Source organism: Arthrobacter sp. YD4 (assembly GCF_030410515.1).
Lineage (GTDB): Bacteria > Actinomycetota > Actinomycetes > Actinomycetales > Micrococcaceae > Arthrobacter.
Window position 1 is genome coordinate 226,822 of record NZ_JAUHHD010000004.1, and the last position, 57,671, is coordinate 284,492.

The 57,671-nt window shown below is 69.7% G+C and carries 46 protein-coding genes and 1 pseudogene (2 of these 47 only partly in view); 22 read left to right on the plus strand and 25 right to left on the minus strand.

Features of this window, described 5'->3' with window-relative positions; translation table 11 throughout:
- Positions 1 to 1,234, minus strand: partial view of an APC family permease gene (locus tag QWJ39_RS12260; protein WP_290258110.1) — the 5' portion only. 743 nt of this gene lie to the left of the window's left edge; only the first 1,234 of its 1,977 coding nucleotides appear in the window; its start codon is at positions 1,232 to 1,234; the stop codon falls past the left edge of the window.
- 117 nt (positions 1,235 to 1,351) lie between these two features.
- Between QWJ39_RS12260 and QWJ39_RS12265 the strand changes: the two genes are divergently transcribed.
- Both QWJ39_RS12265 and QWJ39_RS12270 read left to right on the plus strand, forming a co-directional pair.
- Positions 1,352 to 2,023 carry a TrkA family potassium uptake protein gene (locus QWJ39_RS12265; protein ID WP_290258111.1) on the plus strand — a complete coding sequence of 224 codons (672 nt, stop codon included), beginning with the start codon at positions 1,352 to 1,354 and terminating at the stop codon, positions 2,021 to 2,023.
- Entirely contained in the window at positions 2,024 to 2,803 is a 780-nt protein-coding gene (locus tag QWJ39_RS12270; RefSeq protein ID WP_290258112.1) for a TrkA family potassium uptake protein, read from the plus strand. It abuts the gene before it with no gap.
- Positions 2,804 to 2,879: 76 nt separating this feature from the next.
- Here QWJ39_RS12270 and QWJ39_RS12275 read toward each other — a convergent pair whose 3' ends face one another.
- From QWJ39_RS12275 to dut, 4 genes are all read right to left on the minus strand, one after another.
- Positions 2,880 to 3,659 (minus strand): DUF3159 domain-containing protein, encoded by a 780-nt coding sequence (locus QWJ39_RS12275; RefSeq protein ID WP_290258113.1) that lies wholly within the window; start codon positions 3,657 to 3,659, stop codon positions 2,880 to 2,882.
- Positions 3,660 to 3,661: 2 nt separating this feature from the next.
- Positions 3,662 to 4,051 carry a hypothetical protein gene (locus QWJ39_RS12280; RefSeq protein ID WP_290258114.1) on the minus strand — a complete coding sequence of 130 codons (390 nt, stop codon included), beginning with the start codon at positions 4,049 to 4,051 and terminating at the stop codon, positions 3,662 to 3,664.
- A complete protein-coding gene (locus tag QWJ39_RS12285) occupies positions 4,044 to 4,748 on the minus strand; it encodes a DUF3710 domain-containing protein (protein WP_290258116.1) in 705 nt (234 codons plus the stop codon). Before QWJ39_RS12285 ends, QWJ39_RS12280 begins: the two co-directional genes overlap by 8 nt.
- Before the next feature lie 92 nt (positions 4,749 to 4,840).
- Complete coding sequence (dut, locus tag QWJ39_RS12290; RefSeq protein WP_290258117.1) at positions 4,841 to 5,335, minus strand: dUTP diphosphatase; 495 nt, start codon at positions 5,333 to 5,335, stop codon at positions 4,841 to 4,843.
- A 142-nt stretch (positions 5,336 to 5,477) separates the two neighbouring features.
- Between dut and QWJ39_RS12295 the strand changes: the two genes are divergently transcribed.
- Positions 5,478 to 5,963 (plus strand): DUF3093 domain-containing protein, encoded by a 486-nt coding sequence (locus QWJ39_RS12295; protein WP_290258118.1) that lies wholly within the window; start codon positions 5,478 to 5,480, stop codon positions 5,961 to 5,963.
- Positions 5,964 to 6,024: 61 nt separating this feature from the next.
- Here the strand turns inward: QWJ39_RS12295 and QWJ39_RS12300 are convergent, their stop codons facing one another.
- Positions 6,025 to 6,324, minus strand: a complete 300-nt coding sequence (locus QWJ39_RS12300; protein ID WP_290258119.1) for a DUF4193 domain-containing protein — start codon at positions 6,322 to 6,324, stop codon at positions 6,025 to 6,027.
- 345 nt (positions 6,325 to 6,669) lie between these two features.
- On the opposite strand from QWJ39_RS12300, the gene sepH reads away from it, so the two are divergent.
- Entirely contained in the window at positions 6,670 to 8,220 is a 1,551-nt protein-coding gene (gene sepH / locus QWJ39_RS12305; RefSeq protein WP_290258120.1) for a septation protein SepH, read from the plus strand.
- Positions 8,221 to 8,259: 39 nt separating this feature from the next.
- Here the strand turns inward: sepH and QWJ39_RS12310 are convergent, their stop codons facing one another.
- The 3 genes from QWJ39_RS12310 to QWJ39_RS12320 form a co-directional block, all read right to left on the minus strand.
- On the minus strand, positions 8,260 to 9,507 hold the full coding sequence (locus QWJ39_RS12310) for a nucleotide pyrophosphatase/phosphodiesterase family protein (protein WP_290258121.1): 1,248 nt from the start codon (positions 9,505 to 9,507) through the stop codon (positions 8,260 to 8,262).
- A 1-nt stretch (position 9,508) separates the two neighbouring features.
- Positions 9,509 to 10,252 (minus strand): DUF5998 family protein, encoded by a 744-nt coding sequence (locus tag QWJ39_RS12315; RefSeq protein WP_290258122.1) that lies wholly within the window; start codon positions 10,250 to 10,252, stop codon positions 9,509 to 9,511.
- A 79-nt stretch (positions 10,253 to 10,331) separates the two neighbouring features.
- Positions 10,332 to 13,022 (minus strand): GNAT family N-acetyltransferase, encoded by a 2,691-nt coding sequence (locus tag QWJ39_RS12320; RefSeq protein WP_290258123.1) that lies wholly within the window; start codon positions 13,020 to 13,022, stop codon positions 10,332 to 10,334.
- 67 nt (positions 13,023 to 13,089) lie between these two features.
- On the opposite strand from QWJ39_RS12320, the gene QWJ39_RS12325 reads away from it, so the two are divergent.
- Both QWJ39_RS12325 and QWJ39_RS12330 read left to right on the plus strand, forming a co-directional pair.
- Positions 13,090 to 15,618, plus strand: coding sequence for a DNA topoisomerase IV subunit A (locus QWJ39_RS12325; protein ID WP_290258124.1), 2,529 nt, complete (start codon positions 13,090 to 13,092; stop codon positions 15,616 to 15,618).
- A 1,794-nt stretch (positions 15,619 to 17,412) separates the two neighbouring features.
- Entirely contained in the window at positions 17,413 to 18,027 is a 615-nt protein-coding gene (locus QWJ39_RS12330) for a hypothetical protein (protein ID WP_290258125.1), read from the plus strand.
- 537 nt (positions 18,028 to 18,564) lie between these two features.
- Here QWJ39_RS12330 and QWJ39_RS16280 read toward each other — a convergent pair.
- Positions 18,565 to 18,714 (minus strand): hypothetical protein, encoded by a 150-nt coding sequence (locus QWJ39_RS16280; RefSeq protein ID WP_356903397.1) that lies wholly within the window; start codon positions 18,712 to 18,714, stop codon positions 18,565 to 18,567.
- A gap of 162 nt (positions 18,715 to 18,876) precedes the next feature.
- Here QWJ39_RS16280 and QWJ39_RS12340 point away from each other — a divergent pair, with 162 nt between their 5' ends.
- On the plus strand, positions 18,877 to 18,999 hold the full coding sequence (locus QWJ39_RS12340) for a hypothetical protein (protein ID WP_290258262.1): 123 nt from the start codon (positions 18,877 to 18,879) through the stop codon (positions 18,997 to 18,999).
- A gap of 9 nt (positions 19,000 to 19,008) precedes the next feature.
- Complete coding sequence (locus QWJ39_RS12345) at positions 19,009 to 19,527, plus strand: DinB family protein (protein WP_290258127.1); 519 nt, start codon at positions 19,009 to 19,011, stop codon at positions 19,525 to 19,527.
- Between the two features lie 21 nt (positions 19,528 to 19,548).
- Here the strand turns inward: QWJ39_RS12345 and QWJ39_RS12350 are convergent, their stop codons facing one another.
- Genes QWJ39_RS12350 through QWJ39_RS12365 form a run of 4 tightly spaced genes read right to left on the minus strand, consistent with a single transcriptional unit; the run spans position 19,549 to position 22,848 of the window.
- Entirely contained in the window at positions 19,549 to 20,349 is an 801-nt protein-coding gene (locus tag QWJ39_RS12350; RefSeq protein ID WP_290258129.1) for an ABC transporter permease subunit, read from the minus strand.
- Positions 20,339 to 21,331, minus strand: coding sequence for an ABC transporter ATP-binding protein (locus QWJ39_RS12355; RefSeq protein ID WP_290258130.1), 993 nt, complete (start codon positions 21,329 to 21,331; stop codon positions 20,339 to 20,341). Before QWJ39_RS12355 ends, QWJ39_RS12350 begins: the two co-directional genes overlap by 11 nt.
- A 60-nt stretch (positions 21,332 to 21,391) precedes the next feature.
- Positions 21,392 to 21,775, minus strand: coding sequence for a VOC family protein (locus tag QWJ39_RS12360; protein WP_290258131.1), 384 nt, complete (start codon positions 21,773 to 21,775; stop codon positions 21,392 to 21,394).
- A gap of 56 nt (positions 21,776 to 21,831) precedes the next feature.
- The gene (locus QWJ39_RS12365; RefSeq protein WP_290258132.1) at positions 21,832 to 22,848 is read right to left on the minus strand and encodes a GNAT family N-acetyltransferase; all 1,017 of its coding nucleotides are present in this window, start codon (positions 22,846 to 22,848) and stop codon (positions 21,832 to 21,834) included.
- A gap of 160 nt (positions 22,849 to 23,008) precedes the next feature.
- Here QWJ39_RS12365 and QWJ39_RS12370 point away from each other — a divergent pair, with 160 nt between their 5' ends.
- A complete protein-coding gene (locus tag QWJ39_RS12370) occupies positions 23,009 to 24,109 on the plus strand; it encodes a sodium:calcium antiporter (RefSeq protein ID WP_290258133.1) in 1,101 nt (366 codons plus the stop codon).
- Positions 24,110 to 24,159: 50 nt separating this feature from the next.
- Here the strand turns inward: QWJ39_RS12370 and cydD are convergent, their stop codons facing one another.
- From cydD to QWJ39_RS12385, 3 genes are read right to left on the minus strand one after another with little or no spacing between them, the layout of a single operon-like run.
- Entirely contained in the window at positions 24,160 to 27,780 is a 3,621-nt protein-coding gene (gene cydD, locus QWJ39_RS12375) for a thiol reductant ABC exporter subunit CydD (RefSeq protein WP_290258134.1), read from the minus strand.
- Between the two features lie 6 nt (positions 27,781 to 27,786).
- Positions 27,787 to 28,836 carry a cytochrome d ubiquinol oxidase subunit II gene (gene cydB, locus QWJ39_RS12380; RefSeq protein WP_290258135.1) on the minus strand — a complete coding sequence of 350 codons (1,050 nt, stop codon included), beginning with the start codon at positions 28,834 to 28,836 and terminating at the stop codon, positions 27,787 to 27,789.
- A 49-nt stretch (positions 28,837 to 28,885) separates the two neighbouring features.
- Positions 28,886 to 30,484: a cytochrome ubiquinol oxidase subunit I gene (locus QWJ39_RS12385; protein WP_290258136.1), complete on the minus strand. Its 1,599-nt coding sequence runs from the start codon at positions 30,482 to 30,484 to the stop codon at positions 28,886 to 28,888.
- Positions 30,485 to 30,772: 288 nt separating this feature from the next.
- Between QWJ39_RS12385 and QWJ39_RS12390 the strand changes: the two genes are divergently transcribed.
- A complete protein-coding gene (locus QWJ39_RS12390) occupies positions 30,773 to 31,159 on the plus strand; it encodes a BlaI/MecI/CopY family transcriptional regulator (RefSeq protein ID WP_290258137.1) in 387 nt (128 codons plus the stop codon).
- A gap of 5 nt (positions 31,160 to 31,164) precedes the next feature.
- Complete coding sequence (locus QWJ39_RS12395; RefSeq protein WP_290258138.1) at positions 31,165 to 32,163, plus strand: M56 family metallopeptidase; 999 nt, start codon at positions 31,165 to 31,167, stop codon at positions 32,161 to 32,163.
- Positions 32,164 to 32,196: 33 nt separating this feature from the next.
- On the opposite strand, the gene QWJ39_RS12400 is transcribed toward QWJ39_RS12395, so the two are convergent.
- Positions 32,197 to 34,305, minus strand: coding sequence for a DNA topoisomerase IV subunit B (locus QWJ39_RS12400; RefSeq protein WP_290258139.1), 2,109 nt, complete (start codon positions 34,303 to 34,305; stop codon positions 32,197 to 32,199).
- 217 nt (positions 34,306 to 34,522) lie between these two features.
- Between QWJ39_RS12400 and QWJ39_RS12405 the strand changes: the two genes are divergently transcribed.
- Positions 34,523 to 34,744, plus strand: coding sequence for a hypothetical protein (locus QWJ39_RS12405; RefSeq protein WP_290258140.1), 222 nt, complete (start codon positions 34,523 to 34,525; stop codon positions 34,742 to 34,744).
- Between the two features lie 238 nt (positions 34,745 to 34,982).
- Here the strand turns inward: QWJ39_RS12405 and QWJ39_RS12410 are convergent, their stop codons facing one another.
- The 4 genes from QWJ39_RS12410 to QWJ39_RS12425 all read right to left on the minus strand — a co-directional run bounded on the left by QWJ39_RS12410 (position 34,983) and on the right by QWJ39_RS12425 (position 40,344).
- A complete protein-coding gene (locus tag QWJ39_RS12410) occupies positions 34,983 to 36,314 on the minus strand; it encodes an RNA polymerase sigma factor (RefSeq protein WP_290258141.1) in 1,332 nt (443 codons plus the stop codon).
- A 245-nt stretch (positions 36,315 to 36,559) separates the two neighbouring features.
- Positions 36,560 to 37,939: a DUF4192 family protein gene (locus QWJ39_RS12415; RefSeq protein WP_290258142.1), complete on the minus strand. Its 1,380-nt coding sequence runs from the start codon at positions 37,937 to 37,939 to the stop codon at positions 36,560 to 36,562.
- Between the two features lie 87 nt (positions 37,940 to 38,026).
- Entirely contained in the window at positions 38,027 to 39,370 is a 1,344-nt protein-coding gene (locus tag QWJ39_RS12420; RefSeq protein ID WP_290258144.1) for an MFS transporter, read from the minus strand.
- A 35-nt stretch (positions 39,371 to 39,405) separates the two neighbouring features.
- On the minus strand, positions 39,406 to 40,344 hold the full coding sequence (locus QWJ39_RS12425) for a PAC2 family protein (RefSeq protein WP_290258145.1): 939 nt from the start codon (positions 40,342 to 40,344) through the stop codon (positions 39,406 to 39,408).
- A 342-nt stretch (positions 40,345 to 40,686) separates the two neighbouring features.
- Here QWJ39_RS12425 and QWJ39_RS12430 point away from each other — a divergent pair, with 342 nt between their 5' ends.
- The 5 genes and pseudogenes from QWJ39_RS12430 to QWJ39_RS12450 all read left to right on the plus strand — a co-directional run bounded on the left by QWJ39_RS12430 (position 40,687) and on the right by QWJ39_RS12450 (position 46,599).
- Complete coding sequence (locus QWJ39_RS12430) at positions 40,687 to 42,321, plus strand: leucyl aminopeptidase (protein WP_290258146.1); 1,635 nt, start codon at positions 40,687 to 40,689, stop codon at positions 42,319 to 42,321.
- A gap of 157 nt (positions 42,322 to 42,478) precedes the next feature.
- Positions 42,479 to 43,864, plus strand: a complete 1,386-nt coding sequence (gene lpdA, locus QWJ39_RS12435; protein WP_290258147.1) for a dihydrolipoyl dehydrogenase — start codon at positions 42,479 to 42,481, stop codon at positions 43,862 to 43,864.
- A 126-nt stretch (positions 43,865 to 43,990) separates the two neighbouring features.
- Positions 43,991 to 45,700: a 2-oxoglutarate dehydrogenase, E2 component, dihydrolipoamide succinyltransferase gene (sucB, locus tag QWJ39_RS12440; protein WP_290258148.1), complete on the plus strand. Its 1,710-nt coding sequence runs from the start codon at positions 43,991 to 43,993 to the stop codon at positions 45,698 to 45,700.
- A 140-nt stretch (positions 45,701 to 45,840) separates the two neighbouring features.
- Positions 45,841 to 46,098: pseudogene (locus QWJ39_RS12445) on the plus strand (hypothetical protein); the annotation flags it as partial.
- A 72-nt stretch (positions 46,099 to 46,170) separates the two neighbouring features.
- A complete protein-coding gene (locus tag QWJ39_RS12450) occupies positions 46,171 to 46,599 on the plus strand; it encodes an OsmC family protein (protein ID WP_290258150.1) in 429 nt (142 codons plus the stop codon).
- A gap of 103 nt (positions 46,600 to 46,702) precedes the next feature.
- On the opposite strand, the gene QWJ39_RS12455 is transcribed toward QWJ39_RS12450, so the two are convergent.
- Positions 46,703 to 50,329 carry a S41 family peptidase gene (locus tag QWJ39_RS12455; RefSeq protein WP_290258151.1) on the minus strand — a complete coding sequence of 1,209 codons (3,627 nt, stop codon included), beginning with the start codon at positions 50,327 to 50,329 and terminating at the stop codon, positions 46,703 to 46,705.
- A gap of 74 nt (positions 50,330 to 50,403) precedes the next feature.
- On the opposite strand from QWJ39_RS12455, the gene QWJ39_RS12460 reads away from it, so the two are divergent.
- A complete protein-coding gene (locus tag QWJ39_RS12460) occupies positions 50,404 to 51,297 on the plus strand; it encodes a TIGR01777 family oxidoreductase (RefSeq protein ID WP_290258152.1) in 894 nt (297 codons plus the stop codon).
- Between the two features lie 61 nt (positions 51,298 to 51,358).
- Here the strand turns inward: QWJ39_RS12460 and QWJ39_RS12465 are convergent, their stop codons facing one another.
- Positions 51,359 to 53,209, minus strand: a complete 1,851-nt coding sequence (locus tag QWJ39_RS12465; RefSeq protein WP_290258153.1) for a serine/threonine-protein kinase — start codon at positions 53,207 to 53,209, stop codon at positions 51,359 to 51,361.
- Positions 53,210 to 53,316: 107 nt separating this feature from the next.
- On the opposite strand from QWJ39_RS12465, the gene lipB reads away from it, so the two are divergent.
- The 3 genes from lipB (at position 53,317) to QWJ39_RS12480 (ending at position 55,840) form a co-directional block, all read left to right on the plus strand.
- Positions 53,317 to 53,985, plus strand: coding sequence for a lipoyl(octanoyl) transferase LipB (gene lipB, locus QWJ39_RS12470; RefSeq protein WP_290258154.1), 669 nt, complete (start codon positions 53,317 to 53,319; stop codon positions 53,983 to 53,985).
- Entirely contained in the window at positions 53,982 to 54,989 is a 1,008-nt protein-coding gene (lipA, locus tag QWJ39_RS12475; protein WP_290258155.1) for a lipoyl synthase, read from the plus strand. Before lipB ends, lipA begins: the two co-directional genes overlap by 4 nt.
- 89 nt (positions 54,990 to 55,078) lie before the next feature.
- Positions 55,079 to 55,840 carry a DUF4191 domain-containing protein gene (locus QWJ39_RS12480; RefSeq protein WP_290258156.1) on the plus strand — a complete coding sequence of 254 codons (762 nt, stop codon included), beginning with the start codon at positions 55,079 to 55,081 and terminating at the stop codon, positions 55,838 to 55,840.
- A 248-nt stretch (positions 55,841 to 56,088) separates the two neighbouring features.
- Here the strand turns inward: QWJ39_RS12480 and QWJ39_RS12485 are convergent, their stop codons facing one another.
- Complete coding sequence (locus tag QWJ39_RS12485) at positions 56,089 to 56,526, minus strand: RDD family protein (protein WP_290258157.1); 438 nt, start codon at positions 56,524 to 56,526, stop codon at positions 56,089 to 56,091.
- Positions 56,527 to 56,823: 297 nt separating this feature from the next.
- Here QWJ39_RS12485 and glnA point away from each other — a divergent pair, with 297 nt between their 5' ends.
- Positions 56,824 to 57,671, plus strand: the 5' portion of a protein-coding gene (gene glnA, locus QWJ39_RS12490) for a type I glutamate--ammonia ligase (protein WP_290258158.1). The gene runs 577 nt beyond the window's last position; only the first 848 of its 1,425 coding nucleotides appear in the window; its start codon is at positions 56,824 to 56,826; its stop codon lies off the right edge, out of view.

The following is a 57,671-nucleotide window of genomic DNA, read 5'->3' on the forward strand; positions in this document are numbered from 1 at the left end:
AGACGCCCACGATGTAGAGCTGGATCAGCTTGGTGACGTCGGCGTTGAAGGAGATGATCAGCACCAGCGCGCCGGCGGCGAGGGCCAGCACGCCGTTGCTGAAGGCCAGCCGGTCGCCGCGGGTGCGCAGCTGGCGGGGCAGGTAGCCGTCCTGGGCCAGGATGGAGCCGAGCACCGGGAAGCCGTTGAACGCCGTGTTGGAGGCGAAGACGAGGATGACGCCGGTGGCGGCCACCACAATGTAGAACGGGATGGAGCCGGCGCCGAAGACCGTCTGCGCGATCTGGCTGATGGCCGGGTTCTGGATGTAGCCCTCGTCCACGGGCTGGCCGTTGAGCAGGAACTCCTTGGCAGGGTCCTGCACGATGTGCACCTTGGTGGCGTTGGCCAGGTAGATGATGCCGGCCAGCATGGACGCCGCGATGACGCCGAGGAGCAGCAGCGTGGTGGCGGCGTTCTTGCTCTTGGGCTTCTTGAAGTTGGGCACGCCGTTGCTGATCGCCTCGACGCCGGTGAGGGCGGCGGCGCCGGAGGAGAAGGCCCGCAGCAGCAGGAACGCGCCGGTCAGGCCCACCAGGCCCTCGTCGAAGCCGGCCGCCGGGACGATCTCGAACTCGGCCGACGGCGCCTGGCCCAGCTGGCCGGTGACGGCCTGGAAGACGCCGACGGCGGTCATGCCGAGGATGGAGACCATGAAGATGTAGGTGGGGACGGCGAAGACGCTGCCGGCCTCTCGGATGCCGCGCAGGTTCACCAGGGCCAGGATCACGACGCCGATGGTGGCGATCGCGGCCTGCTGGCCGTGCAGCGAGGGCACGGCCGTGGTCAGGTACGCCGCGGCCGAGGACATGGAGACCGCCACGGTCAGGACGTAGTCCACCAGCAGGGCCGAGGCGACGGTCAGGCCCGCGTATTTGCCGAGGTTCTCGTTGGCGATCTCGTAGTCGCCGCCGCCGGAGGGGTACGCGTGGACGTTCTGCCGGTAGGAGGCGACCACCGTCAGGAGCACCACCATCACCGCCAGGCCCACCCACGGCGAGAACGCCACCGCGCTGACGCCGGCCAGGGCCAGGGTGAGCAGGATTTCGTCCGGGGCGTACGCCACCGAGGACAGCGCGTCCGAGGCGAAGATCGGAAGCGCGATCCGCTTCGGCAGCAGGGTGTGGGCCAGACGGTCGTTGCGGAAGGGCCGCCCCACCAGCACCCGCTTCACGGCATTGAAAATTGTCAGCACCAGACAAAGTTAGTCTGATTCGCACCCGATGTCATGGCGGCCGGGGCGAGGCTGCCGGGCCCCGGTGGCCGGTAGAGTTTACGCAGCAACGTGAGACAGACGCTTTAGGAGGCACATGTGGCGCACTTCGTGATCATGGGTTGCGGCCGGGTGGGTGCCACCCTGGCGCACACCCTTGAGGACGCCGGCCACTCGGTCGCCATCATCGACCAGGACGACCGCGCCTTCCGGAGGCTCCGCACCGGCTTCACCGGCCGCAAGGTCACCGGCGTCGGCTTCGACCGCGAAACGCTCAAGCGCGCCGGCGTCGAGGAGGCCTACGCCTTCGCCGCCGTCTCCAGCGGTGACAACTCCAACATCCTGGCCACCCGTGTCGCCCGGGAGACCTTCCACGTCCCGCACGTGGTGGCCCGCATCTACGACCCGGGCCGGGCCGAAATCTACCAGCGCCTGGGCATCCCCACGGTCGCGGCCGTGCGCTGGAGCGCGGACCAGGTGCTGCGCCGGATCCTGCCCGAGCAGCACCTCGCCGGTGACTTCCGCGACCCCTCAGGCCGGCTGGTGCTGGCCGAGGTGGACCTCGACGCCGGCTGGGTCGGCCACCCGCTGACCGCCATCGAGAAGGCAGCGGACATCCGCATCGCCTACCTCACCCGATTCGGCGAGGGGATGCTCCCGACGCCCGGCATGTCGTTGCAGGACGGCGACACCGTCCACGCCATGCTCAGCGTGGACCGCACCTCCGAGGTGGCCCACATCCTCGCCAAATCCCCCGCCAAGGAGTCCTAAGTGAAGGTCGTCATCGTCGGTGCCGGCAGCGTCGGTTCCTCGATTGCCCGCGAATTGCTCTCGCACAAGCACGAAATCCTGCTGATCGACCTGAAGCCGGAGGTGATCGGCCGCAGCGGCCTGCGCGGCGCGCATTGGCTGGTGGGCGACGCCTGCGAGCTGAGCACGCTCAAGGACGCCCGGCTGGAGGATGCCGACGTTGTCGTCTCCGCCACGGGCGACGACAAGGTCAATCTGGTGGTCTCGCTGCTGGCCAAGACCGAATTCGGCGTGGGCCGCACGGTGGGCCGGGTGAACAACCCGAAGAACGACTGGATGTTCGACGATTCCTGGGGCGTCGACGTCGCGGTCAACACCCCGCAGCTCATGACGGCGCTGGTGGAGGAGGCCGTGGAGATCGGCGACCTGGTCCGCTTGCTGACGCTGCAGACGGGTGTCTCGTCGCTGGTGGAATTCACCGTGCCGCACGATTCGCACGTGATCGGCCTGACGGTGGGCGCCATCGAATGGCCCGAGGACGCGACGCTCGTGGCGATCCTCCGCGACCAGGCCCCCATCACCCCCAGCCGGGACGATGTGATCGACGGCGGCGACGAGCTGTTCTTCGTCACCACCATCGCCGCCGAGGACGAGCTGCGGGCCCTGCTCTCGGCCCCGGATGCCGGCGAGGGCGACGGCGACACTGTGGCGGACACCGCCGGGTCCGGCGATGACTACGACGGCCGTTCCGGCCAGCCCGCGCACACCCACGCCATGGAGGACGACGGCTTCGACGGCTAAGGCCCCGACCGCCCGCCGACCCATCTGACTGACAGCTGAGGCCGTTATGAGCGTTCATAACGGCCTCAGCTGCGAGCTAGTTGGGTTCGGCGGGATGCTCGGCGTCGGCTGCCGGCGCGGCGGGCCGGGTCAGGAGCCAGGCCACCCAGAGGCCCAGGATGTACAGCGGGGCGCCCATCAGCAGCCGGGTGGTGGCGAGGGCGGCGAGGCCCTGCTCCCCCATGTAGTACAGCGGCACCTGGACCAGCAGGCGCAGGGCCAGGACCGTGATGATCACCCAGGTCCCGATCCGATAAGCCTTCACGCGGGCCGGGTCCTTGCGCCAGTGCAGTCCCTCGTTGCGGATGAAGCCGAACAGCAGCCCGGCGATCGGCCAGCGGACGGCGATCGAGATGCTCATCGCCACGATGTAGCCCAGGTTGGTGAAGAAGCCCAGGACGTAGAAGTCCTCGGCCTTGCCGGTGGTGTTGGCAAGCCAGGCGGAGAGGCCGACGCCGGCGATGCCGGCCAGCGCCTGGGTCAGCGGCTTGCGCTGGACCAGCCGGGCGACGGTGAAGGCGGCGGCGACGGCGAGGGCGCCCACCAGCGCCGGGGTCAGCTCACGGGACACGGTGAAGGCGATCAGGAAGACCAGGCCGGGCAGGATGCTCTCGGCCAGGCCCTGGACGCCGCCGGCGCTTTTCAGCACGTCGATGTTGCCGTTGCTGGTGCGGTGCAGGCCCGCCTTCGCGGCGTAGTCCTCGGCCAGCTGGGCCACGGTCGGTTGGGTGCCCGCGGGCTGCGCCTCGCCGGGCCGGGTGGAGCCGGGCTGGGATTCGCGGGGGCGGGGGTCCTGGAACGGGGAGCTCTCGGGCATGGTCAGTGTTCCTCCAGGCGGGACAGGATTTCGTAGCGCGGGTTGAACATGGTGGGCAGGCCGTCGCGGACGGTGACCATCCCCTCCAGCTTCAGCTCCAGTCCGGCGTGGACGCCCGGGATGCGGCGGCGCCCCAGCCACACCACGCGGAGGCGGTCCGCGGCCACCTGACGGCGGCGGCGGGCGGTGGGCGGTGCGGCGTCCGCCGGGACTCGGCGGGGCCTCGCCGCGGGGGCGTCGTGGTCCGTGATGATCGCGGTGAATGCCGCGACCTCGCCCGCGGGGGCGTAGGTGACGGATTCGATGAAGCCGCGGCAGAGGACGCGGCCGCGCTCGGGCAGGCCGCGGACCGGGACGGCGTCGGAGGACAGGCCTCCGGGGGCGTCACCCAATCTGGGTGGTCTCCGGTCCGCGTTCGGGCTGGTCCAGGGTGGGGCGTCCGGCCGTGCCGGGGACCGTGGCGCTGGTGTCCTTTGGCAGGCGCAGCTGCAGCAGGTCGCGCGGCGGCATCGGGTTGTCTCCGCGCACCACCACGATCCTGCGGAAGAGGTCCTCCAGGTCACGGGAGGCTTCCCGGTCCAGGGCCGCTTCGCCGCCGAGCACACCGCGCAGGAACCAGCGGGGGCCGTCGACGCCGATGAAGCGGGCCACCCGGTAGCCCTCGCTGCCGTCGCCGGCGGGGAGCTTCGCGACGAGTTCGATGCCGAAGTGGCCCTCGATCTCCTCCACCTGGCCGCCCTGGCTTCCGACGGACTGGCCGATCTGCTCGCGGATCTCGTCCCACAGTCCTTCGGACCGGGGAGCCGCGAAGGCCTGCAGCTGCAGGCTGGAGCCCTCGAGGTCCATGGTCACGGCGACGACGCGCTGGGTGGCCTCTTCGACCTCGAGCCGCAGCTGCAGGTTCTCCCGTGGTGCGATCAGCAGGGCGCCGAGGTCCACGTAGCCGTCCTGGTTCTCAATCTCCGAGACGTCGTACGGGCCGGACCCGCGGACGGCCGTGTCCGCGGCGGCGTCGGCGCCGGTCTCCGGGGCCTCGACGGCCTCGCTCGGCTGTTCCTGCTTGGCTTTCCTGCCACGCCCAAAAACCATGGGGTTGTCTCCTTCGTTGTGTTCCGGCGCTGCTCGTCCGGGGCGGCCCGGGTGTGCCGGCCTGACGGGCCGGGCGGTGTAGCTGGGGCCGGTCAGGCCTGCGTCGCGCCGAACCCGCCGGTGGAACCGAAACCGCCGGTGCCGCGGACCGAATCGCTGAGCTCCTGGACCGGAACGAACTCCGCGTGCTCCACACGCTGGATGACCATTTGGGCAATTCTATCGCCGCGCCGGAGCTCGATGGACTCGGAGCGGTCCGTGTTCAGCAGGGTTACCGCAATTTCCCCGCGGTAGCCGGCGTCGACGGTGCCGGGGGCGTTCACCACGGTCAAGCCGTGCTTGGTGGCGAGGCCTGAGCGCGGGTGGATGAGTGCCACGTAGCCGACAGGCAGGGCGATAGCGACGCCGGTGGGCACCAGTTTCCGCTCGCCGGGTTCCAGGACGACATCCTCGCGGGCGCGCAGGTCCGCGCCCGCGTCGCCGGGGTGCGCGTACGACGGCGGTTCCAGCCCGTCGTCGAGCATCTTCAACTGGACCGCCAGGGTGGGACCAGGGACGGCGGGTGCGGGGGTTGTTTCTTCAGTCACAGTCCCCCACTGTAACGCCCGCGGAAAGGTTCGGCCTACCGCGGCGCCGGGCGGGAGGATGCCTTGCGGGCCCGGGCGTCGGGGCCCTCCCGGGACGTCCCGCCAAGGTGAAATAGCCCGGGAAAAGTGGAAAGCTGGCCTCATGCCCGAATCCAGCGCCGCCGTGCCTGCCTCCAACCGGACCCCCGACGACTCCACCCTCCTGTTCAGCGAAAAGCTGTGGCCGAGCTTCTGGATCTGGCTGGTGGCGGCGGGACTGTCGGCGGCCGGCATCCTGGTGTTCGCTCCGATCAGCATGACCGCGGGCATCACCGCGGCGGTGGTGCTGTTCGTGATCCTGGCCGTGCTGTTGACCGTCTCCACCCCGTCGCTCCAGGTCACCGCGGGGACCCTGCGCGTTGGCCGGGCGACGATCGAGCGCCGGTTCGTCGGAACCGTGGAGGCCTTTGAGGGCGGAGAGGCGACGGCGGAACGCGGACCCCGGCTCAACGGGCTGGCCTTCATGTGCATCCGCGGCTGGATCGATCCGGTGGTGCGGATTGAGATCACCGACCCGATGGACCGCACGCCTTACTGGCTGGCCTCGACCCGCCATCCCGCCGAGTTCGTCGCCGCGCTGAAGCGCTAATCCCCTGCGCCCCTGACCTCCTGAACCGCCAGCCCGTCGGCGGGGCCCATCGAGGGTCCGCCTAGCCCTCGCACTCCACGCAGTACTTCAGGCCGTCCTTTTCCCGGGCGATCTGGGAGCGGTGCCGGACCAGGAAACAGGACGCGCAGGTGAACTCGTCCGCCTGGGCGGGCATCACCCGGACCAGCAGCTCCTCGCCGGAAAGGTCAGCTCCGGGGAGCTCGTACCCCTCGGCGAGATCGGTCTCGTCCTCGTCCACCACCGCGGAGGGCTTCTCGGTCCGCCGGGACTTCAGTTCCTCGATCGAGTCTTCGTTGAGGTCCTCTTCGCTCTTCCGCGGCGCGTCGTAGTCTGTCGCCATTACTTTTCGCTCACACTCCGCACTTGTTGGGGTTGTCGCCGTCGCCGTCCGCCGGGGTGGTGCTCTTCCCCGTCCGGTCCGGGTCCGGTTCACCGGCGTCAACGCCGGACGGGTGTTTTTTGTGCCCGGCGTCGGGTCATTCTTGCCTACGCGGGTTCAGCACGCCAGAGTCTGGCGGACGCCGTCGGGACGTGATGGCCCGGGCGTTCACCCAATGCCCGCCGGAGGCGCCCTCGAAGGTCGGAAAATGCCGGAAATTCGCGGCGCGCCCTCCCTCTTCACCGCTTTTGGTGCCCGGCAGTGGCAGAGTTTCGAGTGTTAGCAATGCCAGGGTGGAGGATTTGTATGCAGGATCTACGGCTTGTAGGCGTCCACGACGATGGAGAGCATCTCCTGTTCAGTGGCGCCGGCGGCGAGATGTTCCAGCTGCCGATCGATGAAACGCTTCGGGCTGCCGTGAACCGGCCCTCGAAGACTGCCCCGGGCCCGGCGCCGGAGCCAATTGTCATGTCCCCACGGGACATCCAGGCCCGAATCCGGAGCGGCGCGACCGCCGCGGAGGTCGCCGAGCTTTCGGGCCTGCCGCTGGCCAAGGTTGAACGCTACGAAGGCCCAGTGCTGGCCGAGCGCGAATACGTCGCCCAGCAGGCGCGCCGGATCGAGGTTGCGTCCCCCACGGCGGGCCACGAAGGTTACCGCTCCCACTTCGGCGACCAGCCCGCCACCCTGGAGGAAATGGTCAGCCACCGGCTGCGCGCCTACGGCGTCGCTCCGGAGACCGTGGAGTGGGATTCCTGGCGGCGCCCCGACGGCCTGTGGAACGTGGTGGCGGCGTTTTCGCTGCCGGCCGGCGGCCACACCGCCATCGGTGAGGAACCGCCCGCCACGTGGACGTTCAGCCCGGCGCTGAAGTCCCTGCAGAACGCGAACCGCTGGGCGCAGCAGCTCAGCGAACTCGAGCCGATGGACGGGCCCGTCCCGTCCCGCCGGCTCTCGGCCGTTTCCGACCGGCCCTTCGACTTCGAGACCGACGCCGAGGCCGCCGCGCGCACGGCGACGGCGCAGCTCAGCATCGTCCCGGCCGACAGGTCACTGCCCGGGGATACCCGACAGGACCGGGACAACGACGGGCTGCTGGACATGCTCCGCTCCCGCCGCGGGCACCGGATCGGGGTGGACGAGGATGCTGATGACGCGCTGGCGCTCATGCTGAGCCAGGGCGTCCCGGCGGCCCACCCCCGGCCCTCCGAGGTTCCCGCCCCTGGCGATGCCTCCGACAGCGACACCGACACCGGGTCCGACGCCGGTACCTCCGATGACGCCGACCTTCACGCTTCCAACGGCAGCGGCGCGGATACCACCGGTGAGGCCGAAGCCGGCGAGGCCGACACGACCGCGGAGCCGGAGAAGCCCTCCGCTCCGACGGCGGCCAAGGCCGAACCGCATTCCATTCCGGGGCCGGATGCCTTCACCCGCCGCCGCGATGCCCGGCCCTCGATGCTCTCCCGGCTGACGCTGGCGCCGCGGCACGACGCCGCAGACGCCGGCGACGCGTTGCGGCTGCACGACGGGGTCAGCACCGAGACCCGGGAAATCACCATCGCGGCCTCCCAGCTGCGCCCGGTGCGCGGCAATGGCCAGGGGCCGACGTCGAGCCCCGGACTGGACGAACTGCTGGGCGGCGGCACCTCGCGGCGCGCGGCACGGCCGGAGTCCCCCGAGCAGCCCCGGACCCCGGACGGCATCTTCCCCGCCGGCAACCGGAACCCGGAACTGTCGCGGTCTGAGGCGCGGGCCGAGCGTGCCGCTGAGACGCCCGAACGCCAGCCTGCCAAACCCAAGCGCTCCAGCGTCCCCAGCTGGGACGATATCGTTTTCGGTACCCGCAGCGAGTAGCCACCGAGCGATCGAATTGTCGCCGACCCCGATGGACTGTTAGCGGCGCCGGGCCTTGCTGCCGGTCTTGCCGGCGGCGCTGAAGCACAGCAGCGGGACTTCCCGCTCGGCCTTGGTCAGCGATCCGTGCTGGCCCACCACCTCGAGCGCCCGTGCGGGCACCCGGCGGGTGTCGTAGAGCGCCAGGGTGTCGCGGGCGGCAATCATCACGTCCCCGATCCGGGGGCCAACGGCGTCGCGCACGTCGCCAAACAGCCCCGCCGCAATAGCCTCCTCGCGCGTGAAGGCCCAGATCCGTTCGCCGAACCGCGCCCGCCAGGCCGCCAGCAGCCGGCTACGGCCGGCCTCCCCCGCGTCCTCCTCCAGGTAGAGGTGGACCATCCGGGGTTCGCCTGCGGTGTGCCGGACGCCCTCGATCAGGGCCGGTTCGGCGGAGTAGTCCAGGCGCTGCGACTCGGGCACGTCCACCATGCCGTGATCGCCCGTGACCAGCACGGTAGTGCCGGGCGGCAGTGTCGAGTTCAGCCGGCTGACGGTCGCGTCGAGCTCCTCCAGCTGGTGTTCCCACTGGGCCGACGCGGCACCGTAGCGGTGGCCGGCCTTGTCCAGCTCGTGCACGTAGAAGTACATCAGCGCGCTCTCCGCCCCGGCCATCGCCTCGGCCGCGGCGGCGGTGCGGGCGTGCGCGGTGGTTCCGGCGATGAACCGCCCTCCGCGCAGGGCCGCCTGGGTCATGGCGGAGTCGCTGAAGCGGGGCAGGGCGACGGTGCTGACGTCGGCGTGCTCCGCGGCGCGTTCGAAGACGGTGGGCAGCGGCTGCCAGCGGCGCGGGTCGACGCCGTCGTCCCAGTTGCTGAGCATGTTGACCACGCGGTCCTGGTCCGGATCCACGACGTCGTAGCCCACCATGCCGTGCTGGCCGGCGGAGCGGCCGGTGCCGAAGCTGGCCAGCGACGCCGCGGTGGTGGACGGGAAGGCGGCATCGACGCCGGCGGGGACCTCACCCTGCCCGGACTGGAGCACCGAGCGCAGGAACGGCGTGTGGGCGGCGCGCTGCTTCAGCAGCTGCCGGCCCAGGCCGTCGGCCAGGACCACGCACACCCGCCGCGCCGGGGGCAACGACAGCCGGTTCTCGAAGCCGGGCACGCCGATGCTGGCCGCCGCGCTGCCGAAGACCTCGGCGATGGACTTGCGGCCGTAGGCCGGCGGCGAGGGCAGGGCCGGGCCGGTGGGCAGGGCGGACCCGCCCGGAACCGAGGCGGAACCGGCGGTGCTGTCGGCGCCCATCTCAGCGCTGATGGCCGCGGCTCAGGCGGTTGGCGAAGACGCCGGCGCGGGAGCGCGGCGGCAGGGTGGAGACGCCGTGGCCGGCCGGGGCGCCGGATCCGGTGTTTACGGCGCGCAGGGCGCGGGCGAAGAGCTTGGCGTCCTGGACCGCCTGGAGGCCGTCCGCCTCGGCGCTGATCCGCAGGACGATGTCCTCCTGGGCGATCGTGCCGCTGTAGCCGTGGTCCGCCTCGCACTGGGGGTCGCCGCAGCTGGCCGGGCCCATGTCCAGCCGCTGGCCGCCGGACCAGGCGATGGAGAGCGTGAGTTCGCGGACCGGGTCCGAGGGCTTGTAGTCCTGCGGCTGGGCGTAAATGTAGCTGAGCACCACGGAGCGGATCTGGGCCACCGGGACGGACTCGGTGGAGACCTGGGCGACCATCTGCTCGCCGGCCTCGTCCAGCTGCTGGTCGTCCACGTGGGTGATCACCAGCATGTCCTCGGTGAGCACCAGCACCGTGATGTGGCGGCGGACCTCGGCCCGGTCGAAGTGGGTTTCGAGGTGCACCAGGTGGGAGACGCAGTCCCGGCCGTCGAGGGCGTCGGCCACCACGTCGGCGACCAGCCGCGGGTAGAAGCCGGCCTGCTCCAGCGCATCCGTGAGGCTCTGTCCCTGCGCGCTGTGGTCGTGCAGGCCGGCGTGCGGCGCACCGTGGCGGGCGGAGAGGGAAGCCTGTGGCTGGGATGCTGGGGGCTGGGAGGTCATGGGTTCCATTTTCACAGATCGGCTAGTCACTTGCTAACCGCGGCGCCCCGATGTGGACAAGACCGCAGGCACCTGAGCCTCAGGCCCGCATGGCGCGCCGGGCCGTGTCGGTGCGCTGGGCTGCGTTGGCGATCCGCACGTCGGCGGCGAGGATCACCGCCCCCTCGGTGCCGGCGAGGACCGGGTTGAACTCCACGAGGGCGATCTCCGGGTGGTTGTCCTTGAGCCGGGTCAGCCGCGCGGCGAGGTCCTCCAGCGCGGCGACGTCGACGGCGGGCAGCCCCTGGTAGCCGAAGAGCTTCCGCGAGGCCCGGGGCGAGCGGATGAAGTCGTGCACGTCCGAGCCGGAGAGCGGCGGAACGCGGTGCGCCCAGTCATCCAGCAGGTTCACGGCGTCCCCGGCGAGGCCGAAGGAGACCACCGGTCCCAGCAGCGGGTCCTCGATGGCCCGGAAGGTGCACGCCTGGCCCACCGGAGCCATGGTCTGAACCTCCAGGGAGGGCGAGCCGTAACGTTGCAGGGACCGTCGCATCTGGGCGATGTTGGCCCGCAACGAGTCGGCGTCCTGAATATCCAGCCGCACCCCGCCCAGGTCCAGGCGGTGCCGAAGCGCCGGGTCGGTGGTCTTGATCGCCACCGGCCAGCCGAGCCTCTCCGCCGCGGCGACGGCGTCGTCGTCGGTTTCGAAACCCGCCGAGGGCAGCACGTGGATGCCGTAGTGGCCCAGCAGCCGGTCCGCGGCGGCCTGGTCCAGCCGGACCAGCTGCTCGCCGCCGACGGGGCGCAACAGTTCTTCGAGGTCGTGGTGCGCGGCGTCGGGGTCGCAACCCTCGGGTTCGACGAAGAGGCCCTGGTCCCGGACCTTCCACTGGGCGTAGCGGACGACGGCGGCCAGAGCGGCGACGGCGGCGCCCGGGTTCGAGTAGCAGGGCACGGCCGGGGCCTCGCCGGCGTCGCCCACCATGCCCTCGACGTAGATGGACGGGTCCAGGATGCCGGTGAACGCGGCCACCACGGGTTTCCCGGCGGCGGCCGAGCATTCGGCCAGCACGGCGCCGATCTTCTCCACGGTCAGGCCCCGGGCGGGCAGCAGCGCGACAACGACGGCGTGCACGTTCTCCAGCGTCAGCGTCTCCTGCAGGCTGCGGCGCAGGGCGGGGAGGGCACGGGACATGCCGGTGTCCAGGTCGACGTCGGCGACGATCCGCTCGACGCCGAGCCCGGCGGCCTCGGCACTGTCCGAGACCACCTTGCCGAGAGCCCGGGAGTTACTGAACACGGCCACGCCGGGGCCCTGGGGCAGCGGCTGGCTGGAGACGATCTGCGCGACGTCCATGAGTTCCTCGATGGTCCCCACCCGGATCACGCCGGCCTGGCGCATCATGGCGTCGAGCGCTTCAGGCGGCGCCTGCGTGGTGCGGACCGAGTGGCCCGGCGGCAGGTTCAGGCCCATCGCGTCGGACTTGGCGACGATCACGGGTTTGGTGCGGGCCAGCCGGCGGGCCAGGCGAGAGAACTTACGCGGGTTGCCGATCGATTCGAGGTAGAGGCCGACGGCGGTGGTGTCCGCGTCGTCCTCCCAGTACTGCATCAGGTCGTTGCCGGAGACGTCGGCGCGGTTGCCGGCGGAGAGGAAGGTGGAGATCCCCACCCGGCGGCGGCTGGACGCGGCGTAGAGCGAGACGCCGATCGCCGCGGACTGGCTGAACAGTCCCAGGCCGCCGCGGCGGGCCAGCGAGGGGGCCATCGAGGCGTTGAGGGAGACGGCGGGGTTGGTGTTGACGATCCCGAGCGACGCCGGGCCGATTACCCGCATGCCGTTGGCCCGGGCCTGGCGGACCAGTTCCCGCTGCCGCGCCAGGCCGCGTTCGCCGTCGTCGGCGTAGCCGGCGGTGGCCACCACGATGCCCTTGACCCCGGCCTCGCCGCACTCCTGCACCACCTTGGGGACCTCGTCGTAGGGCACGGCGATGATGGCGAGCTTCACCGGGCCCGGCACCTCGGAGAGCCGGGCGAAGGAGAGCATGCCGGCCAGTTCCAGCGCCTCGGGGTTGATCGCATAGACCGGACCGGTGAAGCCGCCCTCGATGATGTGTTCGAGCAGCTGGTAGCCCACGGTCCCCCAGCGGCGGCTGGCGCCGATCACGGCGACCGAGTCGGGGGCCAGCAGCTCCTGGATGCTGCGGGCCTCGGCGCGGTGCTCGCGGGATTCCATCACGGCGCGGGACTTGTCCGTGGGGTCGATGTTGAATTCGAGGCTGACGACGCCGTCGTCGAAGTGCCGCTTGACGTCGTAACCGGCGTCGGAGAAGACCATCAGCATCTTGCGGTTCTCCGGCAGCACCTCGGCACTGAACTTGCGGATGCCGTTTTCCCGGGCGGCGGCGGCGAGGTGTTCGAGCAGGATGGAGCCGATGCCGCGGCCCTGGTGGGCGTCGGCGATGTTGAAGGCTACCTCCGCCTCGGCCGGGTCGTCGAGCCGGTCGTAGCGGCCGATGCCGATGATGTCGCCGCCGATGGTGATCACCAGCGCCACCCGGTCCTTGTAGTCGACCTCGGTGAAGCGCTTGAGTTCCTTGCTGGAGAGCTTGGACTTGAAAGCGAAGAAGCGCATGTAGATGGACTTCTGCGACTGGCCGACGTGGAAGGCCTGCACGGCGTCGGAGTCGGCGGCGTGGATGGGCCGCAGGTGGGCCGTGCCGCCGTCGCGCAGCACGACATCGGCTTCCCAATGTTCCGGATATACGCCGTCCACGGGCTGATCCACCATAGGCTTAGCCTAGCCATAAACTTACACAGCACCCGTTGAGCACCACGCAGAAGGACCCACCAGCCCCATGGCACGCCGCCAAACCACGCCCCCGGCAGGGGAAGCCCAGGATTATCACGAGAACATCGTCGACATCGATGTCACCTCCGAAATGGAAGGGTCCTTCCTGGAGTACGCCTACTCGGTGATCTACTCCCGGGCGCTCCCGGACGCCCGCGACGGCCTGAAGCCGGTGCAGCGGCGCATCCTCTACATGATGAGCGAGATGGGCCTGCGCCCGGACCGCGGCCACGTCAAGAGCGCCCGCGTGGTGGGCGAGGTGATGGGCAAGCTGCACCCGCACGGCGACACCGCCATCTACGACGCGATGGTCCGCATGGCGCAGGACTTCTCGCTGCGGCTGCCCCTGATCGACGGGCACGGCAACTTCGGTTCTCTCGACGATGGTCCGGCCGCGCCCCGGTACACGGAGGCCCGGCTCGCGGCGGCGGCGCTGACTCTGACCGACCACCTGGACGAGGACGTCGTCGACTTCGTCCCGAACTACGACAACCAGCTCACCCAGCCGGACGTGCTGCCGGCGGCGTTCCCGAACCTGCTGGTCAACGGCGCCACCGGCATCGCCGTCGGCATGGCCACCAATATGGCCCCGCACAACCTCGGCGAGGTCATCGCGGCGGCGCGGCACCTGATCGCGCACCCGGACGCCACGCTGGAGGACGTGATGAAGTTCGTCCCCGGCCCGGACCTGCCCACGGGCGGCCGGATCGTGGGCCTGGACGGCATCCGGGACGCCTACGCCACCGGCCGCGGCTCATTCAAGACCCGGGCGAAGGTCGACGTCGAGCAGCTCTCGGCCCGCCGCACCGGCCTGGTGGTCACAGAACTGCCATACATGGTGGGCCCGGAAAAGGTGATCGAGAAGATCAAGGACGCCGTCAACGGCAAGAAACTCTCGGGCATCAGCGACATCGTGGACCTCACCGACCGCAAGCACGGGCTGCGCCTGGTGATTGAGCTGAAGAACGGCTTCAACCCCAACGCCGTGCTGCAGCAGCTGTACCGCTACACGCCGATGGAGGACTCCTTCGGCATCAACAACGTCACCCTGGTGGACGGCCAGCCGCAGACCCTGGGCCTCCTTGAACTGCTCAGCGTCTACGTCACCCACCGCATCACCGTGGTCCGCCGGCGCACCGCGTTCCGGCTGGCGAAGAAGCAGGACCGGCTGCACCTGGTGGAGGGCCTGCTGATCGCGATCGTCGACATCGACGAGGTCATCCAGATCATCCGCTCCTCGGACGAGGCGGCCGCGGCCCGGACCCGGCTGATGTCCATCTACGACCTCTCCGAGATCCAGGCCAACTACATCCTGGAGCTGCGGCTGCGGCAGCTGACCAAGTACTCCCGGATCGAACTGGAGAAGGAACAGGACGAGTTGCGGCGCGAGATCGCCGAGCTGCAGGCCATCCTGGACTCACCCGAGCTGCTGCGCGGCCTGGTCTCCGACGAGCTCGGAGAAATCGCGGAGAAGTACGGGACGCCGCGCCGGACGGTGCTGCTCGAATCCGAGGCCGTCTCCCCCACCCTGGCCGCCGCGGCCGCCGCCCCGGTCAAGGGCAAGGCCGCCCCGCTGGCCCTGGAAATCGCGGACGACCCGTGCTGGGCGATCCTCACCGCCTCCGGCCAGATCGCCCGGACCGCCAACCAGGACAGCCTGGCCGAGGCCGGACCGCGGGCCAAGCACGACGTCTTCCGCTCCGTGGTGAAGACCTCGGCCCGCGGTGAGATCGCCGCCATCACCTCGCAGGGCCGGATGCTGCGGCTGCAGGTGGTGGACATGCCCGTGCTACCGCCCACCAACGGCACCCCGAACATGGCCGGCGGCGTCCCCGCCAAGGACTTCATCACCCTGCTCAAGGGTGAGACGCTGGTGGCCTTCGCGCCGCTGGACCGGGTCCTGGCCATCGGCACCGCACAGGGCGTGGTCAAGCGCGTCCAGCCGGACTACCCCCTGAACCGCGAGGACTGGGAGGTCATCGCGCTCAAGGACAAGGACACCGTGGTGGGCGTTGAGGCGGCCGACGGCGACGACGTCGACCTGGTCTTCATCACCCGACAGGCCCAGTTGCTCCGCTTCGGCGCCTCCTCGGTGCGTCCGCAGGGCCGGACCGCCGGCGGCATGGCCGGGATTAAGCTGGCCGCCGGGGACCGGGTGCTGCACTTCGGCACCGCCCGCGCCGATGACGAGGCCGCCGTCGTGGTCACCATCGCCGGAACCGAGGGGGCCCTGCCGGGCACCGCCCCGGGCGCCGCGAAGGTGACAGCACTCTCCGAGTACCCTTCCAAGGGCCGCGGCACCGGCGGAGTCCGGGCGCATCGGTTCCTCAAGGGCGAAGACACCCTCCTGCTGGCATGGGCGGGCCACGGCCCGGCCAAGGCGTCCTCGCTGGCCGGTGTGGCGCGCTCCCTGCCGGTGGAGCACGGACGCCGGGACGGTTCGGGCATCCCGCTCTCCCAGGCCGTCGACGCCATCGGGCCGAGCATGGCCGGGGCCGAGGCTCCCGCCGGCGCCGCCCCGGCGCCGAAGGCGTAGGGCCGGCCCGGCGGGGCCAATCTGCGGTGCCGTGCGGGGCGGCATAGCGGTGAGGTCCACCCATTCGCCACGTATGGCCGCTAACTTGCCCGACTTAGCGGCCATTTCTGGCAAACGGCCGGGGCGAAATCAGTTGCGACCCCGCAACCCCGCAGAGCCAGCCCGTGGCGACCATGGTGGCACCCGTGTTTTGGACTTCGAGGTGAGGTGCCACTGCCGGCAGGGGCTGCATAAGTAGGCACCTGTTGGCGGCTTTCGTCCCCGCGCCGAAGCGATTCTTTGGATGGCGCGAAGAGCCAGGCTCGCAGACCAGAGTGTTGGATAGGGAATTTTCGAGCATACGGACATCGGTGTAGGTCCTGAATTGCGGCGAACTCGGCACGCTCTATGTCGTGCCCCGCTCGAGGGTGCACAACCCCTATCGATGCTTGGCCCACGGCTGGAACAGAAGGCTAATGTCCTACGGGTTCCACTGCGTGAATCCTACCCCCCTGGATATGACCGTGAGGGGCCACACTGGATGACGGAACACGACAAATTGTAACTAGGACCTCATAAGGCGAGTGGGGCCACCAAATTCGCCCTATCAATTTCGAGAAACGAGTCCCGCGATTGCTCGAATCCGGACTCAGTCAGAAGGGCTTGGCGCCCGAGCCGGCGAAACTATTCTGCTACCAAGGAACGGCTTGAGGGTCAGTCAGCCAGTTAGGCCGAGTCGCTGGTCTCCTTTCGGTTTAGATCGAGTTCCGATGAGGGACGGAAATCGGTTAGGCAGGCCGTCGGGCTATTGCTCCCGAGCTAAAGCATTCGACCAAGGTGGCCGCCAAAGCCACTGCCGCGCGCGCCTCCTCGTGAGTCACATCTTTGTAATGGACACTCCCATGCCGGTCCCGGTGCCCATGCCAAAGCGTCCGGGCGGACGTCAGTAGGAGTTCGGCACTGGGGGCATATTGGTGCTCTCGCAAGGGGAGACGCCAGTCCCCTTGAGCCTTCATCTGGGTGATCACCGTTCCCAGGGTGGCACTCTTGTTGTTTGGCTGCACCACATCGATCGCCGCGATTTCGACTGAACGTACTGCATCCGCGTAACCCGCGCTGTCGTTTGGCTGGAGCCCGTGCACCTGGGCCCATGCTCGCGCCAGGAGTCGGCCAGCTGAGCCCGAAGACGCAATAACGCCTTCAACGCTGGCCTGAACTCCCTCTGGAACGCGTTCCACGAGCCCAATACGACCCGTCCTGTTCCCCAGGGTCCACTTGGAACGCGCTGAACTCAGCAATGTCTCAAGGGTCCGAGCATTTTGAGTATTCAAGTAGGGGTTTTGGACGGCGCAAACGTAATCTACAACCCGCAGTAGCTCAAGGTCGGTCATGCTACGCAGACGTGCGAGAACGCCATCAGCATGCACATAGAGTCCCCCCGTGGAGATGCCTAGTTCTACTCGCGTGTTCAGCTGAATGTCCAAGCATCTCGACGCGTTGTGGTACTGCGAATCCTTTAGATAGGCATGGACGTAACCAATCAGAGGCTCCTTAAGCCACCCTGGGACGCCCGCAACAAGAACTTCAAACTCAGCTACTTCGCCATCGTCTAACCCAAACGGCACCCATTCGGCAGTCATGTTGAGATCTTGCCAGAAAACTACGGGGTTGTTTTCCCTTCACGTCCCGTGCCGCCCGACGGTGACTCGGTGACTTATCGCATTCTTAAGTCGTCTCGCCCCGGAGCACCCAGATCGCAAGCCAACAACTGTTTAGTACGCCGCCTCCGCAGACCTCCGCCGGTACCGTGAGCGTATGGATGAAAACGAGCTTAAAGCGGATTTGATCAAGTCTCTGGCCGCACAAATGATAGCTGACGGCGTTATCGATCCGACCGGCATGTCAGCGAAGGAGTTTCGGGCCGCCTTCGTGGCGGAGGCGCGGGCCATAGTGGCCGAGGACGGCGGATTTTCCGTCATCTTGGATCATCAAGATTCAGTCCTCGAGCAGGCCCAGGCCTTCGAAGCGTCGGGGAAAGCGGATTTTGCAATTACGTTCTATGCGACCTGGATTGAGCATCGGCTGAACGACATGTTTATTTGGAAAGTTAAGCGGTTAGGAAAGCCTCAGTCGGAAGCTGTTGAGTTGATCCGGCTCAACTCTGTGAAGAGGAAGACCGGCAAAGTTTGGACGGATACCTTCGGCCACGAATTGGACACGGACATCGTAGCGACCATTCTTGACATAGCTGACAGGCGCAACGCCTTCGTGCACTATAAATGGCAGGCAATGGGGGACGAGGAGATGGACGATGCGAAGGCCGAGAAGGCGGCAGTGCTAGCCAAGACTGAGCCTCTGGTTCGCCAGCTAATCGAACTAAGGACGGACATGGTTTTCGGAGACTCGACGGGCTTTTTGGACAAGTTATAAGGTAGGTCCCGGGCGTTGGCGGCGGAGCCGCACTAGGGGCGACGTAAGGATCACGGCGCCACGGTGGCCCCCGGCCAACTCGGCTAGCAACCGCTAACACTGCGGGCGTGGTTTCGCCGCGCTGGACTTATAGGCTCTGACGTCGTTGTCGACATATTCATCGCCCACGGTCCAGCGCTAATCAGCGGCCAACTTTCGGCAGTCGTCGGGATGCTGCTGTGTCCCCGGGAAGACGGGTTGTTCTGTCGGTTCCCGAGCAGGGTTGCAGCATCCCAAGATCAGCCGTACGGTGGGGGCCGACCCTCGCCATTCGGACTCAGACAGCCGAAAATCTGGCCGACCGTGATGGTGGGGCTGACGCCGTCGAGCGCGGCGCTCTGCCAAACCGTTTACTGACCCCGTCGAGCCGGAACAGCGCTTTCGCGCATAGGCGGTAAGTCCCGGGGCGCACGCCGGAGCGGCCCCAAAGACTTCAAGCCAACCTGCGATCGCCTGTGCCGCCGCCATGAGCGGCCGCCCCGGGTCATCTGGCGGGTCCTACATCCCGGAGTTGATGTTCAGGATGTCACCCTCACTATCCAGGAACCAGGCGGCAGTGCTGAAGTCCGGCAGCGTGGCGGTGCCGCCTTCGGTCTTCAGCCCCGGGAAGTTGTTGTCCTCAAAGACGGCCCCCGCCGCGCGAAGCACGGCACGGCGGCCGGCACGTCGGGGCCATCCATCCCATCTGGGTATTCTTGGCCGAATCGGCGGTTGACGTCTGCTACACCAGGAATCTGCTACCGGCGCCGCACGTGTACATCATATTGTCCTCGGCATCCGGGTATTCGGTTCGAGCCCGAGTCTGTCGCGGTGGAAGCCCCGCGCATGGGCGAGGTCCGCGGCCGGCAGGACGGCGCCGACCGGGTGGTCCTCGAGTCTGGCTATGTTTCTTTCCAGGCCCTTCCCCGGAACGCGGCCTGCTCCTTCCCCTAGACTGCTGGCATGCCTATCGTCCCGGACGCAAAAGACTGGACCTGGGTGCTCGGCACCCCCTGCCCCGAGTGCGGCTTCCACGCCTCCGCCTGGACCCCGGCCACGGCGCCGGACCACATTACGGCCATGCTGCCCCGCTGGCAGGCCGTCCTCCGGCGACCGGACGTGGCCGTGCGGCCGGAGGATGACACCTGGTCGCCGCTGGAGTACGCCTGCCACGTCCGCGACGTCTTTGCGCTCTTCAACCAGCGCCTCCACCTCATGCTCAGCCAGGACGACGCCCGCTTCGAGGACTGGGACCAGGACCGGACCGCGGTCGAGCTGGATTACGCCGGAGCCCGCCCGGCCACGGTGAGCGACGAACTGACGGCCCGCGGCCAGGAAATTGCGGCGTCCTTCGCCCGCGTCCCGGAGAGCGACTGGGGCCGGAAGGGCACCCGCAGCAACGGCTCGGAGTTCACGGTATTGACCTTTTCGCAGTACTTCCTGCACGACGTCGTCCATCATCTCCACGACGTGGCCGGCTAGCGCGGCCTGACCGCCCGGCGTTCAGGCCGGGATGTCCCGGCGCCGGAAGCCGACGACCGCGGCCCCGGCCAGGACGGCGATGGTCGCCACCGAGACCAGCACCGAGTCCCAGGCGATGCCTCTGCGGAGCGGGTCGTGGTCGATGTACTGGTAGAACGGCGAGAGCTTCTGCAGCCGGTCGAAGACGTCCACCAGCGGGGCCAGCGCGTTCACGACGTACGCAAGAACCGCCAGGGCGGCGGGGATGCCGCGGCTCAGCCCGGTCCGGCCGGTGGCGGCCGAGAGCGCCAGCGCGAGGGTGCCGAAGACGACGCCGAGCAGGGCCAGGTGCAGCATGGTGGCCGCCACCTTGTCCGCGGGCAGGTCCAGCTCCACCAGCCGGCCCTCGAGCACCAGCGCGGCTCCGGTCACGGCCGCCAGCAGGAAGGTGCCCGCCGCCATCGCGAGGAACTTCTCCAGAACCACGCGCCAGCGGCCCACCGGGTTGGACAGCAGCAGGTCCATGGTGTGCCGGTCCTCCTCGCCGCCGATCGCGCCTGCGCCGGTCCCGACGGCGTAGATCAGGACGGCGATCGGCCCCATGAAGGACAGCAGCTCGATCTGGATGTAGCCGGTGGGCGTGGACATGTCCGCGCCGGTGGTGGCGAACATGGAGCGGAAGGCCTCGGGCATTTGGTCGATGAAGTCGCTCATGGACGGCTGGCCCCGGATCGAGGGCCAGACGGCGGCGTACATCGCCACAATCAGGGCCAGCGACACGGACCAGGCGGCGAGGCCCCGCGCCTGGTCGCGGAGGGTCTTCAGCAGCACGTTAGGACGCACGGGAGTCCTCCCCGTCGTCGCCGGCCCCGACGGGTTCCCCTGTGCCTGAGCCGGCCGCTGCCCTGGTGCCGGTGCCGGTCCCGTTTCCGCCGTTGCCGTAGTAGGTCAGGAAGGTCTCCTCCAGGGGCGCCTCGGCGCACTCGAAATCCTCCACCCGGCGGGCGCTGATGCGCTTCAGCAGCGCGTCCAGGGCCGCCTGCGGTGCGTTGCAGCTCAGTGCCCGCTCCTCCACCACGATGTCCCGCACGCCGGGCAGCCCGGCGAAGTCGGTGGCGGAGACGTCCTCGGCGAAGCGGGCCCGCACCCGGTGCAGGGAGCGGGCCGCGAGGTCCTGCAGGCGTTCGACGGCCACCAGGCGCCCGGCCCGGACGACGCCGATCCGGTCCGCGACCCGTTCCACCTCGCCGAGGACATGTGAGGAGAATAGGGCGGAGCCGCCCTCGGCCGTGTGTTCGCGCAGGATCTCGTGGAAGACCTGCTGGACGAGCGGGTCGATGCCGCTGGTGGGTTCGTCCAGGATCAGCAGCCGCGGCCGGGACATGACGGCGAGCACCACCGCCAGTTTCTGCCGGTTGCCGCGGGAAAGCGTGCGGGCCGGTTTACCGAGATCCAGCCCCAGGCGGGCCGCCAGCTTAGCGGCCCGCCCGGCGTCGTCCCGGTGACGCAGCCGGGCGCAGTAAGCAACGTGCTGGTGGCCGGTGAGCCGGTCATAGAGCGCCGGTTCGCCGGGGACGTAACCCACCCTCCGGTGTGCCTCCACCGGCTGGCGCCAAGCGTCCAGGCCCAACACGCGCGCGGTCCCGGCCGTGGGGCGCAGCAGCCCCATCAGCAACCGGATGGTGGTGGTCTTGCCGGCGCCGTTGGGTCCCAGGTAGCCGAAGACCTCGCCGGGTTCGATGCCGAAGCTGACGCCCTCCAGCGCCGTGTTCCGGCCGAATCTCTTCGTGAGGCCGTCCAGCCGGACCAGGGCTTCCGCGCACATGCGACGAGTGTCTCCGGCGTTCCCCGTCCCGGCCAGAGTCCTAGGACCCGCCGGCAGGGCTCACATGCCGGAGTTGAGGTTCAGGATGTTGCCCTCGCTGTCCAGGAACCAGGCCGCGGAGTTGCCGTCCGGAAGGGTCGCGATGCCGTTCTCGGTTTTCAGGCCCGGGAAGTCGTAGTCCTCGAAGACCACGCCCTTTCCGCGCAGTTCCTCGACGGCGGCCGGAAGGTCCGGCACCATCCAACCCATCTGCGTGTTCTTTGCAGTCCCGGCGTTCGGCGTGAGGTACAGCATGAATCTGCTCCCGGAGCCGCACGTGTACTGCAGGTTGTCCTGGGCATCCTGGTTGTCAGGTTCGAGCCCGAGCTTGTCGCGGTAGAAATCGCGGGCGCGGGCGATATCCGCGGCCGGCAACACGGCGCCGACCGGCTGGTCTTTGAGCATGGTGATATCCCTTTCCAGGCCCTTCCCCCACTTAGGATTTTACGCCTCCGCGGGGCTCAGAGCTCCTTGTCCCAGGCCATGCTGCGGTTGACGGCCCGGTAGCCCAGGGCGGTGTAGAGCGCCAGGGCGCCGGTGGGGTTTTCGGAGTCGACGTCGAGAGAGGCCTTGTCCATGCCCGCCGCGGCGAAGCGGCGCATCGCCTCGGCCAGCAGCGCCCGGGCGATGCCCCGGCCGCGGTAGTCCCGGCGGACCCCGAGCAGGTCCGTGTACCCCTCGGTGAAGCCGCGTTCGACGGCGATGTCCGGGTCGTGGCTGGCCAGCTGGTAGCCGGCGACCCGGCCGTTGTCGGCGTCCAGGACCACGCAGCTCAGGTCCGGCCGGGCCAACGGGTCGTTCACGACAAAGCCCCAAGCCTCCTCGTCGCGCGGTTCGCTGCCCCAGTGGTCGCGGAAGGCGTCGTTGTGGGCCTGCCGCACCTCCTCGTGCAGCGCGGGACCGAAGTCGGCCAGCTCGAGCCCGCCGCCGAGGCGATAAGCGGGCAGTGGGTCCGTCAGGGGGCGGTGCATCTCGTTGTAGTAGCGGACCACCCGATAGCCGTGCCGTTCGAAGAGCCGGGCCTCTCGGGCATGTGCTTCCTCGGAGTGGAGGCGGAGCCTGGGGGTTGCCGGTTCCACGTTTGCTTCGGCGTCGTCGGCAAAGCGCCGCCGGGTCCGCTCCTCCAGCCAGGCCAGGACGCCGCCGCCCACCCCGCTGCCCTGCCAATCGGGATCCACGCAGCCGAACCCGACGGCCTTCCCGCCGTCGGTGTTCTTCGTCAGCCGGCCGTAGGCGCGCGCGGTTCCCTGCCCGTCGAAACCAAGGATGGTGTTCGCGGCGGCCGGGTTCTGCCGGGAGGACAGGATCTGCGCCAGGTCTTCGCGGCGTTCGTACCAGACGGGGTGTTCGACGGCGGCGGTCCGGGCGATCAGCGCCGCCCAGGCGTCCAGGTCGCCGGGCCCCGCTGGGCGCCAGGACAGCCGGCCATCCAGAGCCTGGCGGGCGTCAACGGCGTCAATGTCGTCATGGCTCATCATCGGGTCAGGCTATCCGACCCCTCGGGTCCGCTCCAGCAGTGGGCGGCTCCCGGCTCCCTCCCAGGGTACTGGTCATAGAGTAAGTAGCCTGACGATCTACGCGGCGCCAGGCCGTGGGAGCTGTGGCCGGGTGTTCCTCCGGCCGGGATGGGAGCACGTGATGGAGTCGTTGCCGCTGTGGGCCTTGGCCTTGATCTTCGCCGGGGCCGCCGCCGTGATTTGGGTGGCCGGCATCCAGTTGTCCAAACAGACGGATGTGCTCGATGCCCGCTTTCGGCTGGGCTCGGCCCTGGGCGGGTTGATCCTGTTGGCGCTGGCCACGAACCTGCCGGAGATCGCCATTACCGTCAGCGCCGCCCTGGCCGGGAATGTGGGCGTGGCGGTCGGCAACATCCTCGGTGGCATCGCCATCCAGACGGTGGTCCTGGTCGTCCTCGACGTCGTCGGAACCAAGGGCGGCAAGCCGCTGAGTTACCGCGCGGCGTCGCTGACCCTGGTCATCGAGGCCATCACGGTGGTGGGTGTGCTGGGCGTGGTCATCGCCGGGAGCCAGATGCCTCCGGGGCTGGTCCTGTTCCGGCTCACCCCGGCCGCGGTGCTGATCGCCGTGATCTGGCTGCTGGGCCTGCTCCTGGTGCAGCGGTCGCAGAAGTCGCTGCCCTGGCACGCCCAGGGTCAGGCCCCCGATGGGCAGTCCGCGCCCAAGGGCCACGCGAAGGCCTCGGCGCAGGATTCGTCGCAGACGTCGGGACGGTCCGACGCCGGGTCGTCCCGGAATAAGACCGGCACCGGCAAGGCGCTGGGGATCTTCCTGGTCGCGGCGGCTGCCACGCTGGGATCCGGCGTGCTGCTGGAGCGCAGCGGGGACGCGATCGCCGGCCAGATCGGACTGTCCGGCGTCCTCTTCGGCGCGACGTTCCTGGCCCTGGCCACCTCCCTGCCGGAAATCTCCACCGGCCTGGCCTCGGTCCGGCAGGGTGACTTCCAACTGGCGGTCAGCGACATCTTCGGCGGCAACGCCTTCCTGCCGGTGCTGTTCCTCGTGGCCGTCCTGATCTCGGGTACGCCGGTCCTCCCCCAGGCCCACGCCTCGGACATCTATCTGACGGCGCTGGCCATCCTGCTGACGCTGGTCTACATGCTGGGGCTGCTGTTCCGCCCGGCGCGCCGGGTGCTGGGCATGGGTGTGGACTCGCTGGTGGTCCTGGTGCTGTACTTGGCCGGCGTGGCAGGGCTCTTCGCGGTCGCTTCCTCGGGCTGAGCACCTGGCCCGGCCCGGTGACGGGCGTCAGGCCCCGCCGGAGACGGGCGTCAGGCCCGGCCGCTCACTCCGGCCGGTTCCCGCACAGCGGCGTTGTCGTCCAGGTCCAGCCTTGCGTCGGCGGGGTCGACGTCGTCCGGGTTGTGGGTGACCAGGACGACCGTCCGCTCACGCAGCCCGCGCCGCAGTTCGGCCAGCAGTGCGGGGCCGGCCTCGGCGTCCAGGTGGGCGGTGGGCTCGTCGAGCAGGATGATGTCGGCCCCGGTCAGCAGGGTGCGGGCCACGGCCAGGCGCTGGCGTTCGCCGCCGCTGAGGAAGGCCCCGCCCGGGCCGACGGGGGTGTCCAGTCCACGGTCCAGGCGGGCCAGCAGCGGCGTCAGGCCGACGGCGGACACCGCGTCCCTCAGGCGGCGCTCAACGGCCGCCCTGTCAGGCGATCCGTCAGGTGCACCCTCGGCCGCACCCTCGGCGGTGCCATCGCTTGGGCGGGTTCCCCCGGGCAATCCCAGCATGAGGTTGCCGCGGATGGTCGAGTCGAACAGGTGGGCCTCCTGCGGGCACCAGGCGGCGCGGCCGGTCAGCCTCAGTTCGCCGCCGGCGGCCGGGAGGAACCCCAGCAGGACGGCCAGCAGCGTGGACTTACCGGAGCCGGATCCGCCCGTGACGGCGAGCCAGCGGCCAGGTTCCGCCGTCGCGGACAGGCCCTCGAACACCGCCGGACCGCCCGGCCAGGCCGCGGCCAGGTCCACGGCGGCCAGGCCGGGACGGCCGTCCTGCCGCGGCGTCAGCGCCATCAGGCCGCCGTCGGGACCGCCGGCGCCGGACGTGCCCCGGTCCGCTTCCAGGACGCCCGACTCCCCGATCCGCCGCAGCACGGTGCGGAGCGCGGGGTACTGCCGGACCGCCGTCGTCATCGCCGCGTAGGGTTCGATCAGCGCCAGTTGGAGCAGCACCACCACCGCCACCACGGCCGGCTGGGCGGACCCGGCGAGGGCCTGCGGGGCGGCCAGCAGGGCACAACCCAGCGCGGCAGATCCGCAGGCCAGGACCGTCAAGGCGTGTCCCAGCCCCTCGGCCACGGCGGAGCGCCGGACCGCGTCCGTGGCTGCCCGGTCATCGCGCCGGATGGCGGCCAGCACGGGACCGCCGACGCCGTTGGCGTGGAGTTCGGCGCGCGCGTCCAGGGCGGCGGCCACCCGGCGGAGCACGCCCGAGCGCAGGCGCTGCTCGGCGCTGGCGGACCTGCGGTCGGCGTAGAGGGCCAGCGCCGGGGCGGCCACCAGGCTGGCGATGGCGGCTGCGGCCACCGCCGGGAGTGCCTCCGGGAGCAGGAGCCCCACCCCGGTGAGGGCTGCGGCTGCGACGGCGACGGCGGTCAGCGGCGGCAGCACCACGCGGGGTAGCAGGTCCCGGACGGTGTCGACATCGTCGACCACGGCACCCAGGACGTTGCCACCCTGCAGCAGGCGCCGCAGTGACAGGGCGCGGCGGCTCAGCGACTCCCACAGCTCGCCCCGGAGCCGGGTCAGGGCGGTGAAGACGGCGTCGTGGAGCAGCAGCCGTTCGGCGTAGCGCAGCGCGGCCCGGCCCACGCCGAAGAAGCGCACCCCCACGATCGCGGTCAGCAGGTAGAGGATAGGCGGCTGCTCGCTGGCGCGGATGATGAGCCAGCCGGAGAGGCCGGCGAGGGCGACGGCGAACAGGGCGGCCAGCACGCCCACGACGCCGGCGGCGGTGAACCGCCCGGCCACCGGCGCCAGCAGCCTCCCAAGCCGCGCGATGGCGCCGGGGGTCCCTTCGGGGGCCGGGGGGTTTTCAGCTTGATCCACGCGGTCGGGATTCAGGCCATCGGAGGGTTCCGGACGGCCCCTGGCGGCCAGGTCGGCGCGCGCGGCGAGGCGGTTCGCAGGAGGTGGACTGGCTATGGCCACGCTGGATACGGCCGCGGTTGATGGGACAGCCGGTGCGGGGCCAGCCGATGCCTTTACGGCACCGCCGCCGGCCCTAGAGCCGTCGGCCGTACCGCCGTCGGAAGCGGCAGCGCCGATCCGCACCACGGTATCCGCCAGTTCGCGGGTCTGCCGGTCGTGGGCCACCAGCAGCACGGTGGCCCGGCCGCGCAACCCGGTGAGGGCGGCGCTGACGGCGTCGGCGGAGGTCCGATCCAGGTGCGCTGTGGGTTCATCCAGCAGCAGGACGGTGGCGCCGGCGGCGATCCGTGCGAGGCCGCGGGCCACGGCCACTCGGCGCAACTCGCCGGGACTCAGCTCAGCGGGGTGCTTCGCGGCCAGGTGTTCCGCCGCGCAGGCGGCAAGGCAGCGCCGCGCCTCAGTCTTAGCCATAGCCTTGGCCTCGGCCTCGCGGGACGCGTCCTCCGGGGCCGTGTCCTCGCCGCCCAGGTACAGCAGCACCTCATCCAGCACCGTGTCGGCCACCATGACCGGGTGCTGCGGCACCCACGCCACGTCGGCGGCCGCATACCCGGACACGCGGCCTTCCAGGATCGTCCCGGCGTCCGCAGCGAGGGTGCCCGCCAGCACGCCCAGGATGGTGCTCTTGCCGGCGCCGCTGGGGCCATCGAGGGCCGTGATGCGTCCCGCGGGTGCGGTGAAGTCCAGCGGCCCGACGGCGTCGCCGTCCCGGCCCGGGTAGCGCACCCTCAGCCCGCTGACGGCGACAACGGGAGGCACAGCGACAGCGCCAGCCGGAGTGCCGTCCGCCGGCAGCAGCGGCTCCGGCCGGGGCGCATCCAGCACTTCGGTGGTGTCGGCGAGCGCGGCACGGCCCTCGTCGCTGGCGTGGTGCGCGGTGCCGAGTTCGCGCAGCGGAAGGTAGCAGTCGGGGGCGAGGATCAGGGCCAGCAGGCCGGCCTCGAGGCCCATCTCCCCGTGGACCAGGCGGACGCCGATGAAGACCGCCACGACGGCCACGGACAGGGTGGCGATGAGTTCCAGCGCCAGGGCGGAGAGGAACGCGGTGCGCAGGGTACCCATGGTCCGGGTCCGGTATTCCTCGGAGATGTCCTCCAGTGCCTTGCGCTGGGCACTGGCCCGGCCAAGGCCCACCAGCACGGGCAGTCCCTTGGCCAGTTCCAGCATGTGGCCGGAGAGCCGGGCCAGCGTGGACTGCGCCTCCCGGACCCGTTCCTCCGTGTACCGGCCGATCAGGATCATGAACAGCGGCACCAGGGGCACGGTCAGGACGATCACCACGGCGCTGACCCAGTCGGCGAGGAGAATCCGGGCGCCCAGCAGCAGCGGGATGGCCGCGCAGTTGACCAGCGCCGGCAGGAACTGCGTGTAGTAGTTATCCAGCGCGTCCAGACGGCGCGTGGCGAGCACCGCCAGCCCGCCGTCGGACGGCCCGCTTGACCGGGTCCCCGTCTGCAGGGCCCGTTCCAGCAGCTGCGAGCGCAGCTCCTCCTTGACCCCCAGCGCGGCACGGCGCGCGGCGACGGCCTGTCCCCATGTAGTGAGTGCCCTCAGCACCACGCCCGCCAGGCCCCAGCCCAACTGTTCGGCCCACGCCTCCTGGTGGCCGGCCAGTCCCGTCAGCATGGCGGCGACCGCCTGGCCCATCAGCACCAGGGACAGGGCCTTCAGGGCGGCGAGGAGCCCCAGCAGGTAGAGCGCGGAGCGGGTGGCGGGGCCGGAGGGGAACTGCGGTCTCATCGGCACCTAGTCCTTGGGCGCCAGGGCCCGGGAGGCGATGGCGGGCAGGAAGCTGTGCGCCTCCGGGATGTGGGCGCTGCTGACCCGGCGCCGGAACACCCAGTAGGTCCAGGCCTGGTAGGCGAGCACCAGCGGCAGGCCGACGCAGGCGACGATCGTCATCAGGCCCAGTGTGTAGTCCGAGGAGGAGGCGTTGGAGATGGTCAGGTTGAAGGCCGGGTCCAGGGTGGAGGGCAGCACCACCGGGAACGCGGCGCCGAACACCGAGGCGGTGCCGAGGACCAGGAAGACGCCCAGGGAGAGGAATGCCTTGCCCTCGGCGCCGCCGCGGGCGAAGTTCCAGGCTGCGGCGGCCGCGACGACGGCGGCCACCACGGCGACGATGGTCCAGGCCCTGCCGCCCTGGAACTGCAAGACGACCGCCCAGCCGGCGATGGGCAGGAGGAGCACCGGCAGCAGCCGGACGAACCACTGCCGCGCCCGGTGCCGGACCTCGCCGTCGGTCTTCAACGCCAGGAACGCCAGCGCGTGGACCAGGGAGAAGCCGACGACGGCGAGCCCGCCGAGCACGGCGTAGGCGTTGAACCAGGCGAAGGGGCCGCCCACGCGGTCACCGTTGGCATTCACCGGCAGGCCGGTGGTGGTCAGGCCCAGGGCGGCCCCGACGCCGAAGGCCGCCACCAGGGAGCCGAGGGCGATCGCCCAGTCCCAGCGGGCGCGCCACTGCGGGGTGTCCACCTTGCCGCGGTACTCGAAGGCCACGGCCCGGAAGATCAGCGCCACCAGCACCAGCAGCAGCGGCAGGTACAGGGCGGAGAAGAGCGAGGCGTACCAAAGCGGGAAGGCCGCGAAGGTGGCCCCGCCCGCGGTCAGCAGCCAGACCTCGTTGCCGTCCCACACCGGTCCGATGGTGTTCAGCAGCACGCGGCGCTCGGTGTTGTTCCGGGCGAAGAGCTTCATCAGCATGCCGACGCCCAGGTCGAAGCCTTCGAGGAAGAGGTAGCCGGTCCACAGCACCGCAATGGCGATGAACCAGGTCGTGGGGAGCAGTTCCATGCGGGGTGTCCTCTGTCAGTATCGGGTCGGGTACGGGTGGGCGGGGCGCTCAGTAGGCGAAGGCCAGGACGTCGTCGGCGCCCGGCGTTCCGGGAGTGCCGCCCGGGGGCGTCTTGTCCTCGTTCTCGTCCGCCGGGACGTGCGCGAGCTCCGGCATGGCGGACACCACGCCGCCGCGGACGTACTTGACCAGCAGCTTCACCTCCACCACCAGCAGGAGCGCGTAGACGGCGGTCAGCACCACCAGCGAGGTGATCAGTTCCCCGGCGGACACCCCCGGGGAGACGGCGGCGGCGGTGAACATGAAGACCTGGTCGATGCCGCTGGCGTCCGGGTTGGGCGCGACGACGAAGGGCTGGCGGCCCATCTCGGTGAAGATCCAGCCGGCGGCGTTGGCGCCGAAGGGGGCCAGGATGCCGAAGACGGCCAGCCGCATCAGGCCGCGGGAGGCCGGAACGGTGCCCTTGCGGGTGGCCCAGAGCGCGGCGGCGGCAGCGGCCGCGGCGAGGCCGCCGAAACCGATCATCATCCGGAAGCCCCAGTAGGTGACCTCCATGACGGGGACGTACTGGATTTCCTTGCCGGCGCGGTCGCCGTAGATGGGGCTGTCCGGCAGGTGGGTGCCGTAGTCGGCCTTGTACTGTTCCAGCAGGCTGTTGACGCCCTTGACCTCGGTGCTGAAGTCGCCCTTGGCCAGGAAGGAGAGCAGGCCCGGCACCTCGATGACGGCGACGACGTCGTCGCAGTTCTTGGAGCCGACGTTGCCGATGCTCAGGATGGAGAAGCCGGTCCCGTCGTGGCAGGCGGCCTCCGCGGCGGCCATCTTCATGGGCTGTTGGACGAACATCAGCTTCCCTTGCAGGTCGCCGGTGACGGCGGTGCCGGCGAAGGAGATCATGGCGACGACGGCGCCGATCCGCAGCGAGCGGATCCAGACGGCGTGGTCGGCACGGTCGCGGCCCGGGACGGTGGACTCGCCGGGGATGACCCGGCCGTCGGCACCGACCGTGTCGATCCCGTCATACCGGCGGCGCCACAGGTGGTACCAGGCGATGCCGAGCAGGAACGCGCCGGCGACGGCGAGGGCGCCGAAGAGCGTGTGGGGCACGGCCACGAGGGCCGTGTTGTTGGTGAACACGGCCCACGCGTCGGTCATGACCGGGCGGCCGTTGATCATCTCGACACCTACCGGGTGCTGCATCCAGCTGTTGGCCACGATGATGAAGTAGGCCGAGAGCGCGGAGCCGATGACAGCAATCCAGAGGCAGGCCAGGTGGACGCCGCGCTTGAGCTGCTTCCAGCCGAAGATCCAGAGGCCCAGGAAGGTGGACTCGACGAAGAACGCGAGCAGCGCCTCGAGGGCCAGCGGGGCGCCGAAGACGTCCCCGACGAAGCGGCTGTACTCGCTCCAGGCCATGCCGAACTGGAATTCCTGCACGATGCCGGTGGCGACGCCCATGATGAAGTTGATCAGGAACAGCTTGCCCCAGAACTTGGTCATGCGGAGGTATTCGGGCTTGCCGGTGCGGTACCAGAGGGTCTGGATCACCGCCACCACCAGGCCCAGGCCGGTCGTCAGCGGCACCATCATGAAGTGATAGACGGTGGTGATCCCGAATTGCCAGCGTGCAATTTCCAAGGCGTCCATGGCAGTCCCTTTGGCTAGGTTCCCGAGAGTTTTCTACAGTTCGTAGAATTGCTACTTCTACAGAGTGTAGAACATTGGCCGGACCGTACGCACCCAGCGTGGCACGGCTCACCCCGGGCCACAACGGACCGCCGCCGGTCCCCGCACTCGACCCCACAGTGACACGCCGGGGCCCTGTTCTACTGCATGTAGAAAGTCGGGCGAAAAAACGGTAAATTGAAAGCTGAAGTAATTAACGTCCTCCCGCGGCAGCCGCCGGCAGGGAGGCATCTTAGAAGGACACAGGCAATGGCAAGTCTTGGGGAACTGGAACGGGCGGTCATGGACCTGCTCTGGGCAGGACAGGAGGCCGCGACGGCCAACACCCTGCGCGACCTGCTGGCCACAAGCACCCGCGCGCCCGGCGGTACCGAGGGCCACGAGGGCAAGGACCTGGCCGTCACCACGGTCCTGACGGTCCTCTCCCGGCTGGAGCGCAAGGGCCTGGTGGAGCGCGAACGCGGCACCCGCCCGCACCGCTACCAGGCCGTGTCCAGCCGCGCGGACCACACCGCCGAACTGATGCACGAGGTCCTCGGCTCCGCACCGGACCGTGAGGCCGTCCTGGCCCGCTTCATCGGCTCCGTCTCCCCCACCGAGGCCGAGACCTTGCGCAAACTGCTGGACCACAACTAACAGCGGTGTTCTGGACCTCATATTTTCTGGCGGTCCTGGCGATAGCGCTGGCGTGGCCGGTGCCTATCCTGCTTTCGCGCGCCCAATGGCCCGCCCGTTCCCCGTCGACGGCGATGCTGCTCTGGCAGGCGATCGCCCTCGCCGGCGGCCTGTCCATGATCGGCGCCATGCTGGTCTACGGGCTGGAACCCATCGGAGACAACCTGATCGCCGGCCTGCGCGGCCTCGCGGGCATGGTCTTCCGCAACGAACCCACCACCGATCTGGGCTTCTGGCACATCTTCGCGCTGTCCGCGGCCGCACTGCTGAGCGCCCACCTGGTCTTCACGCTGCTGCTGACCTATTACAAGATCCAGCGGCAGCGCCGGCGGCACCGTGAGCTCCTGGCCCTGCTGGCGTCCCCGTCGGCGGAAGCCGCCCGGACCATGGTGATCAGCCACGACTCTCCGGTGGCCTACTGCCTGCCCGGCGGCGCCCGCTCCGTGACTGTCCTCTCCGACGGCCTCATGGCGGCGCTGGAACCCGGCGAGCTGCGGGCGGTACTCAGCCACGAGAACGCCCACCTCAGCCAGCGGCACCACCTGCTCCTCTGGGCCTTTGCCGCCTGGCGCCAGGCCCTGCCCTGGCTGCCAACCACCCGGCTGGCCCAGGAGGCGGTCAATTCACTGATCGAGATGCTGGCCGACGACGTCGCGCTCAAGACCGAGAGCAAGGCCACGCTGATCAAGGCCATCGCCATCGTGGCCAGCGGCTCGGCCACGGGCACCGGACCCGGCGCGGCACCGGCGGCGCGGATGGCCTTCGGCAGTTCCGAGGCGGACAGCGCCCAGCCCGGAGCCACCGGCGGGGCGGGTGCCATGGTGACGACGGCGACCCGGGTCAGCCGGCTGCTCTCGCCCCAGCCGCCACTTCCGCAGGGGCTGCGCTACGCCGTGCTGGCCGCCTGCATCCTGCTGCTCGCGGCGCCGACGGCGCTGCTCATTGTGCCAGGCCTGCTCGGCTGAGCTGATGCGGGCGGCGTCTTCGACCCTTGCGCCTTAGGCGTCGATGCGTTCCCGGTCCAGGCTGGCGGCGCCCGCGATGATGAAGTCCTTGCGCGGGGCGACGTCGGAGCCCATCAGCAGGTCGAAGATCTCCTCGGCCTGGCGGGCGTTCTCCACCCGGACCTTCCGCAGGGTGCGGTGCCGCGGGTCCATGGTGGTCTCCGCGAGCTGCTCGGCGTCCATCTCGCCCAGGCCCTTGTAGCGCTGGATTGGTTCCTTGTAGCGCTTGCCTTCCTTCGCGAGCCGGCCCAGCAGCTGGTGCAGCTCGGCCTCCGAGTAGGTGTAGATCATCTCGTTGGCCTTCTGGCCTGCGTTGATGACCTCCACCCGGTGCAGGGGCGGGACGGCGGCGAAGACGCGGCCCTCGTCGATCATGGGCCGCATGTAGCGGAAGAACAGCGTCAGCAGCAGCGTGCGGATGTGGGCGCCGTCGACGTCGGCGTCGGTCATCAGGATGACCTTGCCGTACCGCGCGGCCGAGATGTCGAAGCTGCGGCCGGAGCCCGCGCCCACCACCTGGATCAGCGCGGCGCATTCGGCGTTGGAGAGCATGTCCCCCACCGAGGCCTTCTGGACGTTGAGGATCTTGCCGCGGATCGGCAGCAGCGCCTGGAAGTCCGAGGAGCGGGCCAGTTTGGCGGTGCCGAGCGCGGAGTCGCCCTCGACGATGAACAGTTCGGAGCGTTCGACGTCGTCCGTGCGGCAGTCCGCCAGCTTGGTCGGCATCGAGGAGGTTTCCAGGGCGTTCTTGCGCCGCTGGGTTTCCTTGTGGACGCGGGCCGAGATGCGGGATTTCATCTCGCTGACGACCTTTTCCAGCAGCAGCGCCGACTGGGCCTTGTCGTTGCGGTTGGCGGAGGTGAGCTTGGCGTTGATTTCCCGCTCCACCACCTTCGCGACGATCGCCCGGACCGCGGAGGTGCCGAGGATTTCCTTGGTCTGGCCCTCGAACTGCGGTTCGGCCAGGCGGACGGTAAGCACGGCGGTGAGCCCGGCGAAGATGTCGTCCTTCTCCAGCTTGTCGTTGCCGGCCTTGAGCTTCCGGGCGTTGGCCTCGACGGCCTTGCGGAAGGTCTTCACCAGGGCCTGCTCGAAGCCGGACTGGTGGGTGCCGCCCTTCGGGGTGGAGATGATGTTGACGAAGCTGCGGACCGTGCTGTCGTAGCCGATACCCCAGCGCAGGGCCACATCAACTTCGCAGTCACGTTCGACCTCGGCAAGCTGGCTGTGGCCGCGCTCGTCCAGGACGGGGACGGTCTCCTTGAACTTGCCGGCGCCGTGCAGCCGCCAGACGTCGGTGACGGCAGGGTCGGCGGCGAGGAATTCGACGAATTCGGATATGCCGCCGTCGTGGTGGAAGACCTCCTCGTGCGGGCCGGCCTCCCCGGGCGTGCCCGGAACCTTCCGCTCGTCGCGCACGGTCAGCTTGAGGCCGGGCACCAGGAAGGAAGTCTGCCGGGCGCGGGCGGTGAGGTCCTCGTAGGAGAACTTAGCGTCCGGGGTGAAGATCTGCCGGTCCGCCCAGTAGCGGATGCGGGTGCCGGTGACGCCGCGCTTGGCCTTGCCGACGACGTCGAGCACGGAGCCGTCGACGAACGGCTCGAAGACCGCGGCCGGGTCGGGGCGGGTGCCGGGGTCCTTGAAGCGGCCCGGTTCGCCGCGGCGGAAGGACATCTTGTAGGTCTTGCCGCCGCGGTCCACCTCGACGTCCAGGCGGGAAGAGAGGGCGTTGACCACGGAGGCGCCGACGCCGTGCAGGCCGCCGGAGGCGGTGTAGGAGCCGCCGCCGAACTTGCCGCCGGCGTGCAGCTTGGTGAAGACGACCTCGACGCCGGTAAGGCCGGTCTTGGGTTCGACGTCGATCGGGATGCCGCGGCCGTCGTCGTGGATCTCCACCGAGTTGTCCGCGTGCAGGATGATCTTGATGTCGTGGCCGAAGCCGGCCAGGGCCTCGTCGACGGAGTTGTCGATGATCTCCCAGAGGCAGTGCATCAGGCCGCGCGAGTCCGTGGATCCGATGTACATGCCGGGGCGTTTGCGGACGGCCTCCAGGCCCTCCAGCACGGAAAGGTGCCGGGCGGTGTAATCAGAACTTGGTGCCACGGGTGGGGAACTCCTTCGGTGAAACGCGGAAAATACGCTCTTCCTAGGGTAGTCGGCCGCGGGCCGCTCTTTTGGTTGCCACTCCCCGCCGGAATGTGGCCCGGCGCACGCCGTTACGGGGACGTGATACGCGCACAGCGAAAGTGGCCCATCCGTGCCATGGATTGGGAGCGAATGCTGGTTATATAGACGTATCGATCTACTAAGGAGGCCGAACATGACCACAGCAGTTGCGGACCGCACACTCACTACCGCTGACCGGTGTGACCGTTGCGGAGCTCAGGCATATGTCCGCGTTGTCCTCGGAGCCTCCGGCGGTGAGCTTCTCTTCTGCGCCCACCACGCACGCGCCGTTGAACCGAACCTTCGCCCGCTCAGCTCCGACTGGCACGACGAGACGGGCCGCCTCAATGAAAAGGAACCGGTTCCGGTCGACTAAGACCTCCACCTGCGAAGGGCCCCTCCACAGCGGAGGGGTCCTTCGTCGTTTAACCCGAGCGCATAACCCGGCAGCGCCACCCGGGAAGAAGCCCTGCGCCACCCGGCGCATTACGACGGCGGGGTGTACGACAGTGGGGCATACGACAGCGGGGCCGCCCTTGCCCGGCCCTGGTGGGCCCGGGCGGGACGCGGCCCCGCTGTGGTGTGCCGGCAGTGACGGCGGTGATGCCGGGGACTTAGTCCAGGTAGTCCCGGAGGACCTGCGACCGCGACGGGTGGCGCAGCTTGGACATGGTCTTGGATTCGATCTGCCGGATGCGTTCGCGGGTCACGCCGTAGACCTTGCCGATTTCGTCTAAAGTCTTCGGCTGGCCGTCGGTCAGGCCGAAGCGCATGGCGACGACGCCAGCCTCGCGCTCGGAGAGGGTGTCCAGCACCGAGTGCAGCTGTTCCTGCAGCAGAGTGAAGCTCACCGCGTCGGCGGGGACGACGGCCTCGGAGTCCTCGATCAGGTCGCCGAACTCGGAGTCGCCGTCCTCACCCAGCGGGGTGTGCAGCGAGATGGGTTCGCGGCCGTACTTCTGGACCTCGACGACCTTTTCCGGCGTCATGTCCAGCTCGAGGGCCAGCTCTTCCGGCGTGGGTTCGCGGCCCAGGTCCTGGAGCATCTGGCGCTGGACGCGGGCGAGCTTGTTGATGACCTCGACCATGTGCACCGGAATACGGATGGTGCGGGCCTGGTCCGCCATGGCGCGGGTGATGGCCTGGCGGATCCACCAGGTGGCGTAGGTGGAGAACTTGAAGCCCTTGGTGTAGTCGAACTTCTCGACAGCGCGGATCAGGCCCAGGTTGCCTTCCTGGATCAGGTCCAGGAACAGCATGCCGCGGCCGGTGTAACGCTTGGCCAGGGAGACCACGAGACGGAGGTTGGCCTCCAGCAGGTGGTTCTTGGCGCGCTTGCCGTCGTGGATGATGTATTCGAGTTCGCGCTTGAGCTTCGGATCCATGGATCCGTCGTCCGCGGCGAGCTTCTCCTCGGCGAACAGGCCGGCCTCGATGCGGAGCGCGAGGTCGACTTCCTGCTCGGCGTTCAGCAGGGCGACCTTACCGATCTGCTTGAGGTAGTCCTTGACGGGGTCGGCGGTGGCGCCGGCGGACATGACCTGCTGGACCGGGGCGTCGTCGTCGTCCGCGTCGGAGTAGACGAAGCCGGATCCGGTAGGGGCTGCGGCGGTCTTGCCGGCCGCCTCCTCGCCCTCCTCGGTCAGTTCGGTGGCGTCGGGCGTGACATCGTCGAGGTCCTCGTCGACCTCAACTTCGTCAATGTCCTCGTCCTGGGACTTGTTGGCGGCCTCGGCGGCGGCCTTCGCGCCGGGCTTGGGGCCGCGCTTCTTGGGCGCAGGCTTGGCGTCGGCGGCGGAGTCGTCGCCCGCGGCGGCGGCCGCATCCTTGGCAGCCTTGTTCGCTGCACGGGTGGCGGCGCGCTTGGCATTCGCCGCCGCCTTCTTCTCCTCGGGGGACAAGACGGCCTGGTCGGCGGGGTCCTTCTTCTGGGAAGACGGGGTCACAGAAAACCTTTCTAGCGGTGGTCTGTGGAATCGCCATACGGGCAACACCACTATGACCCTGTCAAGTCCGTGTTTTCCATCAGGTGAAATCGGGACCAGCAGAGCCACTAGGTAGAACTGCCGGAGCGACCATAATGTTCCCTGTTTCCAAGGTTCGCTACACACACCAGATACACGGACCCAACCGGGTCTCGGCCTCCATTGTCTCATGCTTTTCCGAATCAGGGGCCCGCCCGGCGTCCGGGCTAGGCGGCGTCCGGGTCGAATTTCTGCCAGGCCGACTCCTTCCTGGCCGCCCAGCCGCAAAGGGTTCCGCGCCGCGCCAGCTCTCCCAGCAGCTCCGCGAGACGATACCCCGGGTACTCGGCGGTGGCCGCGCCGTAAAGTGCCGCGGCGTAGGAGCCGCGGCCCCGGCACCACTCGATCCAGCCGCGGCCGGTGAGGGCTGCGGCCCGGGACTCCCCGGCGCCGCAGGTGGAGAGAACATCCAGCACAGCGTCCAGTCGCGACAGCCGCCGCCAGTCCGGAGTGACGGGCTCCAGGCCAAGGAGGACCTCCCCATACCCCGGCGGGGGCGGAAGGGTCCGCACGGCCGGTCCGGGGCTTCCCGCCGGGGCGTTTCCGGGCCGGGTCATGTTTGCGGGCCGGGTCATTCCGTCCGGCAGCAGGGGGTCGGCACCCGGCCCGTCGTCCAGCAGGCCGAAGTCCTCCGCTCCGGCGACGGCCGCCCGCCGTCCGGCCGCGGCCAGGACCAGCACCGCATCCCGCCAGGACGCCACGCACAGGGTGGCCCGAAGGTAGCCGGCCAGATCATCCGGCATCCCGCCCGCAGTCTGGGCTGCAACACTGCTTGGCGCGGGACCCCGATCAGGTGCTGCCGGTGGCCCCTCGAGGACGCATTCCCAGACGTCGAGGACCGCCTCGAACTGCCGCCGGTCCCGCCAGCGCGTGCCGAACCCGTCGAGGAAGCCCCGCTCAACCGAGAGCACTCCGGCCGGGTCCCGGCCCGGCCGGCTGTGATCCGCCGAACCGCCCATTCCCGCCGGCCCGGACAATCCGGGCGACCCGGCAGGACCGGCGGAGCCCGGCGCCGCACCCACCCGGCTGCCGCGGAACACCATCTCGGCGCTGAGGACGCTGTCGCGGATCTCCTCGATGGGCCGGCCCGGTGGTGCGCAGCAGCCCGGGTCAGAGCAGTGGGCGTTCCGCCAGTACCGCTCCCCCACGATCCAGGCGTCCCGGACGGGCAGCCCGGCGGAGGCCAGCGCGGCCTCCAGTTCCCGGAGCAGCCGGTCGACGGACTGCTGCGGCGGCGCGGGGTGGCTGACGGGGCCCGGTTCGGCGGCCTCGCCCTCCGGGGGCGGCGCGGTGAAGAGGGCCAGGAGAGAGCCGTCGGCGTCCCGGTCCGCCACAAGGTAGCCGGCAACTGAACGGGCGAAGGCCCGCAGGTGCGCCCGGTCGAATCGGCCGGGGCCGGGGAGGTCGACCCTGAGGGTGGCGCCGAGGCGCTTTCCCTGCATGGTCATAGCCACCACGCTGCTGGCCGGCCAATAGCCCAGTGAGTGCGGGATGAAACCGAGAACGTCGGCGGGACCGGAAATTGTCAGGTGATCGGGAGCTGTCATGCCGTCAGCTTCGCCCCGGGCACCGCACGCGGTCAGCCGGTCGGAGCCGCTATGTGGATAAGCAGCAAGGGAGGATCGCCCCCGGAGCTAGCGGGCGGTGCCGCCGTCGCGCCGTCGTTCCGCCACGACGCGTCGCTGCCGGGCGATCGCGTCCCGCAGCGGCGGGACCACGACGCCCTGTGCGGCCATCTGCCGGCGGACCTTGCGCCGGATGATGAGGATCGCCGTCGCGCCGCCGCCCAGCAGGACGAAATGCACGCAGAGGGCCACCCGGAAGGCGTCCAGGCTGTAGAGGCCGCCGGGCGAGAGTCCCGCCCCGTGCTGGAAGTCGAGGGCGAGCCCGATCAGGAAGATCGCCAGCAGCGCGGCGATGAAACCACCCACGTTCACGATGCCGGTGGCGGTCCCGATCCGGTGGGCCGGGTTGAAGGTGCGGGCGAAGTCGAAGCCGATCATGGAGCCCGGGCCGCCGATGGCCAGCACGACCACCAGGACGGCCAGCAGCCACAGCGGCGACCGCCCGGGCTGCAGCAGGACCGCGGCCCACGCGGCGGCGGTGGCCCCGGAGATCAGCAGCACCATGGTGGAACGGCGCAGCGGGTGCCGCGCGACGAAGCTCCCCATCAACGGACCGGCCACGATCGCGGCGGCGACATAGAGGGCCATCAGCGCGGACACCGTCCCGGCGTTCAGCCCCTGCGCGGAAATCAGGAAGGGGTAGCCCCACGTCATCGCGAAGACGGTGCCGCTGAACTGCACGGTGAAGTGGCTCCAGAGGCCCAGCCGGGTTCCCGGCTGCCGCCAGGCGTCGCCGAGCGATACCCCCGTTGCGCGCAGCCCCTGGGCCGGAGCCGGAGCGGGGTGCCCGGGCGGCAGGTCCTGGAGCAGCACCACGGTCAGGACCAGGGCGAGCCCGGACATGCCGGCGAGGGTCAGGAAGGCGGGCGTCCAGCCGGCGGAATGCAGGATCAAGGCGAAGGGCACCACGGAAAAGAGCTGGCCGAGCTGCCCGGACATGCCGGTGAGCTGGGTCAGCAGCGGAACCCGGGAGGCGGCGAACCAGAGCGGGATGAGCCGGATCACCGAGACAAACGTCATCGCATCCCCCGCGCCCACCAGGACACGGCCCAGCACGCCGCCGGGGATGCTGTCGGCGAAGGCGAGCTGGAGCTGGCCAAGTCCCATCAGCAGGGCGCCGCCGGCGAGCATGGCCCGGGACCCGAAACGGTCCACCAGGATGCCCACGGGAATCTGCAACGCCGCATAGACCAGCAGCTGCAGGACGGTGAAGAAGGAGATCTCGGCCGCGCTGGCGTGGAAGCGGGCGGTGGCTTCGAGGCCGACGACCCCGAAGGAGGTGCGCTGGCTCACGGCAACCAGATAGGCGAAAACCCCGATGATCCAGATGAGCCAGGCACGGGGGTACGTCACTCCCCCATTATGCCCCCGCGACGGATAAAGATTATTTATTCGCCGGGTTCTTTACGGGCCAGGTAGGCCTCTACGGCGGCGCCGAGGTCGTCCGCGTTGGGCAGCTGGTCGTTCTCGTCGGCCAGCAGCGAGCGGCGGACCGTACCCTCGGCCTTCTCGTCGTAGCGGGTCTCGAGCCGGGACACCACCTGCTGGACGTCTTCGGAGGCCTCGATCTGCTCGGCGATCTGGCGGCCGACCTCCCGGCCCGCCTCGCGGAGCCGGTCGGTGGGCAGCATCAGCGCGGTCGCGGCGCCCAAATATTCCAGGCCGGCGACGGCGGCGTTCGGGTATTCGGCCTCGGCCAGGTAGTGCGGGACGTGGATGACGTAGCCGGCCACGTCCCGGTGCGCGGCCTCGAGGCGCAGCTCCAGGATGTGGCCGATGGCCGCGGGAACCTCAACGGTGGGCTTCCAGACGGAGATGCCCTCGATCAGGTCCGGGCGGTTGCCGTGGACCGTGACGCCAACCGGGCGGGTGTGCGGCACCGGCATCGGGATGGAGTGGATCCAGGCGGTGAGGTTGACGTCAAGTTCCTCCACGATGCCGACGACGGCGCGCGCGAACCGCTCCCACTGCAGGTCCGGTTCGAACCCGGCGAGGAGGAGGAAGGGTTTGCCCAGCCCGTCGCGCAGCCGGTACAGGGACAGCCGCGGCGCCTGGTAGTCCTGCAGGTGGTCCTCGACGAAGCTGATCTGCGGGCGGCGGGACCGGTAGTCCATCAGCTGATCGGCGTCGAACTCCGCCACCAGCTCCGCGTCCAGGTTGTCGACCAGTTCCGTGGTGATCTGCCGGACCACGTGGCCGGCATCGGCGAACCCGGTGAAGCCCATCAGCAGATCAAGGCCCCTCAATTCGGGGCTGTGGAACAGCGCGTCGTCACGGACGTACAGCGTTGCCGGATCCAGCAGGGAACCTGTTATCCGTTCCATCACGTATTCCTTTCCTCCATGCGGCCCAAGCGGGGCCGTCTGCCGGGCCCAGCGGGCGCCCGGCGGGGCTGCGGTACCTTGGGCGGAGGGCCCGCGTCGCCGCGGCATTTGTCCTTTGTCAGGTCCAACGCCCCGGCCGCCGGGCTAATTCCTGCCCCCACTGTGGGCCACGTCTCAGAAAATGCGGTTCCGGCCGCTGCAAGAGACTACGATCGAAGCTGGCCTGAGGGCCGGCCCGGGTGATGCCGGCGGGACGTACGTCGTTCCCGGTGGCCCGGGTCCCATGGCAGGGCGCCAAACATGCAGTCCCTGCTTACGAAGCACAGAGAATTGAGGACTGTCCTGGTGGTCAAGAATACCGAAGTCAAACTGAGCGCCGTCGCCGGAGACGTGAAGAAGTCCCCCTCCGATGCCCTCGTCGTGGGCGTCGGACAGGGCACCGACGGCCCCGTCCTGCTGGAGAACCCGTTGACCGCCAAGGCCGCCGAGGCCCTCGCCGACTCACTGGCCGCCCTCGGCGTCACCGGTGCCGCCGACCAGGCACACCGCCTGCCCGGCCTGCCCGAGGCCGGAGCCCCGGTCCTGGTCCTCGCCGGCGTCGGCAAGGTCACGCCCGGCACCGCCCTGGGCGAGGAGGCCCTGCGCCGCGCCGCCGGCTCGGCCATCCGGCAGCTGGCCGGCCTGGGCACCGTGACCCTGGCCCTGCCCGCCCCGGACGCCGCCGCCGTCGCCGCGATCGCCGAGGGTGCGGCCATGGGTGCCTACGCCTACACCGAACACCGCTCCTCCAAGGACGGGCTCAAGGAGCCGGTCCGCAACGTGCGCATCCTCACCGACCTGGCCGCCACCAAGGGCCTCCTGCAGCCGGCCCTGGACCGCGCCGCGCTGATCGGCAAGGCCGTCAACGCCACCCGCACCCTGGTCAACCAGCCGCCGAGCCACCTCTACCCGGAGACCTTCGCCGAGGCCGCCAAGGACCTGGCCAAGGGCCTGCCGGTCAAGGTGACCGTCTGGGACGAGAAGCGCCTCGAAAAGGACGGCTTCGGCGGCATCCTGGGTGTCGGCAAGGGCTCCACCCGCCAGCCGCGCCTGGTCAAGGTCGAGTACGCGCCGGCCAAGGCCACCGCCAAGGTTGCCCTGGTGGGCAAGGGCATCACGTTCGACACCGGCGGCATCTCGCTCAAGCCGCACCTGGGCATGGGTGAGATGAAGTCGGACATGGCGGGCGCCGCCGTCGTCCTTAACACCGTCCTGGCCCTGGCCGAGATGGGCCTGCCGGTCAAGGCCACCGCCTGGCTCTGCATCGCCGAGAACATGCCCTCCGGTGCGGCCCAGCGCCCCGCCGACGTCCTCACCATCTTCGGCGGCAAGACCGTCGAGGTGCTGAACACCGACGCCGAGGGCCGCCTGGTCATGGCGGACGGCATCGTCGCGGCCAGCGAGGAGCACCCGGACGTCATCATCGACGTCGCCACCCTCACCGGTGCGCAGCTGATCGCCCTGGGCAACCGCACCGCCGGCGTCATGGGCTCCGAGTCCGTCACCGGCGCCCTGAAGGCCGCCGCGGACCGCGCCGGCGAGCTGGTCTGGCCGATGCCACTGCCCGAGGAACTGCGCCCCAGCCTGGACTCCCAGGTGGCGGACATCGCCAACATCGGCGAACGCCACGGCGGCATGATGACCGCCGCCGTGTTCCTGAAGGAATTCGTCGGCAAGGGCAAGGACGGGGAACAGATCCCCTGGGCCCACATCGACATCGCCGGCCCGTCCTTCAACAACGGCAGCCCGTACGGCTACAACCACAAGCAGGGCACCGGCTGCACCGTCCGCACCCTGGTGGCCTCCGTCGAGGACGGCCGCGCCGCCCAGGAAGCCCGCTTCCGCGGGCCTGTGGCCGGGGCTGATACCCCGGCCACAGGCCCGCGTGAGACTGGACACAAGCGCTCCACAAACGCCACGGCAAGGTGGAGCATGGATTAGTGGTTCGCTAAGGTGAACCGTAGTTTCAAAGCATTCAGCTTCATGGAAGCAATTCCACACGAAAGGGAAGCCGCCTGCTGGCATAATCACGGCAGACAGATTCCAAGACCAGATGATGCGTACTCTCGCGTCATCGTTCACGCGAGGGAGCGTTTTAGTGGCCGATCAGGCAACTGCGCAAGAATTCGACATCCTGGTACTCGGCGGCGGCAGCGGCGGCTACGCCACCGCCCTCCGCGCCGTCCAGCTCGGCCTCACCGTCGGCCTCATCGAAAAGGGCAAGCTCGGCGGCACCTGCCTGCACAACGGCTGCATCCCCACCAAGGCCCTGCTGCACTCCGCCGAACTGGCCGACCACGCCCGTGACTCCGCCAAGTACGGCGTCAACGTGAGCCTGGACAGCATCGACATCTCCACGGTCAACTCGTACAAGGACGGCATCATCGCCGGCAAGTACAAGGGCCTCCAGGGTCTGATCAAGTCCAAGAAGGCCATCACGGTCATCGAGGGCGAGGGCAAGCTCCAGGGCACCGACACCGTCGTGGTCAACGGCACCGCGTACAAGGGCAAGAACATCGTCCTGGCCACCGGCTCCTACTCCCGCACCCTGCCGGGCCTCGAGATCGGCGGCAAGGTCATCACCTCGGACGAGGCGCTGACCATGGACTTCATCCCGAAGAGCGCCATCATCCTCGGCGGCGGCGTCATCGGCGTCGAGTTCGCCTCGGTCTGGAAGTCCTTCGGCGTCGACGTCACCATCATCGAGGGCCTGCCCTCCCTCGTCCCGAACGAGGACGCCACGATCGTCAAGAACTTCGAGCGCGCCTTCAAGAAGCGCGGCATCAAGTTCTCCACCGGCACCTTTTTCCAGGGCGTCGAGCAGAACAACGACGGCGTCAAGGTCACCCTGGTGGACGGCAAGACCTTCGAAGCCGACCTCATGCTCGTGGCCGTCGGCCGCGGCCCGGTCACCGCCAACCTCGGCTACGAAGAGGCAGGCCTGACCATCGACCGCGGCTTTGTGATCACCAACGAGCGCCTGCACACCGGCGTCGGCAACATCTACGCCGTCGGCGACATCGTCCCCGGAGTCCAGCTGGCCCACCGCGGTTACCAGCAGGGCATCTTCGTCGCCGAGGAAATCGCCGGCCTCAAGCCGGTTGTCGTCGAAGACGTCAACATCCCCAAGGTCACCTACTCCGAGCCGGAGATCGCGACCGTCGGCTACACCGAGAAGGCTGCCAAGGCCAAGTTCGGCGATGACCAGATCGAGACCCAGGAATACAACCTGGCCGGCAACGGCAAGAGCTCCATCCTGGGCACCTCCGGCCTGGTCAAGCTGGTCCGCCAGAAGGACGGCCCCGTCGTCGGCGTCCACATGATCGGCTCCCGCATGGGCGAGCAGATCGGCGAGGCGCAGCTGATCGTGAACTGGGAAGCCTACCCGGAGGACGTGGCCCAGCTGGTGCACGCCCACCCGACCCAGAACGAGGCCCTGGGCGAGGCCCACCTGGCCCTCGCCGGCAAGCCGCTGCACGGCTAACAGCCCCCTCCGCAGCACCGCAACACCACCGCGCTTAGTGCACCCGGCCCGAAAATCCGGGTGCACTAAGCTCGAACCAGGCAGCAATCATCCGCACTAAAGATCAATAAGGAGAACGGGGACGACATGTCTGAATCCGTTAACTTGCCCGCCCTCGGTGAGAGCGTCACCGAAGGAACCGTCACCCGCTGGCTCAAGCAGGTAGGTGACCGGGTAGAGGTGGACGAGCCCCTGCTCGAAGTCTCCACCGACAAAGTAGACACCGAGATCCCCTCTCCGATCGCCGGCGTGATCGAGGAAATCCTCGTGGCCGAAGACGAGACCGCCGAGGTCGGCGCCCCGCTGGTGCGCATCGGCGACGGCTCCGGCTCCGCTGACGCCGCCCCGGCCGCTCCCGCGGAAGCCGCCCCGGCCGAGGAAGCCCCCGCCGAGACCCCGTCCGGTACCGAGGCTCCGGCCCCCGAGGACGAAACCCCGGCCGCTGCCGAGGCCCCGGCCGCCGCTCCCGCCGGCGAAGGCCACGAGGTCACCCTCCCGGCCTTGGGCGAGAGCGTCACCGAAGGCACCGTCACCCGCTGGCTCAAGAGCGTCGGCGACTCGGTCGAGGTCGACGAGCCGCTGCTCGAGGTCTCCACCGACAAGGTCGACACAGAGATCCCCTCCCCCGTTGCCGGCACCCTGCAGGAAATCCGCGTCGCGGAGGACGAGACCGCCGAGGTCGGCTCCGTCCTGGCCGTCATCGGCTCCGGCGCCGCTGCCCCTGCCGCCGCTCCGGCACCCGAGGCCCCGAAGCAGGAGGCACCGAAGCAGGAAGCACCGAAGCAGGAGGCCCCGAAGGCTCCCGCCCCGGCCGCCGCCCCGGCTCCCGCCGCCCCCGCCAAGCAGGAGGCGCCCGCAGCCTCCTCGAGCGAGTCCGGCTACGTCACTCCCCTGGTCCGCAAGCTGGCCAACCAGCACGGCGTCGAGATCTCCTCGCTGACCGGCACCGGCGTCGGCGGCCGCATCCGCAAGCAGGACGTCCTGGCCGCCGCCGAGGCGAAGGCCGCCCCGGCCGCCGCCGCCCCGACTGCCGCGAAGGCCCCGTCCGCGGCCCCCACCGCCGAGGCTTCCTCGCTGCGCGGCACCGTCCAGAAGGCCCCGCGCATCCGCCAGGTCATCGCCCGCCGCATGCGCGAATCCCTGGACGTCTCCACCCAGCTGACCCAGGTGCACGAGGTCGACATGACCAAGGTCGCCAAGCTGCGTGCCCGCGCCAAGAACTCGTTCCAGGCGCAGAACGGCTCCAAGCTGACCTTCCTGCCCTTCATCGCCAAGGCCGTCGCCGAGGCCCTGAAGCAGCACCCGAAGCTGAACGCGTCCTACGACGAGGACAAGCAGGAGATCACCTATCACAACGCCGAGCACCTGGCGATCGCGGTGGACACCGACAAGGGCCTGCTGGTTCCGGTCATCTCCGACGCCGGCAACCTGAACCTCGCCGGTCTCTCCGGCAAGATCGCCGACGTCGCCGACCGCACCCGCAACGGCAAGATCGGCCCGGATGAGCTCTCCGGTGGAACCTTCAGCATCACCAACATCGGTTCCGTGGGCGCCCTCTTCGACACCCCGATCATCAACCAGCCTCAGGTCGCCATCCTGGGCACCGGTGCGATCGTCAAGCGCGCCGTGGTGGTCTCGGACGAGAACGGCGATGACTCCATCGCGATCCGCTCGATGATGTACCTCTCGCTGACCTACGACCACCGCCTGGTGGACGGCGCGGATGCGGGACGCTTCCTGCAGACGCTGAAGGCACGCCTCGAGGAAGGCGCCTTCGAGGCCGACCTGGGCCTCTAGCGGCAGGCGGTCCCCGGTTCCGGGGGCCACACAGCGCAAACGGCGACGGCGGTGCGGACCACGGTGGGAAACTACCGGCGGACCGCGCCGCCGTCGCCGTCTTACTACGGACCGTAGAATTCTCTGGTTAGACTGAAGCCATGAAAATTTTGTTCGACATCCTGGTCTTCCTCCACATCATCGGCGCCACCATGATCGTCGGCATCTGGATCGGCCAGATGAAGAAGCCCACCGTCCACCCGCGCCAGTTCGACGGCGCCGTGCTGCAGCTGATCACCGGCATCGCCATGATGGGCCTGATCCCGGCCCTGGACATGGACGTCAACTACGCCAAGCTGGGCATCAAGTTCGTCGTGGCGCTCGTGGTCGCGGTCCTGGCCTTCATCGGCCGCCGCCGTCGTTAACCCTAGGATGGAGAGCGGCAGGGTCCGGACGCCGGACTCCTGGATCAACGACGCTGAGGAGTGGATATGGCAACGACACGCACCGCACACACTGTATGGAACGGCGACCTGATGACCGGGGCAGGGAACACCAGCCTGGACAGCTCCGGGCTCGGCACCTTCGATGTCACCTGGAAGGCCCGCGCCGAGTCCGCCGAAGGCAAGACCAGCCCCGAGGAACTGATCGCCGCCGCGCACTCCGCCTGCTTCTCGATGGCCTTCAGCCACGCCCTCGCGCAGGCCGGCCACACCCCGGACGAGGTCAACACCAAGGCCGATGTCACGTTCGAGCCGGGCACCGGCATCACCGGCAGCCACCTCACCCTGAACGCCAAGGTCCCGGGTCTCTCCCAGGAGGACTTCCAGCGCATCGCCGAGGAAGCCAAGACCGGCTGCCCCGTCTCCGCCGCGCTGACCGGGATCACCATCACCCTCGACGCCACCCTGGCCGCGTAGCCGGCAACGCCGACACAAAGGCCCCCGCCCTCCGGATTCCCGGGGCGGGGGCCTTTTCCGTGCTCGCGGGCGGCTGGCCTCTGCGGGGTCCGTCCCGCGCGCGCTAGCCCTGCCGGCGGGGCGGCAGCGGGGCCGGCCGGACGTTCCGGTAGCCCTCACGCAGCGGCGGCCGGTCTGTGGGCAGCTCCTGGATCATTTCCTTGAGCGCGCCGATGCCGTATTCGAGCTGCGGGTCGCTGCCGGCGGCGTACGCGTGCGGCGGGAACGTCACCTCGATGTCCGGGTCCACGCCGTAGTTCTCGACGCCCCAGCCGACTCCCCCGGCGAACCAGTTGGCGTACCGCGGCTGGGTGACGCCGGTGCCGTCGGCCAGCGAGAATCGGTTGTCGATACCGACGACGCCGCCCCAGGTCCGTGTGCCGATGACCGGGCCGATGCCGCGGAGCTTGGAGACCTGGGTGATGATGTCGCCGTCGGACCCGGCGAACTCGTCGGCAAGGATGATCACCGGCCCGCGCGGTGCGTGGTGCGGGTAGGTCCGGGGGCGTTCCCCGCGGGGCATGCTCCAGCCGGTGACCTTGCGGCCGATCAGCTCCGCCACGAGCTGGGAGGTGTGGCCGCCACGGTTGCGCCGGACGTCCACGATCAGGCCGTCCAGGGCGGTCTCGGTGTCCAGGTCACGGTGCAGCTGCGCCCAGCCGTTGGCCATCATGTCCGGGATGTGCAGGTAGCCGAAGGTCCCCTGCGATGCCTCGCGGACCGTGCGCCGGTTGCCGGCGACCCATTCCTGGTAGCGCAGCCGCTCCTCATCCTTCACGGGGACGACGGCGACGCGGCGCTGCTCCCCGGCGCGTTCGCCGTGGCGGGGGCCGTTGCGCAGCGTCAGTTCGACGGCGCGTCCGGCGGCGCCGGCCAGCTGCATCGAGGGCGAGAGTTCAGGGCTGAGTTCGATCCCGTCGATGGCCAGCAGGACGTCACCCTGGCGGGCGTCGACGCCGGGCCGGGTCAGTGGCGAGGTGGCCAGCGGGTCGGAGGACTCCCCGGCAAGGATCCGGGTGATCTCCCAGCCCTCGGCGGTGGCGGTGAAGTCGGCGCCGAGCCGGCCCTGTCCATTGCTGCCGTTCTCGGTGACCAGCGCGGGCCGGACGTAGGCGTGGGAGGTGCCAAGCTCGCCGTTCATCTCCCAGAGCAGGTCCACGAGGTCGTCGTGGGAGCCGAGGCGGTCCACGATCGGGCGGTACCGGGCGTGGACGGAGTCCCAGTCCTGGCCGGCCATGTCCTCGGTCCAGAAGAAGTCGCGCTGCAGCCGCCAGGACTCGTCGAAGGCCTGGCCCCAGACGCTGACCGGGTCCAGGCGCACTCGGATCCGGTTCAGGTCCACCTTGACCAGCTGGCCGGACTCCTCGTCGGCCTTGGAACGGGCCGGGCTGACGCGGACCTGCTTGTCCTGGATCAGGACCAGCTTCTCGCCGTCGCCGGTGAGCCGGTAGCTGTCGAGGGCCTCGACGATGGTGGTGCAGCGGCGCTTGGCCAGGTCGAAGCGGACCAGGCTGGGGGCCGCGTTCTTGTCCTCGAGGCTGGCCCGGCCGTCGCCGGTCACGCCGGCCAGTTCGTGGTCCAGCCAAAGCAGGGCACCGGTAGAGGCGCTGAGGTGGGAGTAGTTGCCCTGCGGCACGGGGACGCTGATGACGCGGTGCGCCAGGCCCTCGGGGTCGACGGTGACCGCGGGGACGGTGTCCGCACTGTCAGCGTCGGAGTCCTTGGCATCCGGGCGGCCTGTCGTGCCCGAGGCGTCCGTGGCGCCGCCGGCGGCCACGGCCTCGGCCAGGGCGACGCTGGGGCCGAACGGGGACGGCGTCTCCGCGGCGAGGGCCACCAGGTACGGCTTGATCGGGCTGGGGAAGGACAGGTCGAAGGAGTGCCCGTCGTAGACCGGGTCGAAGCTGCGGTTGGAGAGGAAGGCCAGGTACTTGCCGTCGGGGGTGAAGACCGGGGAGTCGTCCCGGAAACGGCCGTCGGTGACATCGATGATCGCCTGGGCGCTGTCTTTACCTGCACCGTTCTTTTCGGCGGAGCCCGGCACCGGCGCGAGGCGCAGCCGGGTGCGGGCGCCGAAGGAGGTGACCGGTTCGGCCCAGCCCAGCCAGGCGGAGTCCGGGGACCAGGTGAAGCCCTCGATGGTGCCTTCTCCGATGCTGGTGAGCAGGGTCAGCTCGCCGGTGCGGGTATCCGCGAGGTAGATGTCGCCGAAGGAGGTTCCGACGGCCAGCCAGTTGCCGTCCGGGCTTGCTTCCAGGGCGCTGGGGCGGCTGGGGCGGGGGAAATCGATCCGGGTGGTGCCGGCGGACGAACCCGTCCGGGCCTCGGCGGCGGTTTCGGCCCCGGCGGTGCCGCCGGCCGCGTCCGCGGTGGCGGCGTTGGCGTCGTCGGCCTGCGGGGCTGCCGCCTGGACCTGTTCTGCAGCGTCGCGGCCCGCGGCGTCGGACCCGGCACGGGTGAGCGCGGCGGCCGAGACGGGGCGGGGCAGCGCCGGGGAGGCGTCCTCGTCGGAGTGGTTCGGGGTGGCGGGTACGGCGGCCGCCGTGGGCGCTGCCGTCCCTCCACGGCCGACGGCGCTGCTTCCTGCTCTGCCTCCAGACAGCGGCGCGGCGATCGGGCGCAGGTAGAGCGCCTCGACGCCGTCGTGGTCCGCGATGTACGCGATTTTTCCCTCGCCGAAGGGGCGGGGCAGGCGTGCACGGACCCCCGGGGTGGCCTCGAGGATGCGGGAGGGGCCGTCCTTGTGCCGCAGCCAGTGCAGAGTGCCGTGGGATTCGACGGCGCTGGAGTCGCCGGTGCGGTCCGGGATGACCTCGCCGAGGTGGCGGGCGACCTTCAGCGGCGTGGAGCGGCGGCCCTGCGCGGCGGAGCCGAGGGTGATGTTCAGCTTGACGGCGTCGGCGTCGAGGCTGCTGAGGAGCCAGAGCTCGCCGGCGGACTCGAAGATGACCCGCTCGCCGTCGGTGGCGGCGTGCCGGACGTAGAAGTCCTCGTGGTCGGTGTGGCGGCGCAGGTCCGAACCGTCCGGGAGCACCGAGTAGAGGTTGCCGTAGCCCTCGTGGTCGGAGAGGAACGCGATGCGGCCGCCGACCCAGAGCGGGTCGGTGAGGTTGCCGTCGAGGTCCGGGACCAGGCGTTCAAATTCGCCGTTACCGTCGGCGTCGATCCAGAGCTTGCCGGCGGTGCCGCCGCGGTAGCGCTTCCACCAGGCCGGTTCGCGGGACAGCACGCTGGCGAGCACGAGGGGACGCTCGTCGCCGACAACGGTGCCGTAGGCCAGGGACTCGACCGGACCGTACGGGAGTTCCTCGGCGGAGCCGCCTTCCAGGGGCAGGCTGTAGGCGTGGGTGAGTCGGCTGTCGCCCTGGCGGAAGGCGCTGGTGACGACGACGTTGCCCTCGGGCGTGAAGCCCTTGACCCGGGTGGAACTGTGGCCGAAGTAGCTCAGCTGGCGGTAGCCGCCGCCGTCGACGTCGGCCGTCACCACCTCGGGCGCCGTTCCCTGCACCACTGTCCACACCAGGCGCCGGCCGTCGGGGCTGAACCGCGGGTTGCGGGCCGGCAACTGCAGCGAGGAAACACGCCAGGCGCGGCCGCCCTCGAGCGGGGCCACCCAGACGTCGTCCTCGGCCACGAATGTGACCAGATCGCCGTGCAGGTGCGGGAAACGGAGGTAACTCGAAGAGGTCATCGTTCGATCATAGTCAACGGCGCGCCGCACCCCGGGGAGGTTTCCCTGCCGAGCCGGGCATGGTGAGATGAACCATGAGAATCCTTGTCGCCGGCGCCTCCGGGCTGATCGGAACTGCCCTCACCACCCGGCTGCGCACCAGCGGCCACGACGTCGTCAGCCTGGTCCGGCGGCCCGCCGCGACGGCCGCTGAAATCGAGTGGGACCCCTCCAGCGGCCGGCTGGAGGACTCCGCACTCCGCGGCGTGGACGCCGTCATCAATCTCTCCGGCGCCGGCATCGGCGACCGCCCGTGGTCCAGCCGCCGGGTCGCCGAGCTGAAGTCCTCCCGGCTGGAGCCCACCACCACGCTGGTGGCCGCGATGCGGCGCTCCGCCACTCCGCCGCCGGTCTTCCTGAGCCAGTCCGCCTCCGGCTTCTACGGCGACGCCGGATCAGCCGTCCTGCGCGAGGACTCCCCCGCCGGCCACGGCGTCCTCGCCGACATCTGCACCGAGTGGGAGGCCGCCGCCCACCAGGCGCCGGCCGGGGTGCGGGTGGTCACGCCGCGCACCGGCGTGGTGCTCAGCCGCAAGGGCGGCGCCCTGGGCAAGCTCCTCCCGTTGCTGCGCGCCGGCCTGGGCGGCCCGCTGGGCAACGGCCGGCAGTACTGGCCCTGGGTCACGCTGCCCGACGTCGCCGGGGCCTTCGAGTTCCTGCTGACCGCCCCGCTGGAGGGCCCGGTCAACCTCTGCGCCCCCGAGGCCTCCGACGTGTCGGGGTTGATCCGGTCGCTGGCCGATGCCCTGCACCGTCCCGCCCTGCTGCCGGCACCGGCGCCGGTGTTGCGGCTGGCGCTGGGCCGGCTGGCGAACGAACTGTTGCTGGCGAGCCAGCGCATGGAGCCGGCCGCGCTGGCAGCCGCCGGATTCGAATGGCAGCATCCCACCGTGCGCGAGGCGGCCGCCTGGGTGGCCGCGGGGCAGTAGCTCGGCAGCGGGATAGGACAGGCCTCACCGGCCATGCAACTCGAGCCGGCGGCGGGCGTGCTTAAACGGCAGGCAGGATCTCCCGGATCCGCCACCTCCCGTCCACGGCAGCCAGCACCAGGATCAGCCGCTGGTCTCCGGCTGCTGCCGCCTCCGCCACGAGCGCACCGTCCTGGCCCAGCTCCCGATAGGCCGGAGTCGCGACCGTGACCGCCAGCTGAACCAGGGCGCCATCGTCCGGGACGGCACCCGCCCCGCCCGTCCACGTGCTGCCAAGGGGCCTCGACCGCACCTCCAGCAGCCGCTGCTCGAACCCGTCGAGGACGTGCCCGTCCGCCGCGAGCCGGGCGGCAACGTCGGCGTCGGCCGCCGCGGCGGGTGACGCCGGCTCAGTGACCCGCGCCAGCAGGGCATGGTTTCCCGTCCGCAGTGCCATGCCGCGCAGCCTGGCCAGGCCCTGCACCGCCTCCTCGGGCCGGGCGGCGGAGAGCAGGGGGACCAGGTCGGCCGGGATGCCATCCCGGTTCCCGTCGGGTGCTGCGTCTGCGGTGGCAGCCGCGGGAGCCGTCGCCTGTACCGCCTGCCGCAGCGTTGCCTCCGGGTCGCCCAGTGCCGGCAGGAACACCAGTCCCGCCGCGGCGGCCACCGCCACGAGAGCCATGAGGACCGCCCGGCGAAGTGCGCCCCGCCGTCTCACGGCCCGGTGCCGGGTCCGCCCCGCCTGCCACGTTGTCTTCTCCGCGGGGACAGCCGGGCCCCGCCGTGGCCGCACCTCCGCCCGCCGCGTCAGCTCCCCGGAAACCCCTGTCCGGCGCGGCGCCGGGTCCTCACGGGCTCCCATCCGGAGCCGCGCCGGGTCATCACCGGCTCCTGGTCTGGGCCGCGCCCCATCCGCCGGACCACGCCGCCCGAGCCGTTCCCGCGCGGCGGCCGTCCCGCGCAGCAGTGCCAGGACCACGGCGGAACGCCGGGCCGCCCGCCGTTCCCGGGGCGTGGCCGGGCCGGAACGATGCGTCAGGAGCTCCGGGAGAACCGTGGGATGGGCCGAGACGGTCAGGTCCACCGGGGCCGCCGTCGCCGACCGGTACACAGCCGCCGCGAAGTCGGCCGCGGAGGGGCGAAGCCGGCGGTCCAGCCGCAGACCCGACTCCAGGGCAGCGGTCAGGGCGGCCGGAACGCCCGGCACCAGCAACGGCAGCGGGGCACGCTGCGGCTCCGGCGGTGGCGGGGCACCGGTGAGGCAATACCAACCGAGCGCCGCGACGGAGTAGACATCCGCCTCAGGCTGCAGCCCGGCACGGAAAGGATCCACAGGGGTGGGGTCCTGGAAGCCGCCGGTCCCGGCCGGGTGCGCATCGGCGGCGTCGGCGATCATCCGCCCGACGCCCAGGTCCGAGAGCAGCGGCTTCCCGTGCGCCGTGAAGAGCACGTTCCCGGGTGAGACGTCCCCGTGGGTAAAGCCCCTGCCGTGCAGGTAGCTCAACGCCTGCGCCACCGGGGTCAGGATGGTGACGGTCTCCCCCGGCCCCAGGCTGCCCCCCGCCGCGATCAGCTCAGCGAGCGAGCCGCCCGACGCGTAGTCGAGCACCAGCGCCAGCCCGGTCCCGCCGTCGTCGCCCGCCCGGAAGCGCACCACGTCCCGCACCCCCACCAGGTGGGCGTGCTCCACCACCGAGAGGATGCGCACCTCCCGGCGGACGGCTTCCTCCGTCTCGGGACCAGGCTCCGTCACACCGCCGGCCCCGGACGGGCCACGGTCGAAACACTTGAGCGCCACGCTCCCGCCGGAGGCCTGCTCCGTGGCGAGCCAGACGACGGCGGAGCTGCCGCGGCCCAGCATCCGTCCCACCCGGTAGCCCTCGACGTCGGGGCGCCCGGGCTCCCCCTGAATAGTGCGCGCAGATTCGTCCATAGCCCATGGATACGCGCTTTTCCGCGACGCCGCAGAAGTTATCCACAGGCGTGAGAGTTTGACCACAGAATCGGTTGGGGCACGGGGCGAGGTCTAAGCTGGGTTGCATGACTCTTGAGTTCCAACAGCTGGGTCTTGCCCCGGACTTCATCGACTACACCCGCGGCTGGGAGATCCAGCGCGAACTCCACGCGAAGGTCCTCGCCGGCACGGCGCCCAGCACCGTCCTGCTGCTTGAACACGCTGCCGTGTACACCGCAGGCAAACGCACCGAGGACCACGAACGTCCCTTTGACGGCACCCCGGTGGTGCCCGTGGACCGCGGCGGCAAGCTCACCTGGCACGGCCCGGGCCAACTGGTGGGCTACCCGATCATCAAGCTGAAGAACCCCGCCGGCATCCGCGATTACGTCGAGCGCCTGGAGTCCGTGATGATCGCCGTGCTGGCCGACTACGGCATCGATGCCGTCCGAATCGAGGGACGCGCGGGCGTCTGGATCGACGCGGATGAGAAGGGCCCCGCGCGCAAGATCGCGGCGATCGGCATCCGCGTCCACGAGGGCGTCACCATGCACGGCTTCGCCATCAACTGCAACAACGACCTGGCCCCGTACGGCCAGATCATCGCCTGCGGCATCACCGACGCCGGCGTCACGACGATCGCGCAGGAAACCGGCCGGGACGTCGCCCCGGCAGAGCTCGTGTCGCGGATCATCGAAGAACTGCGCAAGAATGAAGAAGCCCTCGTCGCTACCCATGAAGGAGCCCTGCTGTGACCCTGGCACCAGAAGGACGCAAGCTGCTGCGTATTGAGCAGCGCAACGCGGCCACCCCGGTGGAACGCAAGCCGGAATGGATCAAGGCCAAGGTCCAGATGGGCCCGGAGTTCGTCCAGCTCAAGAACCTCGTGAAGAAGGAAGGCCTCCACACCGTCTGTGAAGAGGCCGGCTGCCCCAACATCTTCGAGTGCTGGGAAGACAAGGAAGCCACCTTCCTGATCGGCGGCTCCGAGTGCACCCGGCGCTGTGACTTCTGCCAGATCGACACCGGCAAGCCCTCCCCCGTGGACATGTTCGAGCCCACCAAGGTGGCCCGCTCGGTCCAGTCAATGCAGCTGCGCTACGCCACCGTCACCGGCGTGGCCCGCGACGACCTCGCCGACGAGGGTGTCTGGCTCTATGCCGAGACGGTCCGCAAGATCCACGAGCTGAACCCCGGCACCGGCGTCGAGCTCCTGATCCCGGACTTCTCCGGCAAACCCGAGCACATCGCGGCGATCTGCGACTCCAAGCCCGAGGTCTTCGCACACAATGTCGAGACCGTGCCCCGGATCTTCAAGCGGATCCGCCCGGCCTTCCGCTACGAGCGCTCCCTCGACGTCATCACCCAGGGCCGCAACCTGGGCATGGTCACCAAGTCCAATTTGATCCTGGGCATGGGCGAAACCCGCGAGGAAATCTCCGAGGCCCTCCGCGACCTGCACGACGCCGGCTGCGACCTGATCACCATTACCCAGTACCTGCGCCCGTCCGAGCGCCACCTCCCGGTGGACCGCTGGGTCAAACCGCAGGAGTTCGTGGAACTGCAGCAGGAAGCGGACGAGATCGGCTTCCTCGGCGTCATGTCCGGCCCGCTGGTCCGCTCCTCCTACCGCGCCGGCCGCCTCTGGGCCACCGCGATGCGCAAGAAGGGCTGGGAAATTCCGGCCGAACTCGCGCACATCGAGAGCTCCGGAAGCACCCGCCAGGAAGCCAGCTCGCTGCTCGCGGCACACTCCTGAACCACCCGCACCGCACTGCCAGCCAGGGCCGGCGCCGGAGAGATCCGGCGTCCGGCCCTGAGCCGTGCATCACGTAGAATTAAGGCATTATGGCGAATTCCTCCGACTCCAGCACGTCCACCTCTTCAGCCGAAGCGCCGAAGCGTGGCCTTTTTTCCCGTAAGACCAAGGAAGCCAAGGTCAAGAAGCCGAGCCGGCTGAAGCAGATCAAGGACGTCTTCCAGATGACCCGGCGCCACGACCCGATGGTGACGTGGCTGATCCTGCTGGCGTTCCTCGGCACCGTTGCGGTTGCCCTCCTGGTCGGTTTCCTGCTGGAGAACTGGATCACGGGCCTGATCATCGGCATCGTGCTCGGTGTCCTCGCCGCCACCCTGGTGTTGTCCCGCCGCGCCGAGCGCGCCGCCTTCGCCCAGATCGAGAACCAGCCCGGCGCCTCCGGCGCGGCGCTGGGAACGCTCCGCCGCGGCTGGATCACCGAAGACCAGCCCGTGGCCGTCAACCCCCGCACCCAGGACGCCGTCTTCCGCGCCATCGGCCGGCCCGGCGTCGTGCTGGTCAGCGAAGGCCCCAGCCACCGCGTCAAGCCGCTGATCGACGGCGAACGCAAGCGCCTTGCCCGCATCCTGCCGAACGTCACCATCCACGTGATCGAAAGCGGCCGCGGCGAGGGCCAGACCCCCATCAGCCAGGTCGCACGCAAGATGGGCAAGATGAAGAACGAACTCACCAAGACCGAGGTCAGCACCGTCTCCAAGCGCATCTCCTCGCTCGGAAACCGCCTGCCGATCCCCAAGGGCATCGACCCGTACAAGGCGCGCCCCGACCGCAAGGCAGCACGCGGCCGCTAAGCACCGCAGCTCACCGGACGCCCCGGTTCCCGGCCACTGGCCAGGAACCGGGGCGTTCTGCGCTTAAGGGATGGGTCGCCGCCGGTGGGGGCTGGCGCTGATAGCGGTTCGGGGGTTCGGCCCGCCGGTCCGGTACGGGCTCGCGGATTGGAAACGACGAGCCCGGGCGCAACGGACGAGTGGGAGGCATACGGCACGACAGCGAGGACGACGCCGGCGGGCCAGCGGTGTACCGCCGCCCGGCCGGGCTAGCGGCGGATCAGGATGGTGTTGACGGCCTTGTCGTGCAGGCCGCGGTGGTCCGGGTCGAAGATGACGGCGGGAATCACCAGGCAGAGCAGGAGCGCGCGGACCGCACCGGCAAGCGGTCCGGCCGGGCCGCCGCCGAGCCGGACGACGTGGATGTTCACGACCCGGTGGCCGATGCTGTACCCCAGGGTTCCCACCAACAGAGCCTGCTCCACCGCGAACACGGCGAGGGTGGCCCAGGAGTTGCCGGCGAAGGCGAAGTTGCTGATCAGCAGGGCGACGCCCCAATCGATGCAGATCGCGATGATCCGGCGGCCGGCCCTGGCCATCGAGCCGGGGCCGGATTCGGGCAGGCCCAGACGCTCCCCCGGGTACTTGGAGATGCCGGAGGTGTCCGGTCCGCTGAGCCACGAGCCAAGGTCTTTACGATCTACCACCTGCCAAGTTTACCGGGCGTCGGCAGGCCTCCGGAGCATTCACAGTGTGGACTCAAACGGCTCAAATCGCGGACATGGATAGGCCACAGTGTGGACACCGGCTAGCTTTAGAGGGTCAGCGCGGTTTGTAACCTGCGCGAAACAAAGCTGACACCGCGGGGAAACTCCCAATCCCTAGGGTGGTAACAGTTGTTAGCGGGATCCTGAGCGGGGACGGCAGTGCGCTGTCCCCGGCGTCGGACTGCGCTGGCCCGTACGGCCCCTGGGCCCGACCTTTCATATGCGTAAGGAGCATAGATGTTCAAGACTGCGGACGAAGTCCTCAAGTTCATCAAGGACGAAGACATCAAATTCGTCGATATCCGCTTCACCGACCTCCCCGGCGTGCAGCAGCACTTCAACGTCCCGGCCAAGAGCGTCGACGCGGACTTCTTCGTCAACGGCCAGCTCTTCGACGGTTCGTCGATCCGCGGCTTCCAGGGCATCGCCGAGTCGGACATGCAGCTCATCCCGGACGTCACGACGGCGTTCGTGGACACCTTCCGCATCGAGAAGACCCTCGCGCTGAACTTCTCCATCGTCAACCCCCGCACAGGTGACCCGTACCACCGTGACCCGCGCGGCGTGGCCGAGAAGGCCGAGGCCTACCTGGCTTCCACCGGCATCGCCGACACCGCGTTCTTCGCCCCCGAGGCCGAGTTCTTCGTCTTCGACAACGTCCAGTACCAGTCCTCCCCGCAGGGCAGCTTCTACAAGATCGACTCCGAGGAAGCCCACTGGAACACCGGTCGCGAGGAAGAGGGCGGCAACCTGGGCTACAAGACCCCCGTCAAGGGCGGTTACTTCCCGGTCTCCCCCACCGACAAGCAGGCCGACCTGCGCGACGCCATGTGCGTTGCCCTGGACGAGGCCGGCCTTGAGGTCGAGCGCAGCCACCACGAGGTTGGCTCCGCCGGCCAGGCCGAGATCAACTACAAGTTCACCACCCTGACCCACGCGGCCGATGACCTGCAGAAGTTCAAGTACGTCATCAAGAACACCGCCGACGCCTGGGGCAAGTCCGTCACCTTCATGCCGAAGCCGGTCTTCGGTGACAACGGTTCGGGCATGCACTGCCACCAGTCGCTGTGGAACGGCGGCGAGCC

Bases quoted from the DNA above. Each gene is read 5' to 3' on its own strand.
- QWJ39_RS12275 (WP_290258113.1), bottom strand. From the start codon at position 3,659: ATGCCCGAGAGCTCCCCGTTCCAGGACCCCCGCCCCCGCGAATCCCAG.
- QWJ39_RS12285 (WP_290258116.1), bottom strand. From the start codon at position 4,748: ATGGTTTTTGGGCGTGGCAGGAAAGCCAAGCAGGAACAGCCGAGCGAG.
- QWJ39_RS12295 (WP_290258118.1), top strand. From the start codon at position 5,478: ATGCCCGAATCCAGCGCCGCCGTGCCTGCCTCCAACCGGACCCCCGAC.
- QWJ39_RS12300 (WP_290258119.1), bottom strand. From the start codon at position 6,324: ATGGCGACAGACTACGACGCGCCGCGGAAGAGCGAAGAGGACCTCAAC.
- sepH (WP_290258120.1), top strand. From the start codon at position 6,670: ATGCAGGATCTACGGCTTGTAGGCGTCCACGACGATGGAGAGCATCTC.
- QWJ39_RS12310 (WP_290258121.1), bottom strand. From the start codon at position 9,507: ATGGGCGCCGACAGCACCGCCGGTTCCGCCTCGGTTCCGGGCGGGTCC.
- QWJ39_RS12315 (WP_290258122.1), bottom strand. From the start codon at position 10,252: ATGACCTCCCAGCCCCCAGCATCCCAGCCACAGGCTTCCCTCTCCGCC.
- QWJ39_RS12320 (WP_290258123.1), bottom strand. From the start codon at position 13,022: ATGGTGGATCAGCCCGTGGACGGCGTATATCCGGAACATTGGGAAGCC.
- QWJ39_RS12325 (WP_290258124.1), top strand. From the start codon at position 13,090: ATGGCACGCCGCCAAACCACGCCCCCGGCAGGGGAAGCCCAGGATTAT.
- QWJ39_RS12330 (WP_290258125.1), top strand. From the start codon at position 17,413: ATGGATGAAAACGAGCTTAAAGCGGATTTGATCAAGTCTCTGGCCGCA.
- QWJ39_RS12345 (WP_290258127.1), top strand. From the start codon at position 19,009: ATGCCTATCGTCCCGGACGCAAAAGACTGGACCTGGGTGCTCGGCACC.
- QWJ39_RS12355 (WP_290258130.1), bottom strand. From the start codon at position 21,331: ATGTGCGCGGAAGCCCTGGTCCGGCTGGACGGCCTCACGAAGAGATTC.
- QWJ39_RS12360 (WP_290258131.1), bottom strand. From the start codon at position 21,775: ATGCTCAAAGACCAGCCGGTCGGCGCCGTGTTGCCGGCCGCGGATATC.
- QWJ39_RS12365 (WP_290258132.1), bottom strand. From the start codon at position 22,848: ATGATGAGCCATGACGACATTGACGCCGTTGACGCCCGCCAGGCTCTG.
- QWJ39_RS12370 (WP_290258133.1), top strand. From the start codon at position 23,009: ATGGAGTCGTTGCCGCTGTGGGCCTTGGCCTTGATCTTCGCCGGGGCC.
- cydD (WP_290258134.1), bottom strand. From the start codon at position 27,780: ATGAGACCGCAGTTCCCCTCCGGCCCCGCCACCCGCTCCGCGCTCTAC.
- cydB (WP_290258135.1), bottom strand. From the start codon at position 28,836: ATGGAACTGCTCCCCACGACCTGGTTCATCGCCATTGCGGTGCTGTGG.
- QWJ39_RS12385 (WP_290258136.1), bottom strand. From the start codon at position 30,484: ATGGACGCCTTGGAAATTGCACGCTGGCAATTCGGGATCACCACCGTC.
- QWJ39_RS12390 (WP_290258137.1), top strand. From the start codon at position 30,773: ATGGCAAGTCTTGGGGAACTGGAACGGGCGGTCATGGACCTGCTCTGG.
- QWJ39_RS12405 (WP_290258140.1), top strand. From the start codon at position 34,523: ATGACCACAGCAGTTGCGGACCGCACACTCACTACCGCTGACCGGTGT.
- QWJ39_RS12415 (WP_290258142.1), bottom strand. From the start codon at position 37,939: ATGACAGCTCCCGATCACCTGACAATTTCCGGTCCCGCCGACGTTCTC.
- sucB (WP_290258148.1), top strand. From the start codon at position 43,991: ATGTCTGAATCCGTTAACTTGCCCGCCCTCGGTGAGAGCGTCACCGAA.
- QWJ39_RS12450 (WP_290258150.1), top strand. From the start codon at position 46,171: ATGGCAACGACACGCACCGCACACACTGTATGGAACGGCGACCTGATG.
- QWJ39_RS12455 (WP_290258151.1), bottom strand. From the start codon at position 50,329: ATGACCTCTTCGAGTTACCTCCGTTTCCCGCACCTGCACGGCGATCTG.
- QWJ39_RS12460 (WP_290258152.1), top strand. From the start codon at position 50,404: ATGAGAATCCTTGTCGCCGGCGCCTCCGGGCTGATCGGAACTGCCCTC.
- QWJ39_RS12465 (WP_290258153.1), bottom strand. From the start codon at position 53,209: ATGGACGAATCTGCGCGCACTATTCAGGGGGAGCCCGGGCGCCCCGAC.
- lipB (WP_290258154.1), top strand. From the start codon at position 53,317: ATGACTCTTGAGTTCCAACAGCTGGGTCTTGCCCCGGACTTCATCGAC.
- QWJ39_RS12480 (WP_290258156.1), top strand. From the start codon at position 55,079: ATGGCGAATTCCTCCGACTCCAGCACGTCCACCTCTTCAGCCGAAGCG.